At 64.6% G+C, this 57,257-nt stretch carries 48 protein-coding genes, 1 tRNA gene and 1 riboswitch (2 of these 50 running past the window's edge); of the genes, 21 read left to right on the top strand and 28 right to left on the bottom strand.

The genetic code is table 11. The features are described from left to right. Together bioA and bioD are read left to right on the top strand one after the other, a co-directional pair. A protein-coding gene (gene bioA, locus GYH26_RS00525; RefSeq protein ID WP_174238060.1) for an adenosylmethionine--8-amino-7-oxononanoate transaminase crosses the window boundary here: on the top strand, positions 1–401 show its end. 988 nt of this gene lie to the left of the window's left edge; 401 of the gene's 1,389 nt are visible here — the last part of the coding sequence; its start codon lies beyond the left edge, outside the window; it ends in the stop codon at positions 399–401. Next, positions 398–1,123 carry a dethiobiotin synthase gene (gene bioD / locus GYH26_RS00520; RefSeq protein ID WP_161540049.1) on the top strand — a complete coding sequence of 242 codons (726 nt, stop codon included), beginning with the start codon at positions 398–400 and terminating at the stop codon, positions 1,121–1,123. Before bioA ends, bioD begins: the two co-directional genes overlap by 4 nt. 5 nt (positions 1,124–1,128) lie before the next feature. On the opposite strand, the gene GYH26_RS00515 is transcribed toward bioD, so the two are convergent. Continuing rightward, the gene (locus GYH26_RS00515; protein ID WP_161540048.1) at positions 1,129–1,827 is read right to left on the bottom strand and encodes a hypothetical protein; all 699 of its coding nucleotides are present in this window, start codon (positions 1,825–1,827) and stop codon (positions 1,129–1,131) included. A 368-nt stretch (positions 1,828–2,195) separates the two neighbouring features. On the opposite strand from GYH26_RS00515, the gene prpB reads away from it, so the two are divergent. The 4 genes from prpB to GYH26_RS00495 all read left to right on the top strand — a co-directional run bounded on the left by prpB (position 2,196) and on the right by GYH26_RS00495 (position 7,532). Continuing rightward, complete coding sequence (gene prpB / locus GYH26_RS00510; protein ID WP_161540047.1) at positions 2,196–3,122, top strand: methylisocitrate lyase; 927 nt, start codon at positions 2,196–2,198, stop codon at positions 3,120–3,122. A gap of 11 nt (positions 3,123–3,133) precedes the next feature. Further along, positions 3,134–4,267: a bifunctional 2-methylcitrate synthase/citrate synthase gene (locus tag GYH26_RS00505; RefSeq protein ID WP_012842621.1), complete on the top strand. Its 1,134-nt coding sequence runs from the start codon at positions 3,134–3,136 to the stop codon at positions 4,265–4,267. Between the two features lie 422 nt (positions 4,268–4,689). Beyond that, a complete protein-coding gene (locus GYH26_RS00500; protein ID WP_161540046.1) occupies positions 4,690–6,744 on the top strand; it encodes a zinc-dependent metalloprotease in 2,055 nt (684 codons plus the stop codon). 80 nt (positions 6,745–6,824) lie between these two features. After that, the gene (locus tag GYH26_RS00495; RefSeq protein WP_161540045.1) at positions 6,825–7,532 is read left to right on the top strand and encodes a hypothetical protein; all 708 of its coding nucleotides are present in this window, start codon (positions 6,825–6,827) and stop codon (positions 7,530–7,532) included. Between the two features lie 91 nt (positions 7,533–7,623). On the opposite strand, the gene GYH26_RS00490 is transcribed toward GYH26_RS00495, so the two are convergent. From GYH26_RS00490 to GYH26_RS00445, 10 genes are all read right to left on the bottom strand, one after another. Beyond that, positions 7,624–8,127 (bottom strand): hypothetical protein, encoded by a 504-nt coding sequence (locus GYH26_RS00490; RefSeq protein WP_242006503.1) that lies wholly within the window; start codon positions 8,125–8,127, stop codon positions 7,624–7,626. Beyond that, positions 8,124–8,672, bottom strand: coding sequence for a carboxymuconolactone decarboxylase family protein (locus tag GYH26_RS00485; protein WP_161540044.1), 549 nt, complete (start codon positions 8,670–8,672; stop codon positions 8,124–8,126). Before GYH26_RS00485 ends, GYH26_RS00490 begins: the two co-directional genes overlap by 4 nt. A gap of 82 nt (positions 8,673–8,754) precedes the next feature. Next, positions 8,755–10,005 (bottom strand): hemolysin family protein, encoded by a 1,251-nt coding sequence (locus tag GYH26_RS00480; RefSeq protein ID WP_161540043.1) that lies wholly within the window; start codon positions 10,003–10,005, stop codon positions 8,755–8,757. Next, positions 10,005–10,802: an enoyl-CoA hydratase/isomerase family protein gene (locus GYH26_RS00475; protein WP_161540042.1), complete on the bottom strand. Its 798-nt coding sequence runs from the start codon at positions 10,800–10,802 to the stop codon at positions 10,005–10,007. Before GYH26_RS00475 ends, GYH26_RS00480 begins: the two co-directional genes overlap by 1 nt. Continuing rightward, positions 10,799–11,137 carry a hypothetical protein gene (locus GYH26_RS00470; RefSeq protein WP_012842614.1) on the bottom strand — a complete coding sequence of 113 codons (339 nt, stop codon included), beginning with the start codon at positions 11,135–11,137 and terminating at the stop codon, positions 10,799–10,801. Before GYH26_RS00470 ends, GYH26_RS00475 begins: the two co-directional genes overlap by 4 nt. Positions 11,138–11,145: 8 nt before the next feature. After that, positions 11,146–12,063 (bottom strand): hypothetical protein, encoded by a 918-nt coding sequence (locus GYH26_RS00465; protein WP_012842613.1) that lies wholly within the window; start codon positions 12,061–12,063, stop codon positions 11,146–11,148. Next, positions 12,063–12,470, bottom strand: a complete 408-nt coding sequence (locus GYH26_RS00460) for a hypothetical protein (protein ID WP_161540041.1) — start codon at positions 12,468–12,470, stop codon at positions 12,063–12,065. The genes GYH26_RS00465 and GYH26_RS00460 overlap by 1 nt, the downstream gene beginning before the upstream one ends. Position 12,471: 1 nt before the next feature. Then, positions 12,472–13,257: a PspA/IM30 family protein gene (locus tag GYH26_RS00455; protein ID WP_161540040.1), complete on the bottom strand. Its 786-nt coding sequence runs from the start codon at positions 13,255–13,257 to the stop codon at positions 12,472–12,474. 100 nt (positions 13,258–13,357) lie between these two features. Further along, a complete protein-coding gene (locus tag GYH26_RS00450) occupies positions 13,358–16,123 on the bottom strand; it encodes a M16 family metallopeptidase (RefSeq protein ID WP_161540039.1) in 2,766 nt (921 codons plus the stop codon). 115 nt (positions 16,124–16,238) lie between these two features. After that, positions 16,239–16,421, bottom strand: a complete 183-nt coding sequence (locus GYH26_RS00445; protein ID WP_161540038.1) for a hypothetical protein — start codon at positions 16,419–16,421, stop codon at positions 16,239–16,241. Positions 16,422–16,542: 121 nt separating this feature from the next. Between GYH26_RS00445 and GYH26_RS00440 the strand changes: the two genes are divergently transcribed. After that, the gene (locus tag GYH26_RS00440) at positions 16,543–17,460 is read left to right on the top strand and encodes a 3-methyladenine DNA glycosylase (RefSeq protein ID WP_161540037.1); all 918 of its coding nucleotides are present in this window, start codon (positions 16,543–16,545) and stop codon (positions 17,458–17,460) included. Positions 17,461–17,525: 65 nt separating this feature from the next. Next, positions 17,526–18,524: a potassium channel beta subunit family protein gene (locus GYH26_RS00435; protein WP_161540036.1), complete on the top strand. Its 999-nt coding sequence runs from the start codon at positions 17,526–17,528 to the stop codon at positions 18,522–18,524. A 270-nt stretch (positions 18,525–18,794) separates the two neighbouring features. Here GYH26_RS00435 and GYH26_RS00430 read toward each other — a convergent pair whose 3' ends face one another. Both GYH26_RS00430 and GYH26_RS00425 read right to left on the bottom strand, forming a co-directional pair. Then, positions 18,795–21,125 (bottom strand): S8 family serine peptidase, encoded by a 2,331-nt coding sequence (locus GYH26_RS00430; RefSeq protein ID WP_161540035.1) that lies wholly within the window; start codon positions 21,123–21,125, stop codon positions 18,795–18,797. 19 nt (positions 21,126–21,144) lie between these two features. Next, positions 21,145–22,203, bottom strand: coding sequence for a TolB family protein (locus tag GYH26_RS00425; RefSeq protein ID WP_161540034.1), 1,059 nt, complete (start codon positions 22,201–22,203; stop codon positions 21,145–21,147). 283 nt (positions 22,204–22,486) lie between these two features. Between GYH26_RS00425 and GYH26_RS00420 the strand changes: the two genes are divergently transcribed. Continuing rightward, complete coding sequence (locus GYH26_RS00420) at positions 22,487–24,934, top strand: glycosyl hydrolase family 95 catalytic domain-containing protein (RefSeq protein WP_161540033.1); 2,448 nt, start codon at positions 22,487–22,489, stop codon at positions 24,932–24,934. An 80-nt stretch (positions 24,935–25,014) separates the two neighbouring features. On the opposite strand, the gene GYH26_RS00415 is transcribed toward GYH26_RS00420, so the two are convergent. Both GYH26_RS00415 and GYH26_RS00410 read right to left on the bottom strand, forming a co-directional pair. After that, positions 25,015–25,332 carry a DNA-directed RNA polymerase subunit omega gene (locus GYH26_RS00415; protein WP_012842604.1) on the bottom strand — a complete coding sequence of 106 codons (318 nt, stop codon included), beginning with the start codon at positions 25,330–25,332 and terminating at the stop codon, positions 25,015–25,017. 80 nt (positions 25,333–25,412) lie between these two features. After that, positions 25,413–26,006 (bottom strand): MarC family protein, encoded by a 594-nt coding sequence (locus GYH26_RS00410; protein ID WP_014065819.1) that lies wholly within the window; start codon positions 26,004–26,006, stop codon positions 25,413–25,415. Positions 26,007–26,174: 168 nt separating this feature from the next. Between GYH26_RS00410 and uvrA the strand changes: the two genes are divergently transcribed. Further along, complete coding sequence (uvrA, locus tag GYH26_RS00405; RefSeq protein WP_161540032.1) at positions 26,175–29,123, top strand: excinuclease ABC subunit UvrA; 2,949 nt, start codon at positions 26,175–26,177, stop codon at positions 29,121–29,123. Between the two features lie 7 nt (positions 29,124–29,130). On the opposite strand, the gene GYH26_RS00400 is transcribed toward uvrA, so the two are convergent. From GYH26_RS00400 to GYH26_RS00395, 3 genes are all read right to left on the bottom strand, one after another. After that, positions 29,131–30,147 (bottom strand): hypothetical protein, encoded by a 1,017-nt coding sequence (locus tag GYH26_RS00400; RefSeq protein WP_242006501.1) that lies wholly within the window; start codon positions 30,145–30,147, stop codon positions 29,131–29,133. A 166-nt stretch (positions 30,148–30,313) separates the two neighbouring features. Beyond that, positions 30,314–30,442, bottom strand: a complete 129-nt coding sequence (locus tag GYH26_RS15315; protein WP_262886184.1) for a hypothetical protein — start codon at positions 30,440–30,442, stop codon at positions 30,314–30,316. A gap of 45 nt (positions 30,443–30,487) precedes the next feature. Further along, the gene (locus GYH26_RS00395) at positions 30,488–30,997 is read right to left on the bottom strand and encodes a hypothetical protein (protein ID WP_161540031.1); all 510 of its coding nucleotides are present in this window, start codon (positions 30,995–30,997) and stop codon (positions 30,488–30,490) included. Positions 30,998–31,315: 318 nt separating this feature from the next. Continuing rightward, positions 31,316–31,421, top strand: a riboswitch (TPP riboswitch). Between the two features lie 83 nt (positions 31,422–31,504). Here GYH26_RS00395 and thiC point away from each other — a divergent pair. The 4 genes from thiC (at position 31,505) to GYH26_RS00375 (ending at position 37,695) form a co-directional block, all read left to right on the top strand. Beyond that, a complete protein-coding gene (gene thiC, locus GYH26_RS00390) occupies positions 31,505–33,388 on the top strand; it encodes a phosphomethylpyrimidine synthase ThiC (RefSeq protein WP_161540030.1) in 1,884 nt (627 codons plus the stop codon). An 82-nt stretch (positions 33,389–33,470) separates the two neighbouring features. Then, positions 33,471–33,722 (top strand): 50S ribosomal protein L31, encoded by a 252-nt coding sequence (gene rpmE / locus GYH26_RS00385; RefSeq protein ID WP_014065812.1) that lies wholly within the window; start codon positions 33,471–33,473, stop codon positions 33,720–33,722. Between the two features lie 117 nt (positions 33,723–33,839). Beyond that, the gene (locus tag GYH26_RS00380) at positions 33,840–36,353 is read left to right on the top strand and encodes a glycoside hydrolase family 9 protein (protein ID WP_161540029.1); all 2,514 of its coding nucleotides are present in this window, start codon (positions 33,840–33,842) and stop codon (positions 36,351–36,353) included. Between the two features lies 1 nt (position 36,354). Further along, on the top strand, positions 36,355–37,695 hold the full coding sequence (locus GYH26_RS00375; protein WP_014065810.1) for a thymidine phosphorylase: 1,341 nt from the start codon (positions 36,355–36,357) through the stop codon (positions 37,693–37,695). 3 nt (positions 37,696–37,698) lie between these two features. Here GYH26_RS00375 and GYH26_RS00370 read toward each other — a convergent pair whose 3' ends face one another. Beyond that, on the bottom strand, positions 37,699–40,203 hold the full coding sequence (locus GYH26_RS00370) for a M14 family metallopeptidase (RefSeq protein ID WP_161540028.1): 2,505 nt from the start codon (positions 40,201–40,203) through the stop codon (positions 37,699–37,701). Positions 40,204–40,455: 252 nt separating this feature from the next. Here GYH26_RS00370 and atpD point away from each other — a divergent pair, with 252 nt between their 5' ends. Together atpD and GYH26_RS00360 are read left to right on the top strand one after the other, a co-directional pair. Beyond that, positions 40,456–41,961: a F0F1 ATP synthase subunit beta gene (gene atpD / locus GYH26_RS00365; RefSeq protein WP_161540027.1), complete on the top strand. Its 1,506-nt coding sequence runs from the start codon at positions 40,456–40,458 to the stop codon at positions 41,959–41,961. A gap of 2 nt (positions 41,962–41,963) precedes the next feature. Continuing rightward, entirely contained in the window at positions 41,964–42,392 is a 429-nt protein-coding gene (locus GYH26_RS00360) for a F0F1 ATP synthase subunit epsilon (protein ID WP_161540026.1), read from the top strand. Here the strand turns inward: GYH26_RS00360 and GYH26_RS00355 are convergent, their stop codons facing one another. Then, the gene (locus GYH26_RS00355) at positions 42,393–43,970 is read right to left on the bottom strand and encodes a methyl-accepting chemotaxis protein (protein ID WP_161540025.1); all 1,578 of its coding nucleotides are present in this window, start codon (positions 43,968–43,970) and stop codon (positions 42,393–42,395) included. A 75-nt stretch (positions 43,971–44,045) separates the two neighbouring features. Here GYH26_RS00355 and GYH26_RS00350 point away from each other — a divergent pair, with 75 nt between their 5' ends. Continuing rightward, a complete protein-coding gene (locus tag GYH26_RS00350; protein ID WP_161540024.1) occupies positions 44,046–45,236 on the top strand; it encodes an alanine racemase in 1,191 nt (396 codons plus the stop codon). Here GYH26_RS00350 and GYH26_RS00345 read toward each other — a convergent pair. From GYH26_RS00345 to GYH26_RS00310, 8 genes are all read right to left on the bottom strand, one after another. Beyond that, a complete protein-coding gene (locus GYH26_RS00345; RefSeq protein WP_012842590.1) occupies positions 45,149–45,856 on the bottom strand; it encodes an RluA family pseudouridine synthase in 708 nt (235 codons plus the stop codon). The genes GYH26_RS00350 and GYH26_RS00345 overlap by 88 nt on opposite strands. A gap of 6 nt (positions 45,857–45,862) precedes the next feature. Beyond that, entirely contained in the window at positions 45,863–46,609 is a 747-nt protein-coding gene (locus tag GYH26_RS00340) for an ABC transporter ATP-binding protein (protein WP_161540023.1), read from the bottom strand. Between the two features lie 20 nt (positions 46,610–46,629). Continuing rightward, a complete protein-coding gene (locus tag GYH26_RS00335) occupies positions 46,630–47,991 on the bottom strand; it encodes an efflux RND transporter periplasmic adaptor subunit (RefSeq protein WP_161540022.1) in 1,362 nt (453 codons plus the stop codon). 21 nt (positions 47,992–48,012) lie between these two features. Beyond that, positions 48,013–49,362 (bottom strand): TolC family protein, encoded by a 1,350-nt coding sequence (locus tag GYH26_RS00330; protein ID WP_161540021.1) that lies wholly within the window; start codon positions 49,360–49,362, stop codon positions 48,013–48,015. Positions 49,363–49,480: 118 nt separating this feature from the next. Further along, a tRNA-Ser gene (locus GYH26_RS00325) sits at positions 49,481–49,567 on the bottom strand. Between the two features lie 15 nt (positions 49,568–49,582). Then, positions 49,583–50,242 carry a class I SAM-dependent methyltransferase gene (locus GYH26_RS00320; RefSeq protein WP_161540020.1) on the bottom strand — a complete coding sequence of 220 codons (660 nt, stop codon included), beginning with the start codon at positions 50,240–50,242 and terminating at the stop codon, positions 49,583–49,585. Between the two features lie 153 nt (positions 50,243–50,395). Beyond that, entirely contained in the window at positions 50,396–53,083 is a 2,688-nt protein-coding gene (locus GYH26_RS00315; protein WP_014065799.1) for an alpha-amylase family glycosyl hydrolase, read from the bottom strand. A 156-nt stretch (positions 53,084–53,239) separates the two neighbouring features. Then, positions 53,240–54,433: a threonine synthase gene (locus GYH26_RS00310; RefSeq protein WP_161540019.1), complete on the bottom strand. Its 1,194-nt coding sequence runs from the start codon at positions 54,431–54,433 to the stop codon at positions 53,240–53,242. 100 nt (positions 54,434–54,533) lie between these two features. Here GYH26_RS00310 and GYH26_RS00305 point away from each other — a divergent pair, with 100 nt between their 5' ends. The 4 genes in view from GYH26_RS00305 to modC are tightly spaced (each overlapping or abutting the next) and all read left to right on the top strand, a layout consistent with a single transcriptional unit that may run on beyond the window. After that, complete coding sequence (locus tag GYH26_RS00305) at positions 54,534–55,040, top strand: helix-turn-helix transcriptional regulator (protein WP_014065798.1); 507 nt, start codon at positions 54,534–54,536, stop codon at positions 55,038–55,040. Further along, positions 55,018–55,854, top strand: coding sequence for a molybdate ABC transporter substrate-binding protein (gene modA, locus GYH26_RS00300; protein WP_161540018.1), 837 nt, complete (start codon positions 55,018–55,020; stop codon positions 55,852–55,854). Before GYH26_RS00305 ends, modA begins: the two co-directional genes overlap by 23 nt. Beyond that, positions 55,830–56,492, top strand: coding sequence for a molybdate ABC transporter permease subunit (gene modB, locus GYH26_RS00295; protein WP_014065796.1), 663 nt, complete (start codon positions 55,830–55,832; stop codon positions 56,490–56,492). The genes modA and modB overlap by 25 nt, the downstream gene beginning before the upstream one ends. Then, positions 56,489–57,257: the 5' portion of a molybdenum ABC transporter ATP-binding protein gene (gene modC / locus GYH26_RS00290; RefSeq protein WP_161540017.1), read on the top strand. Its footprint extends 317 nt past the window's final position; 769 of the gene's 1,086 nt are visible here — the first part of the coding sequence; it begins with the start codon at positions 56,489–56,491; its stop codon lies off the right edge, out of view. Before modB ends, modC begins: the two co-directional genes overlap by 4 nt.

Raw genomic sequence — 57,257 nt, 5'->3', positions numbered from 1 at the left:
GCTGCGCCGTGGCGCTGGCCAGTCTGGAGCTGCTGCTCGAACGACTCCCTGCGCTCCCGGCTAAAGTCGAACGCCTTCGGGCCGGACTGGCCCCGCTGGCCGATCATCCGTTCGTGGCCGAAGTGCGCCAGGCTGGATTCATGGTGGGGATCGAGATCGTGGCCGATCGGGCCACGCGCACGCCGTTTCCCTACGGGGCCCAGGTGGGCTTCATCGTGGCCCGCCATGCCCGGCGGCGGGGCATGCTCGTGCGGCCGATCGGCTCGGTGCTGATCTTCATGCCTCCGCTGGCCGCCACCGAGACCGAACTGGACGAAATGACGGCCATCCTGCGCGCGTCCTTCGAAGACGCATTGCCCGAACTGGAATCGCTCGCGCAACAAATCCGACAGCAAGCATGAACGGACTGCTCATTACCGGCACGGACACCGGCGTGGGGAAAACCGTGGTGGCCGCCGGACTGGCGCGGCTGCTGCGTGAGGCTGGCTACCGGGTGGGCGTGCTCAAGCCTGTCGAGACCGGCTGGGAGGGTCCGCCGGGAAGCTGGCCGCCCGACGCCCGCATGCTGGCCGAAGGGGCCTGCGTGGACGATCCGCCCGAGCAGGTGGCCCCCTGCGTCTATGCCGAACCGCTGGCCCCCCTGGTGGCGGCACGCCGCGCCGGTCGTCCGGTGGACCTCGACCGCATCGAGGCGGCCTGGCGGCGACTGCAGGACCGCGACTGGGTGCTCGTCGAGACGGCCGGCGGGCTGTCGGTGCCGCTGACCGACACGCTCGACTACGCCGGTCTGGCCGTCCGCTGGAAGCTGCCCGTGCTGGTGGTGTCGCGCCCCGGCCTGGGCACGCTCAACCACACGTTCCTGACCGTGCACTACGCCCGGAGTCGGGGCCTGCCCGTGGTGGGCGTGGTGCTCTGCGGCTACCCGGAGCAGCCCGACGTGGCCGAACAGACGAACCCGGCCATGATCGAAGAGATGTGCCACGTGCCCGTGCTGGGCCGCGTGCCGCGCCGTCCGGCCATCACCTCGGCCGACGAGGCGGCCGCCGCCGTCGCCGAGGGACTGCGCCTGGAGCCGTTCCTGGCCCGCTACGAGGAGCTGCTGCACCGCGTCATGCACGACTGATTCCCTCAGTGCAGGTTTCGGAACGCGCGGACCAGCACCGACTCGGCCATCGCCTGCCGGTAAAACGGCATGGCGTGCTCGAAATCTTCCAGAAAGCGGCGGATCTGGCGCAGGTCGTGCGCCGAGAGGTGACCGATCAGGTCCACCATCTCGAAGAAGGCGTCGCGTGCCTCATAGACGAAGCGTGCCAGCGCTGCGCCCTGCAGCATCTGCAGATCGGCCAGTACCAGGCTGAAACCGCGCCACACCTCCGGCGCGTTGCGCCGACCGGCCTCGGCGCTTTTTTCGGCGGCCCGACAGAGAAACGCGAATCCCGTCGGGCTGCACAGGAACCGTCCGATCGCGTGGCGCTCGGCCTCGAAGTCGGGCGCGGGAGGCGGGGTACCGGTCTGGCCGCGCCGGGCGTACCAGGCGGCCGTCTTCGTCAGCACGCTGTGCAGCGTGGCGGCCAGTTCGACCACATCGGACCGCAACGCTTCCTGCGCCCGGTACTCGGTGCGCTCCACCGTGACCGCCACGATGATCGCGATGGTCCCCAGCAGCAACGCCAGCGCCGTCGAAAGGGCCTGGCTGATCCCCACCCGCTCCGCGGTGGCGCCGATCCAGTTCCATGGATCCAGCAACACAAAAACCGAGGCCCCCAGCGAGGCGATCGCCAGCGCAACCACGATCTTCAGCAACCCGTCCAGCCGCAGCGTTTTCATCAGAGGCTCCCGTTTCGTGGAAGAGATCTTTCTTGATAAGGAAGAACCGGCACTTTTCCAAATGGGCTGAAAAACGGCGTTTTCCGACGCTTTTCCGTAGACCATTCCTCAGGGAGCTGCGCACCGGTCACCGAGGCATCACCAGTTCAACCCTTGCGTCATGGTGCATCTTCGACGGCTACGCCCGGGCCTTTTCCTGATCGTCTTCGCCCTGCAGACTGCGCTGGCCCAGACGCCTGCTTTTCGCTCACCACGCTTCAAAAAAGCGCTTTTCCAGAAAAGTTTGCCCTTTACAATCGGTCGCCAGGAAGCATTTCTCCGGCGATTCGTTTAGCTTAACGACACGTGCAACGGATCGAGAAGCCACCATGCTGTTTGCCACGACGCCTCCGGAAGCGAAGCGCCGGGCGCTGCGCGAAGCACTTCGGAGCGGCCGCCTGTTGCGATTCCCGGGCGCTTTTTCGCCGCTGGTCGCCATGCTGATCGAGCGACTGGGCTTCGACGGCGTCTACATTTCGGGTGCCGTCCTGTCGGCCGATCTGGGACTGCCCGACGTCGGCCTGACCACGCTCACCGAGGTAGCCTGGCGAAGCCGCCAGATCGCCCGCGTCACCAGCCTGCCGGCCATCGTGGACATCGACACGGGCTTTGGCGAGGTGCTGAACGTGGCCCGCACCGTGCAGGAGCTGGAAGAGATGGGACTGGCCGGCTGCCATCTGGAAGATCAGGTCAATCCCAAACGCTGCGGCCACCTGGACCACAAGGCGCTCGTGCCCGTCGAGGAAATGGAGCGCAAAGTGCGGGCGGCCGTGCAGGCCCGCCGCGACCCGAACTTCCTGATCATCGCCCGCACCGACGCCCGGGGCGTCGAGGGCCTGGAGGCGGCCATCGAACGCGCTCGCGCCTATGTGGCGGCCGGCGCCGACATGATCTTCCCCGAAGCACTTCAGTCCGAAGAAGAGTTCGCCGCTTTCCGGAAGGCGCTGCCCGACGTGCCGCTGCTGGCGAACATGACGGAGTTCGGCAAGTCGCCGCTGCTTTCGGCCGAGCGCCTCGAAGCGCTGGGTTACAACCTGGTGATCTATCCCGTCACCGGACTCCGTCTGGCCATGAAGGCCGTCGAGGAAGGCTTTCGCCACCTGCTGGAGGCGGGCACCCAGGAAGCCCTGCTCGACCGCATGCAGACGCGCAAAGAACTCTATGAACTGCTTCAATACGAGCGCTACACGGTCTTCGACCAAAACGTGTACAACTTCCGCCTGGAGGAGACAACCTCGTCATCCGAAAACCAATAGATCGCATACCCATGGCCGAGACGACCGAAGTAAAAAAAGGACTGGCCGGCGTCATTGCCGACGAATCGGCCATTTCGAACGTCATTCCCGAGAAGCGCGCGCTCTATTACCGGGGCTATCCGGTGCACGAGTTGGCCGAAAAATGCCGCTTCGAGGAGGTGGCCTACCTACTGCTCTACGGCGAGCTGCCCACGCGGGCACAGCTCGAAGCCTTCGAGCAGGAGGAGCGAAGCCAGCGCGCACTGGATGAAACCGTCCATCGCCTGCTGGAGCTGATCCGGACAGACGCCGCCCCCATGGACGTGCTCCGCACGGCCGTCAGCCTGCTCGGCGCGAACGATCCGGAGGCCACTGGCGCCGACATCGACACGATCCGCCGCAAAGCCATCGGGCTGATGGCCAGACTGCCCACCATCGTGGCGGCCGACCGCCGGCGCCGGCACGGCCTGGACTTCATCCCGCCGCGCGAGGACCTGACCTTCGCCGAGAACTTCTTCCACATGTACTTCGGCGAGGTGCCCGACGCCGAGGTGGTCAAGGCCTTCGACGTGTCGCTGATTCTGTATGCGGAGCACAGTTTCAACGCCTCCACCTTCACGGCCCGCGTGATCACCTCGACGCTTTCGGACTACTACAGCGCGATCACGGGTGCCATCGGCGCACTTAAAGGGCCGCTGCACGGCGGGGCGAACGAAGAGGTCATGCGTATGCTCAAACCCTTCCGCTCGCCGGAGGAAGCCCGTCGGTGGGTGGAAGAGGCCCTGGCCCGCAAGCAGAAGATCATGGGCTTCGGGCACCGCGTCTACCGCTACGGCGATTCGCGCGTGCCCATCATGGAGCGTTACACGCGCCGGCTGGCCGAGCGCCTGGGCTTCCAGAACCTCATGGCCATCTACGACGCCATCCAGGAAGTCGTCGTGCAGCAGAAGGGCATCTACCCGAACCTGGACTACCCGACCGGTCCGGCCTACTACATGATGGGCTTCGACATCGAGACCTACACGCCGATTTTCGTGATGAGCCGCATCACGGGCTGGTCGGCACACGTGATGGAGCAGCTGGCCGACAACCGGATCATCCGGCCGCTGAGCCGCTACGTGGGGCCGCCCGAACGCCCGGTGCCACCTCTGGAAGCGCGGGGATGAATGCGCAATCTGTGGGTTGAAGTGCGCTCAAGATCGTCAGGTGACCAGACCACAAACGTTCTGGGAACCGATGCGCGCGCGTCATCAGACACGAGGCGCGGCCGGAGCGGCGTTTCAACGTATGCCCTCCGGCCGCGCTGCTATGCCTTCGGCAGACACGTCTTTTAGAACGCACCTCTCGAAATCGCCGGTCACGAACCCCGGCCGGTCTTTTGCCTGACAGGCTTCATCCAAAAAGACTATGCTTTCCCGAACGGAGACGCTTTTTTTGCCCTTGACAGTAGCTCCCGGATGTTATTTCTTTCTCAACGTCCACGGCGACGTGGTGGCTTTTCCGTCACCGGCCGTTCTCGGTTGACCGGAATCCTTTCACCAACCGAAAACGGAGGACGCCATGCAAGCGACACGTCTTACCCCCCCCCATGCTCCTACTGGGGCTCTGGCTGGCGCTGAGCACGACGCTGCAGGCCCAACCGGTGCCGCTCTTTGAAGAAGTGGCGGCTTCGCTGCAGGCGCTCGGGCCGCAGGCACAACAACGCCACCAGGTATTGCAACGCCTCCCGATGGTGACGCAGCTTCAGGTGGTGCGGCTTCCGGCGCAACTCTGGCGCTATCGTTCATTCGAGCTGGCGGTGAACGCGGCGGGGCGGCTGGTGCCGGGCCGGGGCAAAGGACTTGGCACGTTGACGGTGCGGCGCGGGGAGCTTTCGGTGCTTTCGGAGGAGGCGGTGGCCTGGAACGGGCGGATTTACGTGGGTATGGACACGTCGGAGGCGGTGGGCGAGGTGTCTTTGGTGGTGTTGCGGACGGGTGCGGTGACGGGCCAAGTGCTGCTGGGCGATGCGGAGTACTGGGTGCGGCCGCTGGGTGGTGGGCTGCACGCACTGGTGACGATCGACCCGTCGAAGTATCCGAAGGAGCGGCCGACGAGTCCGTACCATGACGGTGGTGGCCCTGGCGAGGCGGGGTTGAACGATGCGGCGGAGTCGGTACAGCCCGAGAAAGCCGTAGAGCATGAGACACAGGCGACCTCGATGGGAAGCTGCGCGCAGGAGGAAGCGGCGGCTGCAGGTGCGGTGGTGCAGAGTCGTTGTAGTCCGGAGGTGGTGCGGGTGCTGGTGCTGTACACGCCGGCGGCGGCGCAGGGTCGGGACATTGACGGGATCATTTATGCGGCCCTGAACGACGCGAACCAGGCCTATCGCAACAGCCAGATCAACAACCTCGAACTCCGCCTCGTCCACAAACGGTCGTTTAGTTTTACAGTTCAAAGTATTCCTGAAGATGACGTTGAGCGATTAGCAGGCGATGCGCAAGCGCGAGCGTTGCGGGACCAGTATCAGGCGGACGTGGTGGTGCTGCTGATCGACAATAATGAAGGCACCGGAGATTGGACAAGCACGTTCGGCGTGGCCGGTGCCATTCCACACGGAAGCTCGGGTGAGGCGATTGTCAATGTGAGCGAGGTGAACCAGAAGGCCTACGCGATCGTGAAGGTGGGCTATGCCAGTGGTGGCCGCTACACGCTGGCGCACGAGATCGGGCACATCCAGGGGGCGCAGCATCACCCGGACGATCCGATCGATCCGCAGGGCATCCCCTATGCGCGGGGGCACCGGTTTGTGGCCCCGGTTATTCGGTGCATCAATGATCCGCCCTATGGCCGCCGGTGTTTTCAGGAGTACACCTACAATGCCACGGTCATGGCCTACACGCCCTGGCCGTATGTGCGTATCAAGCACTTTTCAAATCCCGAGGTGATGTACTACGGTGTCTTTACGGGTCGGTCGGATCGGAACAATGCGCGCGTGTTGCGGGAGACGGCCGACATGGTGGCCGACTTCCGGGATCCGAACGAACTGCGGGCCACGTTTTTCTACACGTCGGACAACTTCCCCTACGAGGGCAGCTACACGTTCACGGCGCAGCCCTGCGGCGGGCGGGGCACGCTGAGCTACCAGTGGCGCAAGTGTGCCGATCCCTTCACCTGTGGGCCGGTGCTGGGCACTGGGGCGACGTTCACGACCTATCTGGCGCCGGGATCGAACTACATTCAGCTAACGGTGCAGAGCAGCGCGGGGCAGGCGTACACCGTGTTGCGGGAGGTGTACGTGCTGGATTCGAGCTGTGGAGAAGAGATTTTCTGTGCGCAGGCGGTGGGTGGTGATACGCTGCAGGTGGTGCAGGAGCGGTTGTCGGCGGAGCGATTGCCGGCGGAGCCGGAGCTTGAGGGGTTGTATCCGAACCCGGCGGGGGATCGGGTGGTGGTGCGGTTCGGGTTGCCGGAGGCGTCGGAGGTGGAGCTTATGGTTTACGACGTGCTGGGTCGGGCGGTGGTGCGTCGGCGGCCGGGTCGCATGGAGGCGGGCTGGCATCGGGAGGTGCTGATGACAGACGAGTGGCCAGCGGGACGCTACGTGGTGGTGCTTCGGGTTGGGGATCGGACGCTTAGCAAGACGCTGATGCGGATTCGGTAAGCCGCGGGGCCGGGGTCAGACTTGGCCCCGGTCCTGTCGGTTCGGAGCAGGAAAACCGGAACTGAAAGCTGGAGGGCGCGATGCGGTGCTACTGGTTGGGCTTGCTGGCGCTGGTGGGTTGTGGGTTGCTGGGGGCAAAGGAGGAGCGGCGTGAGGCGCTGTTGGAGGTGGAGGCCTACGCCGAGATTACGCTCAACGGTCAGCCCTGGCGGCCGGACTCGACGCTCGGTAAAATAGAACTGCGGCCGCCGGAGGCTTTCGGCCCTGGAACCCTTCCACCCGCTTACCTTCTACTGTCCTTTATTGTGCGCGATCCCACACCGGAGCTGCCTTTCTACGAAGCCAAGCTGCGGCTTCACATCTGGGAAAGACCACCGCGGACAGACACGATCTACTACCTTTTCAACTCGCATCCTTATATGCGAGAACTCGTTGCCCACGGGACGGAATCAGAGAAGTCGCTGGGCTTAATGGGTAGCTTTGGAGAAGTCGAAGGGGATGTACGTTTGACGAACTACTGGATTGCGCGGGAGGATTCGTTGCGGAGCTGGGTGCGTTTTGATCGGATCGACACGGTGCAGACCGAGCCGTTTCTGCTGGTGTTTTATGAGGGGCGCTTTGAGCTGGTGGTTTCGCCGGTGAGCTGGGATTCGGCCTGGAGTCGGTATCCGAACGAGAAGTTGCATTTTGAAGGGCGATTTCGGGTGCCGGCCGTGCCGTGGGAGTACGTCTATCGCTGCTGGCAGGAGCGCTACTGTCCGCTGCGTGTGCGGCTGCGGACACTTTGAGCGCGGTAATTGGGTTCTGCATCAAAGAACACACGAAAGCCCGGCCTTGTAAAAGGCCGGGCTTTTTCTGTCGGCAAACTGCCGGGATTGCTCAAGCGGTCGCCGAGGCGGTGGCGTTCGTGCTCGGCGCGGCCGCCGGAACCGGGATGAACACGGCCAGCGCAATGGCATAGACCCAGTGGCGCACGAGCGACACAATGGCAAACATGGCGCCCATGGGTCCGTTCACGCCCGCGATGCCCATCCCCAGGAGCGGCGCCATGAACAGCCACACGCCCAGCACGGTCTCGGCGGTGATGTACGTGAACGCCCGCACCCACTTCGAGCCCCAGAGGAAGGGTGCCACGGCCGCATAGATCACGGCCAGCACGACGCCGTTCAGGTAGTGCGCCAGCACGCCGAAAAAGAGCGGTAGGCCGAGCTTGCCGGCCAGCAGCGCCGGAATGTCCCACCAGGTGGGATTGCCCATCATGGCCGAGGCCATCAGGCCGAACAGGTCAAAAAGCAGTGTGCCGACCACGCCGGCCAGCAGGATTCGTTTGATCGGGAAGGATTGATCGCGTCCTCCAAGGTTGGTGATCGAGATTGCCTTCAAACCGTTGTGCTTTCCACCAGGCGCCGGTAGGCCGTGCGCTCGGTGACGGGCCGGAAGACTTCATCCACCGGCGTATGCGCCAGGTGGTTGATGTAGTTCGTAATCGTCTTGACGCCGATGAGCGCGATGATCTCGTAGAGCGCGGCGCGGTCGAGGCCGCGTGCCTCCAGCTCCTGCAACGCGTCTTCGGAGAGCCAGCCGCGACGCTCCAGCACCGTCCGGGTCGTCTCCACGAGCAGCGCCAGCCGCTCGTCTTCCGGAAGCCGCCCTTCCAGAATAGCGTCCACGGCTTCGGGCGCCAGCCCCATGCCGAGCGCGGCGGTGCCGTGCGCCGCCGTGCAGTAATGACAGGCGTTCCAGGCGGCCACGGTGAGTTGCACGATCTGCTGCTCCAGCGGGCTGAGCACCCCCCGCTGCAACGCCGCACCGGCCTGCAGGTAGGCTTCGGCGACGGCCGGATTCGTACGGAGCAACTCCTCGAAAAGCTGCGGGACGAAACCGAACTTTTGCTGAACGGTCTGTCGAATTGCTTCGCGGCGTTCCATCGGCTTTTTTGTTTTGGGTTTCAGAGATACAGGCGCCGGTACCATCCGGCGCCGTCTGTAAGTAGCCGATGGACGCGCGGCGTTACAGGCGCGTGATACGGACCAGTTCGATCCGGTTCTGCGAGGCCTTCAGAATGGTGAAGCGGTAGCCGTCCAGTTCGAATTCTTCCTGCGGCTTCGGGATCGTGCCCAGCTTTTCCAGCAGATAGCCGGCCACCGTGTCGTAGTCGCCTTCGGGAAGGTCCAGGCCGGCCTCGCGGAGTTCGTCGATGTCCACGCGGCCGCTGACCAGCCAGGTGCGCTCGTCGAGGCGGCGGAGCAGGTATTCTTCGTCCTCGTCCACGTCGAACTCGTCCTGGATGTCGCCGATGAGTTCTTCGAGCAGATCTTCCTGCGTGACGAGGCCGGCCGTCCCGCCGTATTCGTCGATGACGATGGCGATGGAGGTGTTCGTCTGGAGAAATTCTTTCAACAGGGCGTGGACGGGCTTTGACTCGGGAACGAAGCGTACGGGCCGGATCATCTCGGCCAGCGAGCTAGGTTGGCGGAACAGATCGTAGGCGAAAACCACGCCGATGATCTGATCGATGTGCTCCCGGTAGACGGGAAGGCGGGAGTAGCCGCTTTCGATGAAGCGCTGGCGGAGCGTTTCCAGGTCGGTATGCTCCTCGACGGCCACGATGTCGGTGCGGGGCACCATGCAGTCGCGCACGCGGAGTTTCTCGAAGGCCAGCGCGTTGGCCAGCAGGCGGCTTTCCGTTTCGTCGAGGTCGCGGGCCGGGGCGGTTTCGGCCTCGACTTCCTGCACCTGCCAGGCCAGTTCCTGCTGCATGAAGGTGGCCACCGTGTCGGCTTCGACCGAGAGCCGCCGCGCCAGACGCTCGGAGACGGCGCGGGCCGGGCGCACCAGCGGCCACAGCAGGTAGGCGGCCACGCGGAGCAACACGGCGCCCGGTTGCACCAGGCGGTTGGCCTGCTCACGGGCGACGGCGGTCGGAAGCAGCAGGCCCCCCAGGTAGAACGACAGGCCGCCGATCAGCACCAGCAGCAACGCACTGCCCCAGGCCGCCAGCGCCGAGGTGAATCCCCGGCCGTGCAGCAGCGGGGTGCTCAGGCCCATCGCCAGCAGCACCTGTGCGAGCGTCAGCCCGGCCAGCATGGTCAGCAGCGGCGTGGCCGGCGCGTCGAGCAGCGCCTGTGCCAGGCGGGCTGTGCGGCTTCCCTGCCGGGCCAGCACTTCCAGCCGGAGCCGGTTGGCCGCCACGAGCGCCGCCTCGGCCCCGGCCACCAGCATGGCCAGCACGAAGGCTCCGATCAGCAACAGGACGGTCATCAGCGCCCTTTGAAGACAGGTTTACGCCGGTTCAGAAAGGCGTCCACGCCTTCGCGAAAGTCCTCCGTGCCGCACGCCTGGCCGAAGAGCGCGGCCTCCAGCCGGAGGCCCTGCCGGAGCGGAAGGTCGCTCTGGCGCAACGCTTCGAGGGCCAGCGCCACCGCCACCGGTGCCTTCGAGGTGATCTTCTGCAACAGCTCGCGGGCTGTGTCCAGTAGATGCTCGATGGGCACCACGCGATTGACCAGCCCGATCTCGAAGGCCCAGCGGGCGCTGATGCGCTCGCCGGTCAGGATCAGCTCGGCGGCCAGGCCGCGGCCGATCAGGCGCGGCAACCGCTGCGTGCCGCCGTAGCCCGGAATCAGCCCCAGGCTCACCTCCGGCTGGCCGAACACGGCGTGGTCGGCCGCCACGCGGAGATGACAGGCGATGGCCAGTTCGCACCCGCCGCCCAGTGCATAGCCGTTGACGGCAGCGATGACCGGCTTGGGCATTTCCTCGATCCGATTGAAGACGGCCTGCCCGTAGAGCGCGAAGCGGTGGCCGCTGAAAGGATCCAGTTCCCTGAACTGCTGAATGTCGGCCCCGGCACAGAAGCTCTTCTCACCGGCGCCCGTGATGATCACGCCCTTGACCGCCTCGTCCTGCCGGGCCTGGCGGATGCACCGGTCCAGCTCGGTCAGAACCTGATGGTTGAGGGCGTTGTGTTTATCGGGACGGTTGATCGTGATCAGCGCGAAACCGTCGCTGTCCACTTCGTAGCGGACGGTCTGCAGCGCGGTCGTTTCGGTACTCATTCGGTCTGCGGGGTTTTGTTCGGCGGGTCGCTCTTTTCAAACCCGAGTTGCCGGGCGCGTTCCAGATCGGCCTCGGCGATGCGGGCATAGTGAACGGCCGCGTAGGACGGCGCACCGCATACGGCGATGACCGCCAGATGCTCCACCCACACATCGTAGACGCGCACGCCGGCCGCGGCCAGCAGCTCCCGGGTGTCCGGGGGCGTGTAGGTTTCGTCGCTGCACTGGCGACCACCGGTGAATTCACGGGCCACCCAGATCGTCGGCGGCTCTTCCAGGACGGGCGCCCACATCGAGCAGCCACTCAGCAGCGCAAGCAGGAGCAGACGGTACATGGTCGGTTTCAGGAACGCTGACGCTGACGGCGAACCGCTTCGGGCGGGGTCTTTTCGGAAGGCTCCGTCGCCTCCGATTCCATACGGGGCGGCTCCAGTTCGGCCGAGAGTTCGCCCAGCAGCGCCGACGGCGAGGCGAACACGTCCTCGATCTCGGCCACGGCCGCTTCCGTTTCCTCCACCTCGCTGAGCAGCGTATCGAGCTGGAAGGTGATCTCCTCGGGATTGCGGAGCGTAAGCGACTGTTCGTGGATGTAGCGGATCACGTCGTCGATCGTGTCGAGCTGCGCTTCGATGATTTCCAGGTTTTCCCGCACCTTCTTGATGCGGGCAAGTCGCTGCTCCAGGATGCGCCGGCGGCGCTCTTTGATGGCCCGCACGCGCGGCGCATCGTCGGCCATGTCTTCCTGCAGCGCCTGCAACGCCTCGACCAGCTCGTCCTCGGAGGTCTGCGCCAGGTAGAACTCGTAGCGTTCCTTCTGATAGAGCAGGTTCAGGTAGGAGCGAAGCAGCTCGTCGATCTTCTGCAGGTGGCTTTCGAGCAGGCCCTGCGAGGCGTAGCTGAGCTTCTGATAATTGGCGCGGATCTGTTTTTCCAGGTTGCGGAGCCGGACGTAGCGGCGCTGACTGCTGCGGCTCAGCAACTGAAACAGTTCCTTCTGCGAGGGCGGACGGGCATGTTCGGCCGCGCGCCGGGCACGCACCGCCCGACGAAACCGTTCCTGGCGGGGCATGATGCCCAGGTAGAGCAGCTCCAGGGCGGTCGTAAAAAGCAGCACGGCGTCGAAGAGCCAGTCGGGGCTGTCGGTGAAGCTGATGCCCAGGGCGGTCACCAGCGCGGCGATCAGGAACGTGAGGTTCCAGGGATGCAGAAAGGCTTCGCGCGTGTAGTTGATCGGTCGGTCGTTCATGCCCGTGGTTTCCATCACGATCCGGGAGGACGAAGCCGTCCCAGTGTTTTTTCGGTGCGCGCTTCAGCCGGGGTGGACGAATCGGCCGCGGCGGAGGTTTCGGATTCGTCCCGGAGCTGGCGGAGCAATTCCTGCGCCCGACGGCGGGTCCGCTCCGGATCGAGCGCGTCGTCGGGCGGAGGTTCGTGTCCTTCGAGGGCCAGTTCCAGGCGTGCTTCCTGGTAGGCCGTCTCCAGGGCCAGGCGTTCCAGCGCCTCGTCGTGGGCGGCCAGCGTCGCCTCGGTCTGGCGCTCCAGGCGGGCCAGCGCTTCGTCGATGGCCCGGCGACGTCGGAGCAGCCGCACCGCCTCCTTCAACCGACGAAGGGCGCGGAGGTGCTCCTTTTCCGCCTCTTTGAGTCGTTGATAGTCTTCCGGGCGCATATCAGCGGGTACGCTGGCGGCCGATGGTTTTCGTCTCTTCCGGTTCGCGGGCCTGTTCGGAAGCTTCCTGCTCCGCCTCGCGGGCGGGCGACTCCAGCGCCGGCTTCTGCTCGGGCTCCAGCAGCCCCATTTCCAGCTTGAACTGGCGCACCAGCTCGGCCGCCCGGAGCGCTTCGGCATCGGCTTCGATCTTCAGCGCGTCGGCATCGACGCTGTCGAGCGCCAGCTCCAGGCGCGCCTCGCTCCGGGCCGTCTCCTCGCGAAGACGCTGGACCATCTCCTCGTGCGTCTGGTCCAGTCCGCCCACCTCGAACTGCTCCAGCGCGTCGGCCACCTTCGCCTGCCATTTGGCCCGCTCGTGGGCGCGAAGGGCTTCTTTCGCTTCCTGAATCTTGCGTTCCTTTTCACGAAGGAAGGCCTGCTTCACCTGGAGCGCCTTCTCGTAGGCGGCCTCGGCGTATTGCAGTTGTTCTTTCGTGCGCGCCAGCGTTTCCTTGGCCTTCTGAAGCTGGATGGCATACTGCTGCGCGATGTCGTCGCGGCCGGCCTGAATGGCCGCCTTGATGCGGGCCACCAGCCGCTCGATCTCCTGCTCGTTACGCCGCACCTCCTTCTGGAGCAGCAGCACGTTCGCCTTCACCGTGGCGATGTTTTCGTTCATCTTCGGGATCTGATCGTTCAGCTCCCGGATGTTCTGCTCCAGAATGAGGCGGGGATCTTCGAGCGCGGAGATGGCCCCGCCGAAGATCGAGCGAATCCACCGTTTGAATCGGGCCCAGAGCGACATGGCGATACCCTGAATCTGTTGAAAATTTTGATTCTGTTTGTTTTACCCCGCGAAGGGGTCCGGGTGCCCGCCCGACTTCCGGACGGGCACCCGGTGGGTGTTATTCGGAAAGCGAGGCCAGCAGGTTGCCCTCGGTGTCGATCAGGTACACGGGCCCGAGCTCGAGCTGGCGGATCTCGTCTTCGATGCGGCTGCGGTCGCCCACCACCACCCAGACGAGCCGGTCCGGGTGCAGCACCTCACGGGCGGCCGCGTTGACGTCCTCGAGCGTGAGCGCCCGCACGGCGTCCGGATAGGTCCGCCAGTAGTCGAGCGGCCAGCCGAACTGCACCACGTAGCTCAGGTCGTCGAGGATCGCGTTGGCCGTCTCCCAGCGACCGGGGAGGCGGAGCGTCAGGTTACGCTGCACCTTGTCCAGCTCCTCGGGCGTGACGGGCTTCTGGCCGTTGACGATACCGTCCAGCTCTTTCTTGATTTCGAGCATGGCCGGGGCCGTCTTGTCGGTCTGCACCGGGGCGTAGACGATGAACGGCCGCGGCCCTCGTGCGCTCATCAGCATGCTCCGGGCGCCGTAGGACCAGTGCTTGTCCTCGCGGAGGTTCATGTTGATGCGCGAGGTGAAAGCGCCACCCAGCACGGTGTTCATGGCCTTGATGGCCAGCTCACGCGGATTGGCCTCGGGCGGCGCCACGTGCCCGGCGAAGATGATCGACTGCTCCGACCCGGGCCGGTCGATCAGGTACACCACCGAGCGATCCTTCTGCGGCACGTCCTGGATATTTTTCTGCGGAACGTCGCCGGGATTCCATTCGGCGAGGAGGCGCTCCAGCTTCGGAAGCAGCTCGTCCATCGTGATGTCGCCCACGACGACGAGCGTGGCGTGGTTCGGCTTGAACCAGGTCTGGTGGAAGCGCACCAGGTCGTCGCGGGTGATCTGCTGCACGGATTCCGGAGTGCCCGAGCCCGTGAGCGGAAGGCCATAGGCGTGGTTTTCGCCGTAGAGCAGGCGCGGGAAGACGCGGAGCGCCATCTGTACGGGCGAGACCTGCTCGCGCTGGATGGCCACGAGCTGCTGCTGCTTGAGCCGCTGAAAGTCGGCCTCCGGGAAGGCCGGGTGCAGCACGACGTCGGCAAACAGCTCCAGCGACGGGTCCAGCTTATCCCGAAGCGCCGAGAAGTAGACGGTCGAGACGTCCAGGTCCGAGCCGGTGCTCAGCCGGGCGCCCAGGCGGTCCAGCTCGTCGCTGATCTCCAGGGCGGTACGGCTGGTGGTGCCTTCGTCGAGCATGTTCATGGCGAGCGTGGCCGTGCCCGGTCGCGCGAACTGGTCGGCCGCATAGCCGGCGTCCAGGATGAGCTGGAAGTTGACCACCGGCACGGCGTGACGCTCGACGAGCAGCACCTTCAGGCCGTTCGACAGCGTGGCCTGCTGCACCTCGGGGAAGGACACTTCGGGCGGCGTGCCCACCGGCGGAAGCTGCGAACGGTCTACGTCTTCGCCGCTGGCCTGGAGTTTCGGATAGGGGTGCACCTCCAGCACGAAGACGCCGTCGCTGAGCCACTTGCGGGCGGCCTCCAGCACCTGCGCGGGCGTGGCCTGCTGCATGCGCCGGAGCGTCACCTTGTAAAGACCGGGATCGCCGCCATAGACCTCGTACTGCGCCAGGATGTCGCTCTTGCCGCCGAAGCCGCCGATGCGCTCCACGCCCCGGATAAAGCCGGCGATGAAATCGGCCTTCACCCGCTCCAGCTCGTCGGCGGTGGGTCCTTCCTGCAGGAAGCGCGCCAGCTCTTCATCGACGGCCTGCTCCACCTTCTCCAGCGGCACGCCGGGCCTGGCCGTGGCGATGATCATGAACTGGCTGCCGATCTCGCCGGTGTAGACGAACGCATTGACGTCCGTGGCGATCTGGTCCGTGTAGACGAGCCGGCGGTAGAGGCGCGAGGTCTTGCCGCTGGCGAGCACGTCGGCGGCCAGGTCCAGGTAATCCCGCTCCGGATGGCCCCACTCCGGCACGTTCCAGACCTTATAGAGCCGCGCCTGCGGGACGCGGTCTTCCATCGTCATGCGCTGCTCGCCCGTGCGCTTGGCCACCCAGGCTTTGGGTTTGGCCAGCGGCGGCCCCGGTGGGATCGATCCGAAGTACTTTTTCACCTTCTCCAGGGCCGTCTGCGGGTCGATGTCGCCCGCAATGACGATGGTGGCGTTGTTGGGGCCGTAGTAGGTCTTGAACCACTCGTGCACGTCCTCCAGCGTGGCCGCGTCCAGATCCTCCATGTAGCCGATCACCGGCCACGAGTAGGGATGTCCTTCGGGATAGGTGTGCTCAGCGATAATGTTGAAAACCTTGCCGTAGGGCTGGTTTTCGCCCTGACGCTTTTCGTTCTGGACCACGCCGCGCTGCTCGTCGAGCTTGGCCTGGTCGATGGCGCCCAGCAGATGGCCCATGCGGTCCGACTCGAGCCAGAGCACCAGATCGAGCGCGTTGACGGGCACCGTCTGGAAGTAGTTCGTGCGGTCCCGGTTCGTGGTGCCGTTCAGGTCGGTGGCCCCCACGCGCTCGAGCGCCTGGAACCAGTCGTCATTGAAATGCTCCGAGCCGTTGAACATCAGGTGCTCGAACAGGTGGGCAAAGCCCGTGCGCCCCGGTTTTTCGTTTTTCGAGCCGACATGGTACCAGATGTTGACGGCCACAATGGGCGCCTTGTGGTCCGGGCTGACGATGAGCGTCAGCCCGTTGTCGAGCACGAACTTTTCGTAGGGGATCTCGACGGGGATGTCCGTCGCCTCCTCGGTCTGGGCAAAGGCCGGCATCGTGCAGAGCAGAAGCAACAGGCCGGCCGAAAGGCGTCGTAGCAGGTTCATGGCGGTTGGTGGTCTGGTTTGATCGAAGCTCCTTTACGAAGCGCATCGCGCGGCGGTTACGCCGCCGGAGAGAAAGGTACGAATCGTTTCGTACAAAAGTACGACGGTCTGGGCCCTACAGCAAGCGGTCCAGTTCTTCCAGCAGCCGTTCCTGAGCTTCGGGCGAGAGCTTGTCGGCATCGACCTCGCCGGGCCGGACGGCGGCCGGCTTCGGACGCGGGTGCAGGCGCGAAAGCACCCACGCAAAGGCGCCGGTAGCCAGCGCCGAAAGCAAAAGGGCTCGGAACACGCGTTTCATGAGCGCAACGGTTTCTTTGTGAACAGGAACGTCCTGCAAAAGGCAACGCCGGGATCCGAAGCGGGTTCGGTTTTTTAAACGACGGCGTGGCGCGCGCTGGTATGCAACCGAACGCTTGCCCATGGCCGGACCGCCTATCCATACCGTGCTGACCGAAGCGGAAGCCCGTGCGCGGGCGGCGGCGCACGAGGCGCGGCTGCGTCCGGTGCTCGATCCGTACCTGGCCGCCCGGCGCCGGGGCGCTAAGCAGCCGGTGATGGACTTCCTGTTCGAGTACTACACGTTCCGGCCGAGCCGGCTGCTGCGGTGGCGTCCGGGTCTGGGCGTGGCCGTGCAGGGCGCCGAGGCCCGCCGGTGGCTGGAGGACCCGGACTTTGTCGAGACGCCGAAGGGCGTCACCGTCGATCCCGGCCGTTTTCCGGCGCACCGCATTCCGTCGCTGCGCTGGGTGGTGACGTTGCTGGAGCGAACGGCCGCCCGTCGGCCCCATCTGGGCTGCTGCGGCATGCACGAGTGGGCCATGGTCTACCGCACCGAGCGTCCGCGCCACGCACACGTACCCCTGCGCATGGACCCGGACGCGCTGGCCGCCTTTGTCGAATCGCACCCCATCACCTGCACGCACTTCGACGCCTTTCGCTTCTTCACCGAAGCGGCGCGTCCGCTCAACCGCTTTCAGCCCACCCGCGACACCATCCACGAGCTGGAGCAGCCCGGCTGCCTGCACGCCAACATGGACCTCTACCGCTGGGCCTACAAGTTTTACCCCTGGGTGGGTAGCGATCTGATCGCAGACGCCTTTCTGCTGGCCTGCCGCATCCGCACGCTCGACATGCAGGCCAGCCCCTACGACCTGCGGGCCTACGGTCTGGAGCCCATCCCCATCGAGACGCCCGAGGGACGCCGCCGCTACCGCGCATTGCAGGAGCAGTTCTACCGCGAAGCGCAACCCATCCGCCGGCGCCTGCTGCAAACGCTTCGCACGCTTCTTGAACTTGCCGTTACGAATGCCCCGACGACCGCCGACGGGGTTGCATAAACGGCCGCGCCGTTGCAAACTGATCGACGGGTTTGTTTCTGTTCACTAACCCGAGGATCAGGACGATGGAATACCGGCATCTGGGACGCTCCGGGCTGAAAGTGTCGGCGCTATCTTTTGGCGCCTGGGTGACGTTTGGCGATCAGATCGATGAGGGACTGGCCGAGGAGTGTATGCACGCCGCCTACGAAGCCGGCGTGAACTTCTTCGACAACGCCGAGGCTTATGCCGGCGGCAAGGCCGAGATCATGATGGGCAACATTCTGAAGCGCTCCGGCTGGAAGCGCTCGGACCTGGTCATTTCCACGAAGATCTTCTGGGGCGGCAAGGGGCCGAACGACGTGGGCCTGTCGCGCAAGCACATCATCGAGGGTACAAAGGCGGCGCTGGAGCGGCTCCAGCTCGACTACGTGGACCTGATCTTCTGCCACCGGCCCGATCCGGAGACGCCCATCGAGGAGACCGTCTGGGCCATGAACTACGTGCTGGATCAGGGCTGGGCCTTCTACTGGGGCACGAGCGAATGGAGCGCCGAGCAGATCCGCTACGCCTACGAGTTTGCCCGCCGCGAGCACCTGATTCCGCCCACTATGGAGCAGCCCCAGTACAACATGTTTCACCGCGTGCGCGTCGAGCGCGAGTACGCGCCGCTTTACCGCGACTATGGGCTGGGGCTGACCACCTGGAGCCCGCTGGCCAGCGGCATCCTGACGGGCAAGTACAACGAGGGCATTCCCGAGGGGAGCCGCATGAGCCTGCCGGGCTACGAGTGGCTGCGCAAACGGCTGGAAAGCGAAGAGGGGCGGCGCCAGATCGAAAAGGTGCGCCGGCTCATGCCGATCGCCGAAGAGCTGGGCTGCACGATGGCGCAACTGGCCATCGCCTGGTGCCTGAAGAATCCGAATGTGAGCACGGTCATCACGGGCGCCTCGCGGCCCGAGCAGGTGCACCAGAACATGCAGGCGCTGGAGGTGGCCCGGCGCCTGACGCCCGAGGTCATGGAGCGCATCGAAGCCATTCTCGAAAACAGACCCGAGCCCGAGATCAACTGGCGCGAGCGGTGAGGCGTCAGCGCCCGACTGTTACGCATAGAGCCAGGATAGCCCACACTTTCGGGAAACTGCGCTTTCTGGTTGGCTATTTTAAACCAGAAGGTGCATGGTCTCGTGCGTCCTTACGCAGGCACCGGGACCCGCCCGCCTGATTTCTATCGAACGCCTACAGGAGCTGGTCATGCCCGCCTTTTCGCTGAAAGCCGCCAAACTGGATTGCGCGAAAGCCCATACCCCGCGAAATTTTTTGAGCTGTAACCAGCCTGTTTACGCCAGGGCTACCTAACGTCGCACAAGGGTACCGGTGTGTACCCAGTTTCCAGCTTCCAAACGATACAAGTACATACCAGGCGGCCAGTTCTCCCCCCATACGCGTATCCGATGGCGTCCAGCCTCATAAAACTGATCTATCGGGCGCACGATCTCTCGCCCCAAGACATCAAATATTATCAGTTGTACTTGCGTCGCCTCCGGCAAATCTAACTCCAAGATAGCTGTGGTTGAAAAAGGATTTGGTCCTATTACACGCAGGGCAAAAGTTTCTGGTACCCATCGTACCAGCTGTAGCGAATCAGAGAGCGCCTCCAGTGAATAGGGGGTAAACGGTGCACCATAAGTAGACACCTGGTTTGACGGAGCTGACTCACCAGCTACATTATAGGCGGTTACCTGATAGGTATAATAATCCTGATAAGTGCCTTGAATAACTCCCGAATCTATCCATGAGGTGCCAGTGGTCGTAGCTATACGTTGGAAATTCTGGCATGTCCAGTTATTGGCACAGCGACGGTAAAGGTAGTAGCCCTCGGCTCCTGGGCTAGCGTTCCATTCCAGACGTGGCATGGCGCCAACGGCCCCTCGATTCGTAATACGCAGGTTTGCCGGAGCCGGCGGTGGAGATACTGAGCTCAAGCGGCCTACTGCTGTGTAAGCGATCTGAAATTGCTCTGGTCGTTTAGGAATATAATTGGTCACTGTACATTCACGTCCCAGTGCATCATAGAAGCGCACATACCAGTATCTCCCTTTAATTACAAATCCGTTTCTATCTACAGAAATTACAGTCAAATCCTTCCAGAACGGATCATAGGTTGCTATATATTCCGCAAAAGGAGGAACTCCACCATCAGCAAGTTTAAATCTTGTATCGACGCCATCACTATCCGCCCATCTTACCCACACCTGAGGAGACGCCTCAAAAGGACGAGGAAACTCTACCCGCGCAGTAAACTCATATCGTTTGCCGTAGGCATAAAATGCATAGGGACAATAAGAACGCGGAAAATATTGTAAGGGAAAATCCTTTAGATAAATCCATTCTTGACCACCTGGTGGCATCGGCGCATTTGTAATCACACGATCCACCCGTTTTTTGATTCGTTGAATATCGTTGTTCACTACAAACTCCAGCGCTGCTCGCGCATCAATTACACCATATCCCATGTGTTCGTTGGGAACAGGCTGGTTATAACCATTTGCTGTGCGACGAAGGATCTGTTCCACATCTTCTCCGGAAAGCTCCGGCCGCACCGCTTTGATAAGAGCCGAAACTCCAGCCGCAATTGAAGCAGCTGCTGCCGTACTGGTGAAGGAAAAATTGTATATCTGATCCCCTTGTCCTGAAGGCCCGATCACTGGACCAGCAAATGCAGCTACATCCACATAATTGGCTGGCCGAGTATATGCCCAGGGTACTACTCTTCTGATGGGATCGCGAGTTACACCTCCCACCGTGACAGCGTATTTTTCAAACTGTCCTGGCTGAAACTCCGTAGGCAACAGGTTCTCATCTTCTAAATCTCCAGCGGGAGCAATGACAATCCCACCCGCCTGCACGGCTCGCCCGATGCTCTCCCGAAAGAGCTTAAAAGGATCCGGCGGGCTGTAGCAACTCCCCAGAATCCAAGAAAAAGGTTCCGCATCGCTACAATAAGACTGCAAAACTTTCTTAGCAGCTTCAAGTATTTTTTTCCCAATGTCTTCCAGTTTAATCGGCCTGGGCATATTCAGATACTCCCAAGTCTGAGGAGGCTCAGGTAATGGATAATCTTCCGCTTTACCGCTGGGAAGTCCGAAGCTGAACAGATGAATATGCACCCCGTTGTTTCTGCCCTGCTCCAACATTTCACTGGCCTTGCGCAGATCCAGATAATAGGTGGCATTTGCTCCACCGGGCAAGCGTATGGTAAAGCGTCCGTCCAAGAGGTCGTCAGCTCGAGGTGGCCGTAGCAAACTGTAAAACTGCAGCCGCGTGTTCCAGTCGATTCCGGCAATGCCTTTGCCATTGTTCGTGTTAGCCCCAATGATCCCCGCCATCTCCGTGGCAACATCCAACTCCGGGTGTTCGTTTATCCCAACGGGCGCCAGCACCCGCCCCTGAAGATCTTCATGCGAGGTTCGCAACCCAACAAACGAGTAAATGCCTATTCGCGTCGAACTACTACCACGGCTGATTTGCCAGGCCTGATCGATTCGGTGAATCTCTGAGAGATATGGCCGTTGTTGGGGAAATAGAGGGTCGTTGGGAATGATCTGCGCTCGCCCTTCTTGCAGGCCAATAATCATCAGAAGCGTTAAAGTCATGGCCTGCCCCAGGTTGTAGCCTCGGTACATGACATCTTCTGTTTTGCTTTTACGGGAGTTTTCCACAGAGCATGCACTGGGCAAGCAACGTGTCCAGCGCAGGAAACGCCGGCACCGAGTCCGGCAACATCGGCCAGAGCGGCTCCTCACGGTCCTCGTCCAACCAGTACACGAAGGGCACATTCCGGGCCCCCGGACCCGCCTCCACATCCCGCAAAAACAACACGGCCCGCCCATCATAGCTCCAGCGCGGGTTGTGGCCGCCCCGCTCGGTCAATTGTCGCAGGATGCGCCCCTTTCCGTCCATCAGAAAAAGCTGTGGCACACCCTCCACGCGCCGCTCCAGCACGATCAGGTCTTCCACCGGGCTGGGCGTCGCTTCAAACCGAAAAGCTTCCTCCGGACCAAAATCCGTCAACACCGTCAACGCGCCTGTGGCAAATTCATATCGCACGGCGTTCTCCCGGTAAACCCTCCCCTGCGGCTGCGGCATAATCCCCACCGCAAAACGATCCCGCCCGCCTAATTGAGCCCCTACCATCGACTTAACCAGGGGGCCTTCCACCTGTCGGTGTACGAGGTTTAAGACGTAGATGCCTGTCTCGTAAAGCTGGCCGTATGCCTTTCCGATAACAGAAACCAGCAGTCGTTGGCCGTCCTGGAACCAGTGCGGAAACGAGGCGGTCGGATGCGACAGCAGCAACGTATCGGCTCCCGTCCAGACCACCACCTGGCCACTTTCCAGATCCAGCGTCACCACATGAACATCACAGCAAAGCCCTGGCTCGTAAGTCAATGCGAGCCGTTTACCATCCGGCGACCAGTCGGCACTACCGATGCTGGGTCCCAGAAAACGCATCTGCTGACCATCGCGATGGACCAGCCAGAGTTGATTGGGCGGATCGAGCCGTTCCGGCGTATAGGCCCGGATCAGCGCCACCCATTCGCCGTCCGGAGATAAACGTAGATTGTACAGGTTCTCGGTACCGGGCAGAGGATCGCCCCCGTAATCAAAACGCGTCTTTTTTTCCGGCTCGAAAAGCGAGCAGGCGGCCAGTAACAGCCCCGCCATCCAGAGACTTGACCAGTTCCAACGCAGCTTTCTCATATGTCGTCGCGGGGACTTGCAGGCGGCATAATCAGAACAACTTACACCTTAACTCTAAAAAAAATTCTTCTAAGTCAAGCCCCAAACGGACCGAAAACTTCGTCCTTAGGTTCAACCGGGCAAACCACGGCGTGCCAAAACCGCTGATTGGCACCTCGTCTATGACACGATCCTTTCGCCCATGGTGCGCATGAACTCTGGGAGATCCGATGGCGCTGAACTCCTCAATAGGGTCTTCAGGATCAGAGACTGTCTTACAGAACACAGCTTCTCTTTGATGGCTATGGATCGCCGCGATTTTCTGAAAGGCATGGGGCTGGCGCTGGTGGCCGGGCCCTACTGGCTGCGCCGGGCGCTGGTGCAGCCGTCGGCCTTGAGTTCGCCCTTCGTCGAAGCCCGGATCCCCGAGCGAGGCATGTACAGCCTGCAACCGGCCGCCCGCTGGGAAGAAGCGCTCGTGGCCGGCAACGGCACGCTGGGCATCCTGGTCTACGGCGATCCGTTGAACGAGCGGATCATCTTCAACCACGAGCTGCTCTACGAACCGCTGCGCGACGAGCGTGTGCCCCCGCCCAATCTGGCGCCCTACCTGCCCCGCATTCGCGCCCTCATGCTCGAAGGCCGTTACCGCGAGGCCGTGGCCTACTCGCTCGAAATGGCCCGTCGCGAGGGCTGGCCGGGATTGCTCTGGACCGATCCCTACCATCCGGCCTTCGCGCTCGTGCTGGAAATGCCGACGGAGACGCCCACCGAGTACCTGCGCCACACGGCCTTCGACACCGGCGAGATCGGCGTCTTCTGGCGTACGGCGACCGACACCTACACGCGGCGGGCCTTCGTCTCGCGCACCGATGGCGTCGTCGTGCTGGAGCTATCGGCCGAGGCCGGACCGCTTCCGGACCTGACCCTGCACCTGGAGGTGCAGGACGTGCGCCCACCCGAGCAGCGCGAGGGCTATCACCCGCCCGAGATCACGGCTGCGCCCGGCTGGCTGCGCTACCGCTGCGCCTACGTGCACACGCGCCGCGGCTACGAGGGGCTCGTGCGCGTGGAGGCCGAAGGGGGCACGCAGACCGTTCGCGACGGCCGCCTGCACGTCCGGGGTGCCCGGCGCGTGCTACTGCTGGTCCGCGTGTGGCCGCTCGACGACGTGGCCGCCTCGCGCCTGGCGGAAGAACAGGCGGCGCTGGCCGCCCTTCCGGCCGACTACGACCTGCTGTTTGCGCCCCATGCCGCGGCGCACGGCGCGCTGTTTCGCCGCATGACGCTGGACCTCGAAGCCGGCGACGATCGCCGGAAAAGCAGCGAAACGCTCCTGGCCGAGCAGCGTGCGCGCGAGACCATCCTGCCGGCCCTGCTCGAAAAACTCTTCGACATGGGCCGCTATGTGCTGATCAGCTCCTGCGGCCACTGGCCACCCAACCTGGTGGCGCTCTGGACGGGCGAATGGCGGCCGCCCTGGTCCGGCGACTTCACGCTCGACGCCAACCTGAACCTGCAGATGGCGGCCGCCAGCATTGGCGCCGTGCCTGAGGCCGTCGCCAGCCTGACCCGCCTCCTCGAGGGATTGCTCGACGACTGGCGCGACAACGCCCGTCGCCTCTACGGCTGCGAGGGCGTGCTCTCGGGCTCCCGCACCGACGGCCGCTGCGGCTGGCACACCCATTTCAACGCCGACTACCCGCTGCATTTCTGGACGGCCGGCGCCGGCTGGCTCGCCCAGCCCCTGTACGAGTACGCGGAGGTCTACGGCGACGAAGCCTTTGTCCGTGAGCACCTGATTCCCTATCTCAAAGAAGTCGTCCGTTTCTACGAGACCTTCCTGACCGTCACCGACGCCGAAGGGCACGTCGTCTTCGTCCCTTCCTACTCGCCCGAAAACCGTCCGGGTAACCTCGACACGCCGGGGAGTATCAACGCAACGATGGACATCGCCGTCTGCCGCGAGGTGCTCTCGACGCTGATCGCGCTGTGCGAAGCGCGGGGACTCGAAGCCGACAGCCTGCCGCGCTGGAAGGCGCTGCTGGACCGACTGCCGCCCTACCTGATCAACGAAGACGGCGCGCTCAAAGAGTGGGCGCATCCCGACCTGGCCGACAACTACAACCACCGGCACCTGTCGCACCTGTACCCGGTCTGGCCCGGCCACGAGATCACGCCCGAGGCGACGCCCGAACTATTCGAAGCGGCCCGCAGGGCGGCCTACCTGCGCGGGCACGAAAACGACTCGGCCCACGGCCTGGTGCATCTGGCCCTGATCGGGGCCCGTCTCAAAGACCCCGACCTGGCCTACCGGAGCCTGCGCGACCTGATCCGCAACGGCTACCTGCTGCCCAGTCTGTTTTCGCTGCACTATCCGGGCAACGTTTACAACGCGGACCTGATCAACAGCCTGCCCGCCATCGTCATCGAAATGCTGCTCTACAGCCGTCCGGGCCTGCTGGAGCTGCTGCCCGCCGTGGACGAGCGGCTGCCCCGCGGCACGCTGCACGGCGCCCGGGCTCGCGGACGGCTGCGGGTGGAGCGGCTACGCTGGGATCTGCCCGCCCGGCACGTCGAACTGGCGCTCGTGTCCGACACCGACCGGACGCTCACGCTGCGCGTGCGCCGGGGCATCGCCGAGCTGCAGGCGACCGAAGGGCCGACGCCGGAGCGGACGTCCGCGACCGATGCCACGCTGCAACTCGCCGCCCGAACGCCCGCCACGCTGCAGATCCGTCTGGCCGGCTGAAAAACAGCAGGCGGCCCCCACGAAAACAAAAAACGGGCACCCGTAAGAGGGTGCCCGCCCTGTGGCCGACGGTGAAGGCGTCAACGAAGCTCTTCCTCTTCCTCGGAACGTTCCTTCGAGGCGTCGCGGTAGTAGATCTCGTCCCGCAGGAACTCCTCCACGGCGATCTCCGTGGGCTCGGGCTTCAGTTCGTACTCGATGGAAATGCGCCGCTGCTCTTCCTGATGGCGCGGATCGTCTTCCAGTCCCAGTCCTTCGAAGTAGGAGAGCTTTTCGTCGAGCTCCTGCTTCATCTGGGTGGCAATCTGACGGGCACGCTTCGAAAGGATGGCCACCGTCTCGTACAGGTTGCCCGTCTTGGCGGCCAGTGCGTCGATGTCGAGGGTTTTGAGGGCCATAGCTGAACAGGTTGTCAGATTCGCGCGGTCCCTTGCTCACGCAAAATGTCGTAAATGCCGGCCTTTACGGAAGGTTCCGTTCAGCCGGCGAGCATACCGGCCACTCCGGCGCGGATCATCGCCACGGCGATGGCGGCCAGAAACAGGCTGGCGACCTTCGCGATGGCGCGCACGGCCACCGGCCCCAGCTTTCGGATCACCCACGGCCCTGCGGCAAAGGCCACCGTCACCAGCAGCAGGTTGGCCACCAGCGACACGAGCGTGGGCAGGTAGCCGTAGGTCTGCTGCGCCACCAGGATCGTCGTGATGGCGGCCGGCCCGATGATCAGCGGAATGCCCAGCGGCACCACGCCCACGTCGGCGGCGTCGGCCCCGTCGCGCGGATCGCGCCGCCGGTAGTCGGCAAACACCAGGTCCGTGATACTGAGCACGAGCAGGATCAGGCCGCCGCCCACCCGGAGATCGTTCAGCGTGATCCCGAGCGTCTCGAAGATGAGCTGCCCGGCAAACAGAATGAGCACGGCCACCACGAAGGCCGTCGCCACAGCCCGCACGAGCAACCGGCGCCGATCGGCCGCCGAAAGGCCTTCGGTCATCGAGATGAAAAACGGCAGAATGCCGGGCAGATTGATCGCCACGAACAGCGGCAGAAACGTTTCTAAATAGGCGTTCACGTTCAGGCGCGGTTGATGGATCGGCAGCGATCAAAGCGCGGCGATCCGCTTCGTTCCACCCGCGCTGCAACGCTTTTGCGAAAAAACAGCCGGAACGAAGCCCGGCGGCCGCTGTTGGAACACGCTTGAACCTTTTCGTCGAACCGAGTGGTCGGGCCCGGCAGCGGTATGCAGGACGGCATTGTCATCCGAGGCGCACGCGAGCACAACCTCAAAAACATCGACCTGGACATCCCCCGGGAGCGCCTGGTGGTGATCACCGGCCTTTCGGGCTCGGGCAAGTCGAGCCTGGCCTTCGACACGATCTACGCCGAAGGCCAGCGGCGCTATCTGGAGAGCCTTTCGGCCTACGCCCGCCAGTTCCTGGGCATGCTCGAGCGGCCCGACGTGGACTTCATCGACGGACTGTCGCCCGTCATCGCCATCGAGCAGAAGACGGTCAGCCAGAACCCGCGCTCGACGGTCGGCACCGTCACCGAGGTGTACGACTTTCTGCGGCTGCTCTATGCCCGCGTCGCCACGGCCTACTCGCACATCTCGGGCAAGCCCATGCGCCGCCAGACCGACGACGAGATCATCAACCACATCCTGAGCTTTCCGGAAGGCACCCGGCTGTTGATCCTGGCGCCGGTGGTGCGTGGCCGCAAAGGGCACTACCGGGAGCTGTTCGAGCAGATCGCCCGCCAGGGCTTCGAGCGCGTGCGCGTCGACGGCGAACTGCGCGAAATCACGCCGGGCATGAAGCTCGACCGCTACAAGACGCACGACATCGAAGTCGTCGTCGATCGGATCGTGGTGCGGCCCGACATCCGGCCGCGCGTGCACGACTCGGTCCAGATCGCCCTCGGCATGGGCGGCGGCGTGCTCATCGCCCACGTGCTCAACCCCGACGGCTCGGGCACCGACCACGTCTTCAGCCGCCACCTCTACTGCCCCGAAGACGGCGTCTCGTACGACGATCCCTCACCGAATACGTTCTCGTTCAACTCGCCCTACGGCGCCTGTCCGGCCTGCAACGGTCTGGGCACCCGGCTGGAGATCGACCCCGAGCTGGTCATCCCCGACCCGTCGAAGTCGATCAACGAAGGCGGACTGGCCCCGCTGGGCAAGCCGCGTGACGGGTGGATCTTCAGCCAGCTCCGCGCCGTGGCCGCCGCCTACGGGTTCGACTTCGACACGCCGCTGGGTGCGCTCACCGAGGAGCAGCGGCGCGTGCTGCTGGAAGGCGCCGGCGACCGGGAGTTCGAGATCGAATACCAGTTCAAGGGCCGCACCCTGCGTTATCGCCACCGCTTCGGCGGGCTGTTCGAGTATCTGCACCACCTGCGCGAACATGCCGGTTCGGTCTCCCAGCGCCGCTGGGCCGAGTCGTTCATGCGCGAGATGACCTGCCGCGCCTGCGGCGGCGCCCGCCTGAAGCCCGAAAGCCTGGCCTTCCGCATTGGCGGCAAGAACATCGCCGAGCTGGCGCACATGGATCTGGTCTCGCTGCGGCGCTTTCTGTCGGAGCTGCAGTTCGAGGGCCAGAAGGCGCTCATCGCCCGCCCCATTCTCAAAGAGATTCTGGAACGGCTCGGCTTTCTAATCGAAGTCGGCGTGGGCTATCTGACGCTGGACCGTCCGGCCCGCACGCTTTCGGGCGGCGAGAGCCAGCGCATCCGGCTGGCCGCCCAGCTCGGCTCGCAACTGACCGGCGTCCTTTACGTACTCGACGAACCCTCGATCGGCCTGCATCCGCGCGACCATCACCGGCTCATCGACGCGCTCAAATTGCTGCGCGACCTGGGCAACTCGATCCTTGTCGTCGAGCACGACCGCGAGATGATCGAGGCGGCCGACTACGTGATCGACCTGGGACCGGGCGCGGGCGAACACGGCGGCCACGTGGTGGCCGAGGGACCGCCCGACCGCCTGGCGGTGCGCGACGGGCACGTCAGCCTGACGGCCGCCTACCTGCAGGGTGAACGCTACATCCCGGTACCCCGCGAGCGGCGCACCGGCAACGGCCACCGGCTCGTGCTCTACGGTGCCCGCGGCCACAACCTGAAGGGCGATCCGCTCGTGCTGCCGCTGGGCACGTTCATCTGCGTGACGGGCGTTTCGGGCTCGGGCAAGTCGAGCCTGATCAACCAGACGCTCTACCCGATCCTGGCCCGCCACTTTCACAACGCCCGCCTGGTGCCGCTTTCCTACGAGCGCATCGAAGGGCTCGAGCATCTGGACAAGGTGATCGACATCGACCAGAAGCCCATCGGCCGCACGCCCCGCTCGAACCCCGCCACCTACACGGGCCTGTTCAGCCACATCCGCGACCTGTTCGCCCGGCTTCCCGAAGCCCAGCTCCGCGGCTACAAACCCGGCCGGTTCTCCTTCAACGTAAAGGGCGGCCGCTGCGAGACCTGCAAGGGCGCCGGCGTGGTGAAGCTGGAGATGAACTTCCTGCCGGACGTGCACGTGACCTGCGAGACCTGCAAGGGCCGCCGCTACAACGCCGAAACGCTGGAGGTTCGCTACCGGGGCAAGAGCATCGCCGACGTGCTGGAGATGACCGTGGACGAGGCGCTGGCGTTCTTCGAGAACATGCCGCGCATCGCCCGTAAGCTGCGCACGCTGCAGGCCGTCGGGCTCGGCTACATCCGGCTGGGCCAGCCCGCCACCACGCTGTCGGGCGGTGAGGCCCAGCGCATCAAGCTGGCCCGCGAGCTGTCACGCCCCGGCACCGGAAACACGCTCTACATCCTGGACGAGCCGACCACCGGCCTGCACTTCGAGGACATCCGGCACCTGCTGGCCGTGCTCCGGGCACTCGTACGCAAGGGCAACACGGTGCTGGTGATCGAGCACAACCTCGACGTGATCAAGGTGGCCGACCACGTGATCGAACTGGGACCCGAAGGCGGTGATGCCGGCGGCCACATCCTGTTTGCGGGCACGCCCGAGGAGCTGGCGGCGCAGGACACGCACACCGGCCGCTTCCTGCGCAAAGAGCTGGCCCGTGCGGCCGCGCTCGCCGACGGCGCCGACGAAGAGCTCATCGACCTCGACCAGCTCGCCACCGACGAAGAAACGCCCGAAGAAGAAATCGAAGACGAATTGCTCGACGAAGAGGAAGGCTGAACACTCCTCACCGCCGCACCTCCACACGAAAGCGCCCGATCAGCCGCCGGTCCGGCTCGTCCGACAATCGGATGTAGAGATGAAAAGCCTCGTCTCGGCCCAGCACCAATCCTGGCATATCCAGGGGTTGCTGCCATCGTCCGGAAATCGAAGCAAGCACGCCATAGGGCATCACTTTGCGATCGTCCCAGCCCTGCAACTCAAAATAAAGCGGCTTCAAGTTGAAAAAGTGTGCTAAAACCAGGGTGTCTGCTACAAAAAACACACGTTTCATAAAAGAGCTTTGCAACATCAACTCGTTGAAACGCGCTCGGTCATTCACGGCCAGTTCGGCACGCATATCCTCCGGAGGATCACGCCATGCAGGATGCCGGAGCACAATGCGCCGAACCAGACGCCCCTCCCGTTCCCCGAGAAAATACAGCTGCAACTCCGAGGACAGCTCATAGACCGCTGCGGCCAGCCGCGCTTCGGGTAATACATCCGTGGCGGCGCGACGCGGCACGTAGTTTCCCTCCTGATAAAGTTGGGGGTACACTCCGAAGCGGTAAACAACCTGATTCAGCCCCGTGTCGACTACCGAAAACGCCCGCGTCTCTTCACAGGCCGGCTCCAGCCACGACGAACAGGGCTCACTCATCGCCACAGAAGGCACGACAAGATGCCCCTCGTCCAGAGAACGAAAGCCGGCATTGAGCCCGTAGCCTTCCGGCAACTGAGGACGATCGATAAAACGCCCCGTCTTCGTGAAGCGGCTGACCCGACTGTATTCCTGTTGGACATAAACCAATTCACCATGTACGAGCACCTGAACGGCGCGGTAGAGCGTCCCTGGCGCTTCGGTTCCTGGCCGACCGATCACCTGAACGGGTCGTCCCAAGCTGTCGTAGACCACCACCCTCCGTAGCCGGAGATCTGGCACATACAGCCGAAATGGCTGCAATTCCACCTCAACCCACAGAAATTCCCCCAGAAAGAGCGTATCGGGCTCCTGCAGGTGGATCGTATCGACCGGCACGAGCATGGCCCGAACCTCGGCGGGCTTTTCTGCACCGCACCCGCATAAAAAGGCCCCGGCAACCACAACCCACAGCCACCGGAGCCCCTTGTTAACAACTCCCCACGCCATCACTGCGGTGTAATGATAATCTCACAGAAGCAGTTGAGGGGAGGGATATCACAGATCTCTTCTACTGGATATTGTAACAGATTTGAAGATCTGCCTTTGCCGGTCGGGCTTCATTGATCCACGGCATCAGGCTCAGGCCCAGCGCCAGCACCAGAAACAACGTCGCCAGCCGATCCTTCCAGCGTCTCATAGCTCACCTCCTTTTGTTTTTGTGAAACATACGCCCTCTATCCGATCACCGGTGATCGCCCAGCAACAACAGCCGCACCGACGAAGCATCCCCCACCGTGCGCAACACCTCCGGACCCAGCTCGCCCACCACCCGACCCTCCCGCCGCACCAGCGCCCGCGGCAACGCCGCCTCCCCGAAATGCCGCCCGTACCAGCCCAGCGAATCCCACCACACCCCGAACGGAAACCCCATCACCGCTGCATAGCGCCGCGCCAGCTCCCGGCCCCGATCCTCCAGAATCCCCACCACCCGAAAACCCAGTGCATGGGCCCCTTCGACCCAGGCCCGGGCCGTACGCGCCACGGTCTGGCCGCATTCGTTCGGGCTGAAAAACAGCAGCACCTCGCCCGCTGCGTCCGTCGGCTCGGAGTTCTCGGCCGGGGTCCAGACCGGTACGAGGGCCTCGGAGGGGAAGGGCACCTCGGGCACGCTTCGGTGCAGTCGCCAGGCGTGCAGGCCCCAGCTCAGCGCCAGGAGCAGCAGGCCCAGGCCGATTTTCTGCACCGCCGACATGGCCCGAAGTGTCCGGGTTGGTGAAAAGTCCTTGCTTTTGAGAAGCTGCCGTTAAGTTACACACACACACAATCTGTCAAGAGGAAAAGCGCCTGTAAAATTGTAACTTTTAACAGGTTAAACAATAATCGGCACAACAGAAATCTCGGCACGTGTCGAAGGTCAGCCGGCCCTGCCCCGGCCGAAGCGTAAGGCCGCACGTTTGACGAACGGGATTGGCCACGGCGCATCACTTATCGCCCGGTCCGAAATCGCGTCCCTGCAAACCCGATCTCCTGCCGACGACGGGAACGGTTTGTTTTCCGCGACGTTGGCCAGTGCAGACCGTGGGGGTGCTCTGTCCCCGCAAGGGACAGGGCTGAGAGCATACCCTTCGAACCTGATCCGGGTAATGCCGGCGCAGGGAAACGGTCACCGATCGCACATGCTGCCGTTGGTGCCTTTCTCTGCGTGCCCCCGGGTTTTGACCGTCGGTAAACCGTCACCCAAAAACCCAGGGAGGGCACGATGATTCCCAAGCCACCTGCTGCGATTCGGCGCGTGTACGTGCAGGGCAACCGCTATCCGGAGCTGCGCGTCCCGTTCAAGGAGGTTCAGCTTTCGCCCACGCGCCTGCCGGACGGAAGCCTGGAGCCCAACGATCCGGTTCTGCTCTACGACACGCGCGGACCGTGGGGCGACCCCGACTTTCACGGCGACATTCGCCAGGGTCTGCCGCCGCTGCGGCGTCCCTGGATCGAGGCCCGCGGCGACGTGGAGGAATACGACGGACGGCCGGTGCAGCCCATCGACGACGGCTATCGGAACGAGGAAGAGCGTCGGCGGGCCGAGCAGCGCGGCAAGCTGCATCGCTGGCCCGGTCCGCGACGGCGTCCGCTGCGCGGCAAAAACGGCGCGGCCGTCACGCAGATGTACTATGCCCGCCAGGGCATCATCACGCCCGAGATGGAGTTCGTCGCCATCCGTGAAAACCAGCGGCGCGAGCGGCTCATCGAACTCCAGAAGGAGCCGGGCGACCGCTGGTCGCTTGCCTTCCAGCATCCGGGCCAACCCTGGGGCGCTCAGATTCCGCCCGTCATCACGCCCGAATTCGTGCGCGACGAGGTGGCCCGCGGCCGCGCCATCATCCCGTGCAACGTCAACCATCCGGAGTGCGAGCCGATGATCATCGGCCGCAACTTCCTGGTCAAGATCAACGCGAACATCGGCACCTCGGCCGTCTCCAGCTCCATCGACGAAGAAGTCGAAAAGCTGCTGTGGGCCATCTACTGGGGCGCCGACACGGTGATGGACCTCTCGACGGGCAAAAACATCCACGAAACGCGCGAGTGGATCATCCGCAACAGTCCGGTGCCCATCGGGACGGTGCCCATCTACCAGGCGCTCGAAAAGGTGGGCGGCAAGCCCGAAGAGCTGACCTGGGAGATCTTCCGCGACACGCTCATCGAGCAGTGCGAGCAGGGCGTCGATTACATGACGATTCATGCGGGCGTCCGGCTCGCCTACATCCCGCTGACGGCCAACCGGCGCACGGGCATCGTCTCGCGCGGCGGCTCGATCATCGCCAAGTGGTGCCTGGCCCACCACAGGGAAAACTTCCTCTACACGCACTTTGAGGAAATCTGCGAGATTCTGCGCCAGTACGACGTGTCGATCAGTCTGGGCGACGGGCTGCGGCCTGGCTCCATTCAGGACGCCAACGACGAGGCGCAGTTTGCCGAACTCAAGACGCTCGGCGAGCTGACCCGGATCGCCTGGAAGTACGACGTGCAGGTGATGATCGAAGGCCCCGGCCACATCCCCATGCACCTGATCAAGGAGAACGTGGACCGGGAGCTGGAAGACTGCTACGAGGCGCCGTTCTACACGCTCGGGCCGCTGGTGACCGACATCGCCCCGGCCTACGACCACATCACGTCGGCCATCGGCGCGGCGATGATCGGCTGGTACGGCGCGGCCATGCTCTGCTACGTCACGCCCAAGGAGCACCTGGGCCTGCCCAACAAGAACGACGTGCGCGAGGGCGTGATCGCCTACAAGATCGCCGCGCACGCGGCCGACCTGGCCAAGGGGCACCCCGGCGCCCAGTACTGGGACAACGCGCTCTCGAAGGCTCGCTTCGAATTCCGCTGGGAGGATCAGTTCAACCTGTCGCTCGATCCGGAGCGGGCCCGCGAGTACCACGACGAGACGCTTCCGGCCGAAGGGGCCAAGCTGGCGCACTTCTGCTCGATGTGCGGGCCGAAGTTCTGCTCCATGAAAATCACCGAGGAAATCCGGGCGATGGCCGCCGAGAAAGGCGTCGATGCCCGTCAGGTGATCGAAGAAGGGCTGGAGGAAAAGGCCCGCGAGTTCCGCGCAAAAGGCGCCGAAATCTACACGGCCCCCTGAAGTCGGAACCGGGACGTTTCGTCGGCCGTTGCACGAACTTCCGGTTCGGAAAGATTAAAGTCAAACCGCGGACGGGGTTGTCATGAAAAAGGGGCTGCATCCGGAATACAACCTGATCACCGTGCGGCTGGCCGACGGCACCGAGTTTCAGATTCGTTCGACGATGAAGGGGCCCGTCTACGTCTCCGACGTGGACGCGACGAACCACCCGTTCTACACGGGCGTGCGCCAGTTCGTCGACCGCGCCGGCCGCGTCGAGAAGTTCATGCGCCGCTACGGTAAGGTGACCTCCCAGGGCCACCAGAAGCCGGAAGCCGAAGAGGAAGGCAAGTAAGCCGCGCATCCCGTTGCAAAAAGCGGCCTGCCAAAAGGTGGGCCGCTTTTTTTGTTGCGTTTTGCCGGCCTCTGTCGCATCTTGCGCCATAATCTGTTTGCCAACTGCATTTTCCCCATGCGTCGGTATCTGTTGCTGCTGAGCTGGCTGCTGGTCCGGCCCGGCTTCGGTCAGTCGGAAGGCTTCGTGCTGAACGAGCGCGAGTACTTCGAGCGAGAAGGCGTCAGTGTCATGGTCTTTCAGGATTTTTATCCGGAAGGCCACCAGAGCGGCGTGACGCTCATTCAGCACGGCGAGCGCGTGGCGGCCAACGGCGACGTGCGTCTTGAGGCGACGCCGGGCCAGTGGCAACCCGTCCCGCGCCTGCTCCGGCGTGAGGTGCATCCGGAGCGCAACGAGGTCGTGGCCTACCTGGCCTATCCTGACCCTGAGCGCGATCGCAAAGGCTTCAATCCGATCTTCTACCCGGACCTGCATCTGACCTACCGGGTGCGCGTGCGCGGCGAGGCCGACGGCGTGCGCATCATCGTGGACCTGGACGAACCGCTCCCGGAAGCATGGGCGGGCAGGGTTGGCTTCAACCTGGAGTTGTTTCCCGGGGCGCTTTTCGGCAAAAGCTGGTACATGGACGACGCGGCGGGCATCTTTCCACGCCAGCCGAACGGACCGGTCCGGGTCAATGACGCGGGCGAGGTGGAGGCCGTCCCGCTGGCCACAGGCCGCCGCCTGCTGGTGGCGCCGGAGTCGGACGCACTGCGGCTGGAGATCGAAAGCCTGCGGGGCGAGCTGGTGCTGTACGACGGCCGCGTTCAACACGACAACGGCTGGTTCGTGGTGCGCACGACCATCCCGGCCGGGGTAACCACGAACGCCCTCGAGTGGGTGGTACGGCCGCACGTGATTCCGGGCTGGCGCTACGGCCCGGTCCTGCAGGTCTCCCAGGTGGGGTACCATCCGCGTCAGCCCAAGGTGGCCGTGCTGGAACTGGACGCACGCGACGACCTGCAGGGCACCGTCTATCTGCTGCGCCTTGGCAATGACGGCGCGACCGACACGGTGCTGGCCGGACCGCCTGTGCCCTGGAACGGCCGCTTCCTGCGTTACCGCTATGCGCACTTCGACTTCAGCCACGTTACCCGGCCGGGCCTGTACGTGCTGACCTTCCGGGACGTACGCTCGCATCCGTTCCGGATCGCTCCCGACGTGTACCAGCGCCACGTCTGGCAACCCACGCTGGAGTTCTTCCTGCCCGTGCAGATGTGCCACATGCGCGTGGAGCAGCAGTACCGGGTCTGGCACGGCGCCTGCCACCTGGACGACGCCCGCATGGCTCCACCCGACACGAACCATATCGACGGCTACGTGCAGGGCCCGGAGCTGCGCGCGCCCTATGCGCCCGGCGAACACGTGCCCGGGCTGAACGTGGGCGGCTGGCACGACGCCGGCGACAACGACCTGCGCATCGAGTCGCAGGCCGACGAGGTCTTCATCCTGGCCACGATGTACGAACTGTTCGATGTGCTGAAAACCTACGACAACACGACGATCAACCAGCGGCGACGCCTGACCCAGATCCACCAGCCTGACGGACGGCCGGACGTGCTCCAGCAGATCGAGCACGGCGTGCTGAGCATTCTGGGAGGCTACCGGGCGCTGGGGCGGCTCTACCGGGGGATCATCGCCCCCACGCTCAAGCAGTACGTGCTCATCGGCGATCCGGCCAACAGTACGGATAACCGCGTCTACGATCCGTCCGTCCCGCCCGAAACCCTTTCGGCGCTGCGCGTGGACGCCCGCGATCCCCGCTGGGTGGTCACGACGGCCGACGACCGCTGGGTCTTCACCGAAAGCAACCCGGCCCACGAGTACAAGGGCATTGCCGCGCTGGCCGCGGCCGGACGCGTCCTGCGCTCCTACAATCCGGAGCTGGCCCGCGCCTGCGTGGAAGCGGCCGAGGCGCTCTGGCAACAGGAACGCGACACGTCGCGGGGCTTCAACGAGCGCGTGGTGGCCGCCGTCGAGCTTTTCCGCACCACCGGCCGCGATCTCTACCGCCGGACGCTGCTGAACGACCGCAACCGAATCGTGGCCCGTATCGGAAGTGTCGGCTGGGCGGTCGGCGCGATCCTTCCGACCCTCGGCGATTCGGCCTTTGCCGAGGCGGTGCGGGCCGCCGTGGCGCGCTACATGGATGACGTACACCGGCTTCAGCAGGAAAACCCTTACGGGGTGCCCTACCGACCGCGCATCTGGGGAGCCGGCTGGGACATCCAGCGCTTCGGCGTCCGCCAGTACCTGCTGCACCGCGCCTTCCCGGACCTGGTCCCGCCCGACTACGTCTTCAACGCGCTCAACTTCGTGCTGGGTGTACATCCGGGCCGAAACACGGCCGCGTTCGCCTCGGGCGTCGGCGCCCGTTCGGTCACCGTGGCCTACGGCTTCAACCGTGCCGACTGGACGTACATCCCGGGCGGCGTCGTTTCGGGGACGGCCCTGATTCGCCCCGATTTTCCCGAACTCAAAGAATTCCCCTACCTGTGGCAACAGGCCGAGTACGTGATGGGCGGCGGCGCCACCCACTTCATGTTGCTCGTGCTGGCTGCCGATCAACTGCTGAACGCCACGCACTGACATGCCCGACGTTGTCGAACTGATCATCACGAAGCGCGACGGAGGCCACCTGGCCCCGAACGACCTGCGCTGGCTCGTGCAGGCCTACACGCACGACGAAGTGCCCGACTATCAGATGAGCGCGTTCCTGATGGCCGCCTTCATCCGGGGCCTGAACGAAGCGGAAATGGACGCGCTCACCGACGCCATGCTGCACTCGGGACGCGTGCTGGATCTGTCGGATCTGCCCGGCCGGAAAGTCGACAAGCACTCCACCGGCGGCGTGGGCGACAAGGTCTCGCTGATCCTGGCGCCCCTGGTGGCCGCCTGCGGCGTGCCGGTGCCGATGATCTCAGGCCGCGGTCTGGGCCACACGGGCGGCACGCTCGACAAGCTGGAGTCGATCCCGGGCCTGCGCACCGATCTGTCGATCGAAGCCTTTCGCCGCCAGCTCCGGGAGCTGGGCGTGGTGATGATCGGCCAGACCGACGAGATCGCGCCGGCCGACCGCAAACTCTACGCATTGCGCGACGTGACGGGTACAATCGAGTCGATCCCGCTCATCGCCGCCTCGATCCTGAGCAAGAAACTGGCCGAAGGGGCCGACGCGCTCGTGTTCGACGTCAAGTGCGGCCGCGGCGCCTTCATGCAGCAGGAGGCGGACGCGCGGCGCCTGGCCGAAACGCTCGTGGGCATTGCCACGCGGGCGGGCCGCCCGGCCGTGGCCTGGCTGACCGACATGAACGTACCGCTCGGCCGTGCCGTGGGCAACTGGCCCGAGGTCGTCGAAAGCCTGCGGGCGCTTCGTGGCGATTTTGAAGGAATCGAAGACCTGATCGAAGTCACACTGGCGCTGGCCGGCGAAATGCTCTGGCTGGGCGGCGTCGCCGAAACGCCGGAGGCCGGACGCCGGCTGGCCCGTGCGGCACTGACCGACGGCCGCGCCTTCGAGCGCTTCTGCGCCATGGTACGGGCCCAGGGTGGCGACGTGCGCGTGCTCGAGCGCCCCGAGACCCGCCCCGACGCCGAACCGGCCGGCGAAGTACGCGCCCCCGACGGGATCCGCGGGTACGTGGCCGATCTGGACGCCCGCGCCGTGGGACGCCTGGCCGTGCATCTGGGCGCCGGCCGCCGCGTCAAGGAAGATCCGGTGGATCCCACGGCCGGCCTGGTGCTGCACCGAAAGCCCGGCGACCCCGTGGCCCCCGGCGACGTGCTCGCCACGCTCTACACACACCGCCGCGACCGGCTCGAAGATTTCCAACAGGCGCTGCTGGCCGCCTACCGCTTCGCCGAAACGCCGCCTCCCGCACGCCCGCTGCTACTCGCCCGCTACGCCGAGGGGCGGTGGAGAACCCCCTGAAATTCATTCTCCGAAAAACACGGCGTTCGCGAACAGGAGCTGGCCGGCGTGCCAGAAACCGCGGAAGAGCGGATCGTCCACGAAGAAGACGAGCGTGCCCCGGCCCAGCCGCTGCGTGCCGACCACGAGCGTTTCGCGGAGGCGCTCCACGGTCCGGTAGCCGGCAAAGCCGCTGCGTGGGCGCCCGTCTTCGAGCCAGGCCACGTTCCAGCCGTCTTCCAGCAGCTCGTAGGCCCGCGTGCTGCGCTTCAACGTAAAGTAGCGGGCAAGCCCGAAGGCCAGCGGGTGCGTAGGATCGAGCTGTACGCGATAGACGGCGCCCGGCACCTGATCGCTGATGGCTTCCCGCTCGCGCATCGCGTAGCGACGCGGCCGCGCGGCGGTGTCCTGCTCCGAGTCGTCTCCCTGCCGTCGCTTGAGCGCCACGCCCTGTTGCCCGGCCAGCAGATCGAGCGCTCCTTCCAGCGCGATCAGCCGGGCGCCGCGCCGCACCCCTTCCAGCAGCGATTCGAGCGGCATTTCCCGGGCGTTGTAGAATCCGTGCGGAAGGATCAGCACGTCGCCTTCATCGAGCAGCAGTTCGTCCAGCTCGTCCCGTTCCACCAGCGTGACCGGATAGTGCAGCACCTGATCGAAGAAATGCCAGATTTCGCCCACGGCGTAGGCCGAAGCGGGCGGTCCGGCCAGCAGGTAGACGCGGGGCTTCCGGAGGAAGCGCACGCGCGCGGATCCCAGATCGGGTCCCTCGTCCACAAAGCCCGTCCGGGTCGTGTAGAGCTGCTGGTGCCAGCGGTCGGCCGCCTCGCGCACGATCCGGTCGAAGCGGGTGCCCAGGTGTTCGCTGCCGGCGCGCGTCAGGATCAGCGTGCCGGCCTCGAAGCGCCGGCCGTTCAGCGTCAGCGGGACTTCGGTCACCCGGACCCTCACGCCCCGGCGAAGCACATCGGCCAGGAAACGCGCGGCGTCCAGTCCGCCCCAGCGCACCAGGTAGGCGTAGGGCTGCGCTTCGGAGGGCGGTGTCGGGGTCGGACGCGCCCAGCCCGGGCGGTCCGGCTCCAGGCGTTCGCTCAGCGCATAGGCTTCCAGCTCGAAAGCGTAGGGAAGGGTCCAGCTTGTGATGTCGTAGGTGAGCGAGTCGGGAAGCACCGGGTCCGGGTCGAACAGCACCCGGGCCAGCGTGCCTGCCGGCTGGTAGACGCTCACCACGAGGTCGCCCGGGCGCGCTTCGACGCGCTGCCGGGTGCCCGTCGCGTAATCGAGGCCCTCCACCGTACGCGTGCGCGCGAGCGTGCCGTAGCGGATGCCCTGCCGGTCGAGCAAAGCCGTGAGGGCGGCGAGCCGGTCGGGGTGCGCATCGCCCCGGATCAGAAAGGCGCGGTAGCGTCCGGCCGGTTGCGCCTGCGCTTCGGCGAAGTAGCGGGCGAACCGGTCCAGCAGCGTACGCCGCTGCCGGACGGCCGTCTCGATGGTCGAAAGGCCGGTCGTATAGTGATTGCGGATGCGTTCGGCCAGTGTGAGCGTGTCGCCCTCGGCGGTGCGGATGGCCAGGCCGGCCCGTCCGCCGCCGCCCTGCTCGTAGGTCATGCCGATCGCTCCGTTGAAGGTAGGCCAGGTATCGCCGTAGCCCGGATAGAAGAGATCGAACACTTCACGCGTGAAGTAGAGGCGGCCGTCCGCGTCGAAGTAGCGGGCATGGTTGCGGCCGATCGTGTCCTGCAGCGCCCGTTGCCAGTCCGTGATCAGCGGATGGATGGGCCGGGCGGCCGGGGCGAAGTAATAGGGCTCGTCCACGCCCTGCTCGTGGAAATCGACATGAATCTGGGGCATCCACCGATGATAGACGGCCAGCCGCGCCTGCGTCTCCTGCTGCGTGCCCCAGGCCCAGTCGCGGTTCAGGTCGAAGTAGTAGTGGTTGGTGCGGCCGCCAGGCCAGGGTTCGTGGTGCTCCCGGGCGACCGGATCCGGGTCGGGTCGCACGCCCAGCATGCGATGGTACCACTGCACGTAGCGTTCGCGGCCGTCCGGGTTCAGGCACGGGTCCAGTAGCACGACGGCCTGCTTGAGCCAGGCATCCGTGCGCTGGCTGTCGGGATGTGCCAGCGCATAGAGCGTCAGCAGGGCCGCCTCGGTGCTGACAGCCTCGTTGCCATGTACGTTGTAACTGAGCCAGACGAACACCGGTCCGTCGGGGTCCGGCGTGCCGGACAGGCGACCGGCCCGACGAAGATTATCCTCCCGAAGCGCCTCGATACGCGCCAGGTTTTCCGGCGACGAGATGATGGCCAATAGCAGCGGCCGGCCCTCGTAGGTCTCCCCGTACTGCACAAGCTGCACACGCGGCGAGGTGCGCGCCACGTATTCGAAATAATCTACCACCCGGTGGTGCGGGGTAAAACGCGCGCCCGGCGGGTAGCCCAGAAACTCCTCGGGCGACTGCAACGGCTGGGCGGCCAGTGCGGGTGCCAGCCCCAGCGCAACAAGCAAGCAGGCACGTCGAATCTTCTGCATACGGCGTCGTACTTCGTGTATTCGTCCGGGCAAGGTAATAACCGGCAACGATCGGTGCAATGTGCTCGCCGCAGGCAAAGCGACGGGCTACGTCATTGTTCTTGCCAAATTTCCCGGATTCTTTGAGATCAATCCGGTAGTTTTGGCCGTTGCACGGCTGCATTGCCTGCGGGAAGCGTTATCTTATAAGGCCTGCAGGTAGTGGGCACCCTTTTCCAGGATACGGATCGCTAAACGAAACAAGTATTCGGCATGGAGATCAAGACGGATCAGGCGGTCGGCCGGGTTGTCCAGATCATCGGCCCGGTGGTCGATGTGGAGTTTCCCGAAGGACATCTTCCCGAGATTTACGACGCGCTGGTCATCACGCTCGAGGACGGAAGCGAACTGGTGCTGGAGGTCGAGCAGCACCTGGGTGAAAACCGGGTGCGGGCTATTGCGATGGACTCGACCGACGGGCTGACGCGCGGTACGCCCGTGCGCAACCTGGATCGTCCCATCTCCGTCCCCACCGGTACGGAGATCCGGGGGCGCCTCTTCAACGTGGTCGGTCAGGCCATCGATGGCCTGCCTCAGCCCAAAGCCGAAGGCTATCGTCCCATCCATGCGCCGGCCCCACCCTTCGAGGAGCTGGCCACGCGGGTCGAGATGCTGGAGACCGGCATCAAGGTGATCGACCTGATCCAGCCGGTGATGCGCGGTGGAAAGGTCGGGCTGTTCGGCGGCGCCGGCGTCGGCAAGACCGTGCTCATCATGGAGCTGATCAACAACATCGCCAAGGCGCACGAAGGCCTTTCGGTCTTTGCCGGCGTGGGCGAGCGCACGCGTGAGGGGAACGACCTGCTCCGCGAAATGCTCGAGAGCAAGGTCATCCGCTACGGCGAAGAATTCCTGGAGTCGATGAAGGCGGGCGGCTGGGACCTGTCGAAGGTGGACTTCGAGGAGCTGAAGAAGAGCCAGGCCACGCTCGTCTTCGGTCAGATGAACGAGCCGCCGGGTGCCCGTGCCCGTGTGGCGCTGACGGGCCTGGCCATTGCCGAATACTTCCGCGACCTGGGCGGCCGCGACGTGCTGCTCTTCATCGACAACATCTTCCGTTTCACCCAGGCCGGTTCCGAGGTGTCGGCGTTGCTGGGCCGCATGCCTTCGGCCGTGGGTTACCAGCCCACGCTGGCTACCGAAATGGGTGAGCTGCAGGAGCGTATCACCTCGACCAAGCACGGCGCGATCACCTCGTTCCAGGCCATCTATGTGCCGGCCGACGACCTGACCGACCCCGCGCCGGCCACGACGTTCGCCCACCTGGACGCCACGACGGTGCTCAGCCGTCAGCTCGCCGCGCAGGGTATCTATCCGGCCGTCGATCCGCTCGAGTCGACCAGCCGTATCCTGGATCCGAACATCGTGGGTGAGGAGCACTACCGGGTGGCGCAGGAGGTCAAGCAGATTCTGCAGCGCTACAAGGAGCTGCAGGACATCATCGCCATCCTGGGTATGGACGAGCTCTCCGAAGAAGACAAGCTCGTGGTGCACCGGGCCCGCCGTGTGCAGCGCTTCCTGAGCCAGCCGTTCTTCGTGGCCGAGCAGTTCACGGGCATCCCCGGCAAGTACGTCAAGATCGAGGACACGGTGCGGGGCTTCCGCATGATCCTCGACGGCGAGCTGGACCACCTGCCCGAGCGCGCCTTCCTGCTGCGCGGCACCATCGAAGAGGTGATCGAAGCGGGCGAAAAGATGCTCAAAGAAGCCGAGGCCTGATCATGGCACGGACGCTTTTCGTGGAAATCGTGGCGCCCGACCGACGCGTCTTCCGGGGCGAGGCGCTCAGCGTGCGCGCGCCCGGCGTGGAAGGCTCGTTCGAAGTGCTCTACAACCACGCGCCCATGGTGGCCGCCATCACGGTGGGGCCGATCTTCGTGACGACGCCCTCGGGTGAGCGCATCACGTTTGCCACGAGCGGCGGCTTTGTCGAGGTGCTGGGCAACACGGTGACGATCCTGGCCGAAACGGCCGAGCCGGCGTCCGAGATCGACATCGAGCGGGCGCGGGCGGCCGAGCAGCGGGCACTCGAACGCCTCCAGAAAGCCCAGACGCCCGAGGAGCGGGCCGAGGCCGAGGCGGCCCTGGAACGTGCCCGCAACCGGCTGCGCGTGGCCATGGGCCAGGTCGGCCAGCGCATCCACCCCTGATCAGTCGACGCGCTCCGGATCCCAGCCCAGCAACACGGCCCCGTAGCGGTGCCCTTTGACGTAGAGCGGGACGGTCAGGGCGCTGAGCACCTGGCCCGTGTCGCGGGCGTAGGTCTGCACCAGAAACACGTCGCGCTCTTCCGGACGCTCCCGCAGATCGCACACGCGAAGGAAGTCCTCGCGGCGTGCCCTGTTGGGCAGCGTCACGGCGGCGCGGGGTAGACCGACCCGGGCACCACGCACCAGCACGCCCTTATCGAAGAAAAATCGCTTGATGCGGTTGCCCACCAGATCCTTCTTCGGGTCGCCCGTCCAGTCCTGGCAGAAACGTCGGTTGTGAATGGGGGCGTAGGAGTTCAGGTCGATGACCAGCGCAAAAGTCAGGCGAGGTTCTCGCTCCAGGATTTCATCCATCACCTGCTGCAGCGCCTCATCGACCAGATGATCGTAGCGCGTGCTGTACTTGGGCGGGTCGAAGCCGCTTTCCGGCACGCGGCTCACGTCGAACAGCCGCGCCAGCGAGGCAATGGCCTTCCGGCCTTTGATCTCGGTGTACTCCAGGGCCAGCACGTCGTCCAGCGTACACCGCCCTTCGTCGATCACCTGCTCGAAGATCCGGCGGCTACGTTCGGCCAGCTCGCGCCCCAGCGCCAGCGCCCGGTGAAAAATGGAACGGCCCTCGAAGCGCCCCAGATAGCCATAGGCGTCTTCCACCAGCTCCGAGAGCGTGAACGTATCGCGGGCGATGTGTTCGGCCTCTTTATCGACGTGCCCCACGGCGGCCAGCGCCTGCTGCAGTGTCGTGCCAACGGCTTCGGCATCCTGCAATTGCGCATCCACCGTCGTAACGACCCGATCCATGTGCTGCGCGGCCTGGCCGGCCAGCTCGTGAATGCGCTGCAGGGCCGCCTCCAGCCGATCGGATTGCTCCACCGTCGTATGCAGCAGCTCCTGGCTCTGCCGGATGGCCTCCTCCACCGGCTGCAGTTCTTTCACCAGATCGTTGATCAGGGCGCGAATCTGGCGCGTCTGCAGGGCGGTGTCTTCGGAGAGCGTCTTGATCTCGTTGGCCAGCACCGAAAACCCCTGTCCTTCGTGTCCGGCCCGCGCCGCCTCGATGCCCGCATTGAAGGCCAGTAGCTTGGTTTTCCAGGCGATCCGGTCGATCACATCGCTGATCTGCGTGATGCCCTGCACCTGAGCCACCAGCCGCTCGAGCCGTTCCATGACCGCCGCCACCTGCTGCTCCAGGTGCTTCACGGCCTCCTGCGAGGCATCGCTCTGCTGCCGACCTTCTTCGGTAAGCCGGGCTACCTGATGGGCCACGTCCGCCGTCGAACGGGCCGATTCGGCCACCGCTTCCACGCGCTGCCGGATCTGCTGCACGGCCCGGGCGGAGGCTTCCACGCCGGCACGGGCCTCCGAGAACTGCTGACCGATGCGTTCCAGACGCTGGGCCGTCCGGGCCGCTCCGATCGCCGCCCGCGTGATCACCTGCTGCAACGCGTGGAACGTTTCGGCCACCTCGGGATGAAGCGCTGCTGTTGCCAGCTTCGTTTCTTTTTCCGCGACTTCCATGGATACCGGGGGCTTATTTTCTTACACCCCCTTAATCGGCCACCGGCACCTTCACTTAAATCTCAGGCCCAGAAGATGCAGACGATTGAAGCCCTGCCCACGCCGGCCGCGCTGATCGACCGACAGCGCCTGCTGGGCAACCTTCGGGAAATGCAGCAACGCGCCACGCAGGAAGGCGTCGCGCTACGTCCGCACGCCAAAACGCACAAGACGCCAGAGCTGGCCCGCCTGCAGCAGGAGCTGGGCGCCACGGGCATTACGGTGGCCACGGTCGATGAGGCGGAGGCGTTCGTGGCGGCCGGCCTTACGGACGTGCGCGTGGCCTATCCCACCGTGGGCACCGATCGCTACGAGCGGCTGCATGCGCTCATGGCACAGGCGCGGATCTCGTTCTGCCTCGACACGCCCGAAGCGATCCGTGCGGCTTCGGACTTTTTCGCCGCGCGCGGCCGCCAGGCCGAGGTGCTGCTGGAGGTCGATACCGGCTTCGGCCGCACGGGCGTGCGCTGGGACGATGCCCGGCGGCTGGTGGACTGCGCCCGATTGATTCAGGAAAGCCCGGGGCTGCGGCTGATCGGCCTGCTCACCCATGCGGGTCAGGCCTATCACGGCCCCGGGCCTGATGAATCGCCGGCCGATGCCCTCCGACGCGTGGCCGCCGAGGAGCGCGATCGTCTGCTGGCGGCGGCCGTCACACTGCAACAGGCCGGGCTGGCCCGCCCCGAGCGCTTCGAACTCAGCGTCGGCTCCACCCCCACGGCGCATTACTTCACGAACCGCACGGAACAGGGCTTTCGCATTACCGAAATCCGTCCCGGCAACTACGTTTTCCACGACGTGATGCAGGTGGCGCTGGGAAGCTGCACGCGCGACGCCTGCGCGCTGACCGTGCTGGCCCGGGTGGTCAGCCGTAAACCGGACGGTCGGGGTGGCTGGTGGGTCTTTCTGGATGCCGGCAAAAAAGCACTGGCAACGGACCAGGGCTACGGAACGCGGGGCTACGGCCTGCCGCTCTACCATCCAGCCAGCCGCACGCCGCTACCCCATGCGGTCATCGAACGCCTTTCGGAAGAGCACGGCTGGATGCACGTGCGCGGTGGCACGACGCTCCAGATCGGTGACCGCGTGCAGATCGTGCCCAACCATGCCTGTCTGATTGCTCCGCTGCTGCGCCGCTTCTACGTGCTGGACGGCGACGAAGTGGTGGCCGAATGGTCGGTTGTGGACGCTGCCAGCTCGGTGCGAAGCGCGTCGAGTACCTGCTGAAAGCTTTCGGGCACCGGTGCCACGATTTCCAGCTCCTGCCCGTTCGGATGTCGGAAGCGAATGCTGAGGGCATGGAGCATCAGGCGCGGATAGCGCTGCTGCACCGAGCGGTCGCCGTAGCGGGGATCGCCCACGATGGGATGTCCGATGTGGTAGCAGTGCACGCGGATCTGGTGGCGGCGGCCGGTCAGCGGCAACGCCTCGATCAGCGAATAGGCTTCGTCCAGGTACTCCAGCACCCGGTAACGCGTCTCGCTGGGCTTACCGCGCTCCGGATCGACGCCCATGCGTCCGGAGCCGTACATGCGGATCGGCGCCCGGATCTGTCCCTGTCCGGGCTCGAGCCGGCCGTGCACCAGGGCCCGGTACACCTTGCGCACCTGTCGTTGCTCGAAGAGCGTGTTCATGTATCGATGTGCTTCGGCGTTGCGGGCGAACAGCAGCACGCCCGAGGCTTCTTTGTCCAGCCGGTGGACCACCCAGAGGCGCTCGCCGCGTGCCGCTTCGAGCAGGCGCCGCGCCGAGGGCCGCGACGGATCGCGCTCGGGGATGGCCGCCAGCCCCTCGGGCTTGTGCACGGCCAGCAGGTCGTCGTCTTCGTAGAGAATCGGGAGTTCCATATTTCGTCAGACCGTCGTACTCAGATCCAGGTCTGCCAGCAGTGGCTGCGCCACCGGCTCGTCGCGCTCAATCCGCCCGTCTCGAAGGTGAATGATCCGGCGGGCGTGGTGGGCGATGTCGTGCTCGTGCGTGACCACCAGCAGCGTGTGCCCCTGACGGTACAGCAGCTCGAACAGCCGCATGATCTCCTCGCCGGTCTTCGAGTCGAGGTTGCCGGTGGGCTCGTCGGCCAGGATGATCGACGGACTGTTGACCAGCGCCCGGGCGATGGCCACGCGCTGGCGCTGCCCGCCGGAGAGTTCGTTGGGCTTGTGATGCATCCGGTCGCCCAGCCCCACGCTGCGCAACGCCGCCTCGGCCAGCGCACGCCGCTGACTTTTGCGCACACCCGCGTAGATCAGGGGCAATTCGACGTTCTGCAGGCAGTTTACCCGGGGTAGCAGGTTGAACGTTTGAAAGACGAACCCCACTTCTTTGTTGCGAATGCGGGCCAGCTCGTCGTCCGAAAGCCGGCTCACGTCGCGGCCGTTCAGGTAATAGGTACCGCTGGTGGGCGTGTCGAGACAGCCAATGATATTCATGAGCGTGGACTTTCCCGAACCCGAGGGGCCCATGATGGCCACGTACTCGTTCGGGTACACGTCCAGCGAGACGCCATCGAGCGCCCGCACCTGCTGGGTGCCCATCCTGTAGATCTTGGTCACGTCGCGGAGCTGAATGAGCGGGCGCCGGTTGTCGGTCGTTGCCGTCATGGTCTGTCGCTCGGGTTGCGTTATTGTACCGTTGCCATGATGCGCCGGCCACGGCCCGGCTGCTGGATGCGCACGGCCATGCCGGGCCGCAACGTCTGGCTTACGGCCCGATAGGGGCCGATGATTACCGTCTCGCCTCCCTGAAGCCCGGCCGTAATTTCGATATAGGTGTCGTCGGAGATACCGGTCTGCACCTCTACCATTTTCGCCTTGCCGTTCTCCACGAGGAAGACCACCTTGCGGAGGTCTTCTTTGAGCGCCAGCGGGTTGCTGGCGGTATCGGCAGGAGCCGTTTCGCCTTCAGGCCGCACGCGGTTGAAGTCGCGCACGGTCACGGCCTGAATAGGCACGGCCACCGCGTCGAAGACGGTCTTCGTGTAGATGTCCACCGTGCCGCTCATGCCGGGACGCAACGGCGGAAGCAGCTCGGCACTGGCCGGTACCTCTTCGGCCCGGGCAACGGGCGACGGCGTCGCCTCGGGCAGCGCGACCGTACCCAGAATGCGCACCTTCACCGGGAAGTTGGTGACCTGCTCCTGCGTACCCTGACTCGTAATCCGCGCCGAGTTGGCGATTTCGGTCACCACCCCGCGGAAGGTGCGCTCCGGATAGGCGTCGATGTGGATCGTGGCCGTGTCGCCGATCGAGACGTTCACCACGTCGTTTTCGTTGACCTCCACTTCCATTTCCATCTGATCCAGCCGCGCGATGCGCATCATCTCGGTACCGGCCATCTGGCTGGTGCCGACCACGCGCTCGCCCAGCTCCACGTCCAGCTTGCTCACGATCCCGCTCATGGGCGCGTAGATGATGGTTTTGGCCAGTTGCTCGCGGGCTTCGCGAAGCTGTGCCTCCGCGCTCTCGACGGCGTAGCGCGCGGCCTCGAGCGCGGCTTTTGCCACCTCGTACTGCGTACGCGCCGCCTCGAAGTCGCTGGCCGAGATGGCCTGCTTTTCGTAGAGGGCCTTCTGGCGTTTGAATTCACCCTCGGCCCGGAGCAGATCGGCCTCGCGTTGCTTGAGCGTGGCCCGCGCCTGCGCCACACCGGCCTCGGCCTGCTGCACCTGCGCCTCGTAGAAGTCCGGCCGGATACGAGCCAGCAACTGGCCTTTTTCCACGCGATCGCCTTCCCGCACCGGCAGCTCGACGATCTCGCCCGAGACGTCCGGACTGATCGTCACCTCCACCTCGGGCTGCACTCGCCCGGAGGCCGTAACCACCTGGGTGATGTCGCGCCGTTCGGCCTTTGCCACTTCGACCTCAATGCCGGCTTCCTGCTTGAACAGGCCGAGGGCCCGGCCGCCCACGCCGATCACCACCAGCAGGCCGAGCATGACGGCCAGAATGATCAACAGACGCCGCGTTGCTTTCGAAAGGGCCATGGTCTTGATCTCAGGTTTGGCTTACCGTAACACGTCCAGTTCGGGCACCAGCGTGCCCACGTAGTAGTCGATGAGTTTCTGGCGAAACACCAGCGTGTAGCGGGCCCGCACCAGGTCCGACTCGGCCCGCACGTAGGTGGCGCGTGCCTGCGTGAGTTCGACGAGCGTGGCCGAGCCCACGTTGTACCGCTCCTGGGCAGCCTCCAGCGCCTGGCGGGCGGCCTGCAGCTGTGCCTGGGCCGCCCGGTACTGCTGACGGGCCGTCTCGTAGTCCAGATACGCCTGGCGCACCTGCGTGGCGATCTCCTGGCGAAGCTGCAGAAGCTGCAGGCGGGTGTTTTCCAGCTCGATGCGTGCCCGCTGCACGTTGTGGCGCGTCGTGAACCGATCGAAGATCGGGAACGAGAGGCTCAGCCCGATCGAGCCACGCCGGTTGCGATCAAAGAACTGGTCCTGGAAGCTCAGCGGGGCCAGATCGGTGTAGCTGGAGCCATAGCTGGCCCGCAACGAAATGGTGGGCCAGTAGCTGGAGCGGGCGACGCGAACGCCGTACTCGGCGGCCTCGATCTGCTGCTCCAGCGCCCGAAGGTCCGAGCGTCGCTCCAGCGCCGCCTGCAACAGCGCCTGCACGTCATACTCCCGGGTGCCCAGCGCCATCGTGTCCACTTCCGGGATGACGAACTCGTAGGATCCAAACGGATCGAGCTGCAGGAGCTGGATCAAATTCGCCTCCTGCAGTTGCTGGTTACGGCGGGCGTTGATCAGCTCCAGCTCGGCGGCCGCCACCTGGGCCTGTTGCTGGTAGAGATCGGCCACCGGACGGCTGCCCACCTGCACGAACGCCTCGATCTGCTCGAGCAATGCCCGCTGCGCAGCCAGGTTTTCTTCCTGAATGCGCACCTGCTCGCGTGCCTCGATGAGCGAGAGAAACGTTGAGATCACGTTGAACAGCACCGTTTCGCGCTGGCGGGCATAGTTCAGCTCGCTGGCGGCCACCTGAAAGCGTGCCTGCGCGACCGAGTTCAGGTCCCGAAAGCCGTTGAACAGGTTCAGGTTGGCCGAAATGCCGGAGCTGAAGTAATGGGTGGTCTGATCCACGACGCGGCCTTCGTCCATGACAAAGTTGCGGCCGTAGTCGCGGCTGCCACTGATCGAAAGGCTGAGGTCCGGGAGAAAATTGCTGCGCGCACTGGCCAGACCGACTTCGCTGCGCTCGCGTTCGTTGGCGGCCTGTTGAATGGCCGGATTGCGCCGCAGAGCCAGCCGAAGCGCCTCCTCGAACGTGATGCGCTGCACCTGCTGGGCCTGGGCCAGGACGGGAATCCACCACCCGAGCAGCAGAAGCACGCCGAGCAACCTGTGGCAACGCATAAGTCTCGCGGATTTAATCCTCCATAATTCGCTGACGCTGGGAGTAGACGAAAAGAACGGCCAGTTTGTTACGCCCGAATAGCAAAAAAGCCACCCCGATTTCAGGGTGGCCGGGTTGCGGAGGGGGTGGGATTCGAACCCACGGTGCCCGTGAGGGCACGCCGGTTTTCAAGACCGGTGCATTAAACCACTCTGCCACCCCTCCGAAGAAGCGTTCAGACTAACGCCCTGCAAAAATGCGGGATCCGGGCGGGCGTTGCCCGCGCACGACTACGAAAGCACCCGCGCCATAGCCTTCCCGTACCGGATCCGGACGGGTCATCGTGTCGGGATCGGAAAAGAGCGTCTGCCGCCAGACCAGTTCTCCAAAGCCGACTTCCTGCATCAATGCGGCTATCTCCGATGCCGAGAAGAAGCGGGCTTCCCGATAAAAGGGACTTTCGCGGTGGCGCTTCAGGTAGCGACGGCCCGGCGGACTGTCCCGGTCGACAAAGCCGATCACCAGAAATCCACCGGGCCGGAGCACACGATACGCTTCCCGTAGTGCCTGTCGAGGATCATCCACGAAGCAGAGTGTCGTCACCATCAGCACGGCCTCGAAGCGCCGGTCCGGAAACGGCAACGCCTCGGCCACGCCGTCCATCACCTGCACGCCCCGCGCTGCGGCCAGTCGTCGCATGGCCGACGACGGCTCCACGCCGTAGCGGATCCCGAGCGGCACGGCGAACCGTCCGGTCCCCACGCCTACCTCCAGAGCCTCCCGCACCGGCGGCCAGAGCGCGCGAACGGCCGCCAGCTCCGAGGCATAAACCGCCGGATACCGCTCAAACCAGGCGTCGTAACGCTCGGCGTGCTGATCGAAGGCAGCCGTGCGCGGCATGAGACTCCTCTGGCTACCTCCAACCTGTAACGTCAGCCCGGCTCGGACGATTCGCCTAAAATAAAGCCCCGCCAGCCTCTTCGGCCGACAGGGCTTTCCGGAGCATCAGAGGAAACCGTCCGTTATGCGATGCTCCAGGCTTTGTGTCCGACACTACCGCCGCAGCGTGACCACGCGATCCTGTACGTAGTGCTGGCCATCGGCGGTCCGAGCCTCCATCCGCACCAGGTAGGTGCCCCCGGCCAGTCCGTCGGCGTTCCATGCGATTCGATGATGGCCAGCCGCAAACGCCCCACTGGTAAGTTGCTGGACGGCGCGTCCCAGCAGATCATATACCGTCAGACGCACCTGTGCCGCTTCGGGAAGCGCCAGCTCAAAGTATGTCTGCCCGACAAAGGGATTGGGAGCCGGTCCTTCCCATCGGAAATGCTGTGGCCGATTTTCGAAGCGCAGGGAGGGATCCAGATTGGCTTCCAGCAACCCGTCCTCCTCGTAGGGGCACATCGATCCCACCACGGCATAGTAGGTACCGTGGGAAACCGCCGGATCAACCTGCTGAAACACCACCTCGACATAAACCGGCGGCTCCTGGCCATCGTCCAGCGTGTACCTGCCGCCTTCAACCGGTGAGAAACGCTCGCCACCAGCGCCCTGCACAGAAACCACCGTCAGGTTGTCAAGCAGAGTAAACTGAAGTTCCCGGATGCCATCGGGGGAATAGAACGTGGCCACGCCCTGGTTGCCGGAGACGGTCTGCGAGGCGATCTGTGCCAGTGTACAGGGCTCACCAGTATCAGCGGCCAGCAGTCCAGCATCGTATTCCTCCTGTAGCACCCAGATGGCGTAGTCACGCGGTGGTGCCCAGACATACACACGGCCATCATCATAGATGTGGGTGGTCTCGCCGGTTTCCGGGTTGATCAGGTCTTTTCCGGCCCAGTTCGGCCAGCCGGTCGGCGAACTATCCACCCAGAGCCCTTTGGTGTCCGTCTCATGATCGTTCAGCACCAGAATGGCCCCTGAGCGAGTACCGTTACCGCCGCGTCGGGCCACGAACACGTCGGCCACCTCGGCGCTCGGCCAGGGATTGCCCACCTCGCTGAGCACCACCATGGTACCGCCCAGATAGTTGCGGCGCAGGTTAATCAGCCGGATAATGTCCTGGCGCAGCGAGGCAGGCGCCTGTACTGTGATGCCGGGATCACTGTGGTCATGCTGCGGAATGCCGTAGAAGTGTGGATAGAAAATGGTGGGACGCCCTTCGGCAAACAGAATATAGGCATAGGCCATATCCCAGTCGCGCCAGAGCCATTTGTCGTGCTCCTTTCCCGTATCGTGGTTTTCCACAAAGGTGACCACCTGCAGGCCCGAGAGATTATTGCCGCCGTTGTCGCGCACCAGCCCGGCGTGGTTCAGCCAGCTCATGTCCCAGTCGGCCCCGTTCCAGTTGGCCATGTCGGTCAGAGTGGCCTTCAGCGGAAAGTCGAACGCATCGGCATCGGCGCCCAGGCTTTCGACCGTGGTCACCCAGTTCTTGATGGCGGCCTTGCCGCCCCAGTACTCGGCCACCACAAAGCGCTGGCTGCCGTCGCTACGCCGGGGCATGTTGTTGATCCAGGCAGCGGCGAACTCCGGCTGATAGCCGCGCACAAAGTCCAGGCGATAGCCATCGAATCCGACCGTATTGGTGAGCCACTGACCCCAGGTAATGAGCCGGTCCTGCACGACCGGGTCGAAGGTGTTCAGATCATTACCGAAGAATTTGGTGTTGGGGATGACCTCGTCGGTGCCCGGCCATCCCAGATAGTCCCGATCGTCCACCGGGTGGAAGTGACTGTAATTCCAGCTCCAGTTGGCCTCTCCGGGTCCGGTGTGGGTCACGTACGTGATGCCCGTATAGGTCCAGGCCTGCAGCGCCGTCGGGGCCAGGTTCTGGCCGTTGTGCCAGATTTCGAAGGGATAGTAACCCCGTCGCTGATCGGTGGGCACGAAGTCGAAAGGATTGTACACTTCGCGCCGGGCCTCAAGGCGTATTTCGATGGTGTGGGTTTCCGTCAGGGTGATCTTGTATTCGTCGACATCGCCGCAGGGGTCAATGTGCGCCCAGATGTGCTTTCCGGAGCCCGGAAAGTCGTTGTACTGGCCGTTGCCGTCGTTGGGCTCATACTCCCAGTTGGCGTTGTCGGGCGAGTTGGGCTGGTCGGGCGAGCCATCCCAGTTGATGTAAAGATCGTAACCCCGTTCACCCTTGGGATCGCTGCAGGGAAGCCAGTAGCCTTTGATTTTGATGTAGTAGTCGCCGGGCTCGGCATCTGGAATGCGCCAGATGATCTCGTTGGTCGGGTAGGGGCTGAACTGGTCGTAGTGGCCGTCACCGTCCGGGTCGCGAATGGCTTCGTCGAAGACGTATTGCTTGACAGCCGGGTTGGGCTCCAGATTGTCAGGACCGCCAAAGATGTGATTGAGCACGATGTCGGCATAAACCTCAATGCCATAGGCGTGCATGGTCTGGACCATTTTCAGCAGCTCATCCCGACTGCCGAAGCGGGTCTCGACCGTGCCTTTCTGGTTGTAGTTGCCCAGGTCGAAGTGGTCGTAGATGCCATATCCCATGTCGTAGATGCCAAAATTGCCCTTGGAAGGCGGGGGCACCCAGATGGCCGTGATGCCGGCTGCGGCCAGTTCCGGAGCTTTCGCGGCCAGCGTATCCCACCAGAAGCCGTTTTTTGCAGCGGCATCCACCGGCACGTCCCAGTAGAAGGCCTGCATCATGACGTCGTGCTGGGCCTGCGCCTGGAGCGTCAGACCGGCCAGCAGTAGCATCAGAAGGTATCGATACATGGCGAGGCTGTAGTTTGGCGAGTTTATGTAATCGCTTACTCAATTTTTTAGAACAAAAAGCCGGAAGTTCGGTCCAATCTAATTCATAATAATGTAAACGCTTTCTAGCAAATATTCACACAGATCTTCTCGATTTCTTCAACTTATTCATCCCCACTACCGCAACAGTACCCGTTGTACCACAGCCGGATACTTGTGCGCCGAGGCCGTGTTGAAGAGTACGACGGTCTCTCCGGGCTGCACCCACCCGGCTTCCCGAAGCCGGAGCAGCGCGGCCAGCGTGGCGGCGCCCTCCGATGCGGCCAGCACGCCTTCGGCCTGGGCCCAGCGTGCCATGGCGTCCAGCATCTCGGTATCCTCCACGGCCACCGCCGTACCGCTGCTTTCGCGGAGCGCCCGAAGGATGAGAAAGTCGCCCAGCGCCTTCGGCACGCGGAGTCCGGCCGCCAGCGTCTGCGCGTTTTCCCAGAAGTCCGCCGTTTCACGCCCTTCCTGAAAGGCCCGCACGATCGGCGCACATCCGGCCGCCTGTACGGCCACCATGCGCGGCCGCTCCGGACCGATCCACCCCAGCGCTTCCATTTCATCGAACGCCTTCCACATGCCAATCAGGCCGGTACCGCCACCGGTGGGATAGAGAATCACGTCCGGGAGTCGTCCACCCAGTTGCTCGAACAGCTCGTAGCCCATCGTCTTTTTGCCTTCCACGCGATAGGGCTCACGAAGCGTCGCCACACTGAACACGCCGGGATGCTCTCGGCGGTACGCTTCGAAAGCCGCCCCCGCCTCGGCGATGGTGCCGGGCACCTGATGCACCTGCGCCCCGGCCAGTCGGCACTCCCACACGGCCGGCTCCGGCGTTTCCTCCGGTAAAAAGACGATGGCCGACAACCCCATCCGGGCCGCATACAGCGCCAGCGCACCGGCCGCGTTGCCCGCCGAAGCCAGTCCCACCTGCTGCACGCCCCGGAGCGCTGCGGCCGCCACGGCCATGACCAGTCCACGCGCCTTGAAGCTCCCGCCCGGATTCAGGCTCTCGTCCTTCACGTACAGGTTCGGCATGCCCAGCAGGCGGCCCACCCGGGGCTGTGGAAGCAGCGGCGTCCAGCCCTCGCCCAGACTGCGGGCGGCGTCGAACGGTACCGGAAGCACCTCGGCATAACGCCAGAGGCTGCGCACGCGCCCGGCAAGCAGTTCGGGCCGGAATCGACCGCGAAGCGCTTCCAGCCGATAGGATACCAACAGCGGCTTACCACAATGCGTGCAGACCGTGTGCAACGACTCGGGCGCAAATGCCGCCCCACAGGCACTGCAGACCAACCGGTCGACGTATTCGCTCACAGGTTGCATTTTTCTTCAGGATTGAATGAGTCGGCGACAAAATACGCCGTCCATTTCTTTTTCGGGGACGTGTTGGTTATATTCAAGCCATGAATATTCGTCCGGTGAGATGATCGACTACGTGCTGCTGGGCCTGCTGGCGCCGGGTCCGCGACATGCCTACGCGCTCTACCGGGAGCTGCGGCGATCGGACGGCCTGTGGCTGGTCTGGCGTCTGAAACTGCCCCGGCTCTACGCCATCCTGGACCGGCTGGAGCGGACCGGCCTGATCCGCTCGGAGACGGTGCCCCAGCCGCGACGTCCGGCGCGCCGGGTCTTCCGACTGACGCCCGACGGCGAAGCCCGCTACCGGCAATGGCGGACGGAGCCCGTCCGCCGCGGCCGCGACATCCGACAACTGTTTCTGGCCAAACTTTACCTGGCCCGCCGTGACGGACCGGAGGTCGCCCGCACGCTCCTGCAGAACCAGCGCGATCTGTGCCGGCAATGGCTGGATGAGTTGCGGACGGCCGCACCGCCTGTGGACGATTTCGCCCGGGCCGTGTGGCGCTACCGGGTGTTGCACATCGAAACGCTCCTGACCTGGCTGGACGATGTGGAAACGACGCTGGCCTGAAGTGCTGATCGGGTTGCTGCTGGTGCTCGGGGGCTGCCGCCCGCAGGAAACGTCTCCGGTGCGGCCCGTCGAAGTGCAGGTGGCGGCCGCCGCCGACCTTCGTTACGCGTTCGAGACGCTGCGCGCGCGCTTCGAAGCAGCGCACCCGAGCATCCGCCTGAAGATCAGCTACGGCTCTTCGGGTCAGTTTTTCACCCAGCTGCGCAACGGCGCGCCCTTCGATCTCTATTTCTCGGCCGATGCCGACTACCCGCGTCGGCTGATCGTGGAGGGACTGGCCGTGGACTCTTCGTTTTTCCTGTATGCCGTCGGGCAACTGGTCGTGTGGGTCCCGGCGGATTCGCCGCTGGAGCTGGTCTCCTGGGACGAACTGGCGGGGCCGGCCGTGCGCCGGCTGGCCCTTGCCAATCCCCGGCATGCGCCCTACGGCCGGGCGGCCGTTGCAGCCCTGCAGGCACTGGGACTCTACGAGCGCGTACGCGATCGGCTCGTGCAGGGCGAAAACGTCGCGCAGGCTGCCCAGTTTGCCGCCAGCGGCGCAGCCGACGCCGGCCTCATCGCACTGTCGCTGGCCCTGGCGCCCGACATGCAGCGGCGTGGCCGCTATCGGCTCCTGCCTTCGGACACCTACCCATCCATCGAACAGGGCGCCGTCGTGCTACGCCGGGCGGCCGCCCGCCCCGAGGTGTGGACGCTCTGGCGCTTCGTGCAGCAGCCGGAAGGCCGGGCCGTACTGCGTCGCTACGGCTTTTTTATCCCGGATTCCACCGCGCAGCCGACCGAAAGGCCATGGACTGGACCGCCGCCTGGGTAACGCTGCGCCTGGCCCTGTGGACGACCGGCGTGCTCTGCGTGCTGGGCCTTCCGCTGGCCTACTGGCTGGCCACCACGCGTTTTCCGGGACGTGGCGTGATCGAGGCACTGGTCACGCTGCCGCTCGTGCTGCCGCCCACGGTGGTCGGATTCTACCTGCTGGTAGCTACCGCGCCCGACAGTCCGATCGGCCGGGTGCTGGCGGCCCTGGGCATCGACCGCGTGGCCTTCACCTTTCCCGGTATCGTGCTGGGCTCGGTGCTGTTCAACCTGCCGTTTGCCGTGCGGCCGTTCACGGCCGCCTTCCAGAGCGTCGAACGTCGGCTGGTCGAAGCCGCCTGGTGCCTGGGCGTCTCGCGCTGGCGCACGTTGACAGGCGTGGTGCTGCCGCTGGCCTGGCCCGGCATTCTGACGGGGCTCGTGCTCAGCTTTGCGCACAGCCTGGGCGAGTTCGGCGTCGTGCTCATGGTGGGCGGCAACATCCCCGGCGTGACGCGCACGCTCTCGATCGCCATCTACGACGAAGTGCAGGCGCTCAACTACGCGGCGGCCGACCGCATGGCACTGGCGCTCGTGGGCTTTGCGCTGGGGGTGCTGACGCTGGTCTATCTGCTCGAACGCAAAGGCCTGCGGCGATGAGCACGGAGCTGGACGTACAGATCGTGCGGCGGTATCCGTCCGGCTTCGAGGTAGCGGCGGCCTGGCGTCAGCCGATCGACCCGGCGGGCATCACCGTGCTGTTCGGCCCTTCCGGAAGCGGAAAAACCACGCTGCTCCGCTGCCTGGCCGGACTGGAACGGCCCGACGACGGCCGGATTCAGCTCGGCGATACGATCTGGTTCGATGCCGCCACCGGCCGGCATGTGCCTCCCCAGCAGCGCCGCATCGGCTTTCTCTTTCAGGACTACGCGCTGTTCCCGCACCGGACGGTGGCCGGCAACATCGCCTTCGGGCTGGCGCATCTGTCGCGTGCCGAACGTCGCCGTCGGGTGGCCGAACTGCTGGCACTCTTCGAGCTGGAAGGCCTAGCCGATCGCTATCCGCACGAGCTTTCGGGCGGACAGCAGCAACGGGTGGCGCTGGCACGGGCGCTGGCGCCACATCCCCGTCTGCTACTGCTGGACGAACCGCTTTCGGCGCTCGACGGTCCCACACGCGACGTGCTGCGACGCAAACTCCGACGCTGGCTGCAGGCGCTGAACATCCCGGCCGTGATCGTTACGCACGACTGGCTGGAGGCCAGCACGCTGGGTGAGCAGGTGCTGGTGCTTGACGGAGGCCAGGTGTTGCAACAGGGACCGGTGGCGGAGGTCTTTTCGCTACCGGCCAGCACGCGCGTAGCCGGGATCGTGGGGGTCGAGACGGTCGTGTCCGGCGAGGTGCTGTCCGTCGAAAACGGGCTGG

The sequence above is a fragment of the Rhodothermus marinus genome (assembly GCF_009936275.1).
GTDB lineage: Bacteria > Bacteroidota > Rhodothermia > Rhodothermales > Rhodothermaceae > Rhodothermus > Rhodothermus marinus_A.
This window is presented reverse-complemented; position numbering and strand designations above follow the sequence as displayed.

Bases quoted from the DNA above. Each gene is read 5' to 3' on its own strand.
- GYH26_RS00315 (WP_014065799.1), bottom strand. From the start codon at position 53,083: ATGTATCGATACCTTCTGATGCTACTGCTGGCCGGTCTGACGCTCCAG.
- prpB (WP_161540047.1), top strand. From the start codon at position 2,196: ATGCTGTTTGCCACGACGCCTCCGGAAGCGAAGCGCCGGGCGCTGCGC.
- modA (WP_161540018.1), top strand. From the start codon at position 55,018: ATGTGGAAACGACGCTGGCCTGAAGTGCTGATCGGGTTGCTGCTGGTG.
- thiC (WP_161540030.1), top strand. From the start codon at position 31,505: ATGATTCCCAAGCCACCTGCTGCGATTCGGCGCGTGTACGTGCAGGGC.
- GYH26_RS00305 (WP_014065798.1), top strand. From the start codon at position 54,534: ATGATCGACTACGTGCTGCTGGGCCTGCTGGCGCCGGGTCCGCGACAT.
- GYH26_RS00435 (WP_161540036.1), top strand. From the start codon at position 17,526: ATGGAATACCGGCATCTGGGACGCTCCGGGCTGAAAGTGTCGGCGCTA.
- GYH26_RS00345 (WP_012842590.1), bottom strand. From the start codon at position 45,856: ATGGAACTCCCGATTCTCTACGAAGACGACGACCTGCTGGCCGTGCAC.
- GYH26_RS00340 (WP_161540023.1), bottom strand. From the start codon at position 46,609: ATGACGGCAACGACCGACAACCGGCGCCCGCTCATTCAGCTCCGCGAC.
- bioD (WP_161540049.1), top strand. From the start codon at position 398: ATGAACGGACTGCTCATTACCGGCACGGACACCGGCGTGGGGAAAACC.
- GYH26_RS00495 (WP_161540045.1), top strand. From the start codon at position 6,825: ATGCGGTGCTACTGGTTGGGCTTGCTGGCGCTGGTGGGTTGTGGGTTG.
- GYH26_RS15315 (WP_262886184.1), bottom strand. From the start codon at position 30,442: ATGAGACGCTGGAAGGATCGGCTGGCGACGTTGTTTCTGGTGCTGGCG.
- GYH26_RS00415 (WP_012842604.1), bottom strand. From the start codon at position 25,332: ATGGCCCTCAAAACCCTCGACATCGACGCACTGGCCGCCAAGACGGGC.
- GYH26_RS00485 (WP_161540044.1), bottom strand. From the start codon at position 8,672: ATGGAACGCCGCGAAGCAATTCGACAGACCGTTCAGCAAAAGTTCGGT.
- rpmE (WP_014065812.1), top strand. From the start codon at position 33,471: ATGAAAAAGGGGCTGCATCCGGAATACAACCTGATCACCGTGCGGCTG.
- GYH26_RS00425 (WP_161540034.1), bottom strand. From the start codon at position 22,203: ATGAGAAAGCTGCGTTGGAACTGGTCAAGTCTCTGGATGGCGGGGCTG.
- GYH26_RS00480 (WP_161540043.1), bottom strand. From the start codon at position 10,005: ATGACCGTCCTGTTGCTGATCGGAGCCTTCGTGCTGGCCATGCTGGTG.
- GYH26_RS00380 (WP_161540029.1), top strand. From the start codon at position 33,840: ATGCGTCGGTATCTGTTGCTGCTGAGCTGGCTGCTGGTCCGGCCCGGC.
- GYH26_RS00400 (WP_242006501.1), bottom strand. From the start codon at position 30,147: ATGCTCGTGCCGGTCGATACGATCCACCTGCAGGAGCCCGATACGCTC.
- GYH26_RS00505 (WP_012842621.1), top strand. From the start codon at position 3,134: ATGGCCGAGACGACCGAAGTAAAAAAAGGACTGGCCGGCGTCATTGCC.
- GYH26_RS00350 (WP_161540024.1), top strand. From the start codon at position 44,046: ATGCAGACGATTGAAGCCCTGCCCACGCCGGCCGCGCTGATCGACCGA.
- GYH26_RS00355 (WP_161540025.1), bottom strand. From the start codon at position 43,970: ATGGAAGTCGCGGAAAAAGAAACGAAGCTGGCAACAGCAGCGCTTCAT.
- GYH26_RS00500 (WP_161540046.1), top strand. From the start codon at position 4,690: ATGCTCCTACTGGGGCTCTGGCTGGCGCTGAGCACGACGCTGCAGGCC.
- modB (WP_014065796.1), top strand. From the start codon at position 55,830: ATGGACTGGACCGCCGCCTGGGTAACGCTGCGCCTGGCCCTGTGGACG.
- GYH26_RS00335 (WP_161540022.1), bottom strand. From the start codon at position 47,991: ATGGCCCTTTCGAAAGCAACGCGGCGTCTGTTGATCATTCTGGCCGTC.
- GYH26_RS00375 (WP_014065810.1), top strand. From the start codon at position 36,355: ATGCCCGACGTTGTCGAACTGATCATCACGAAGCGCGACGGAGGCCAC.
- GYH26_RS00455 (WP_161540040.1), bottom strand. From the start codon at position 13,257: ATGTCGCTCTGGGCCCGATTCAAACGGTGGATTCGCTCGATCTTCGGC.
- GYH26_RS00460 (WP_161540041.1), bottom strand. From the start codon at position 12,470: ATGCGCCCGGAAGACTATCAACGACTCAAAGAGGCGGAAAAGGAGCAC.
- GYH26_RS00515 (WP_161540048.1), bottom strand. From the start codon at position 1,827: ATGAAAACGCTGCGGCTGGACGGGTTGCTGAAGATCGTGGTTGCGCTG.
- atpD (WP_161540027.1), top strand. From the start codon at position 40,456: ATGGAGATCAAGACGGATCAGGCGGTCGGCCGGGTTGTCCAGATCATC.
- GYH26_RS00475 (WP_161540042.1), bottom strand. From the start codon at position 10,802: ATGAGTACCGAAACGACCGCGCTGCAGACCGTCCGCTACGAAGTGGAC.
- GYH26_RS00320 (WP_161540020.1), bottom strand. From the start codon at position 50,242: ATGCCGCGCACGGCTGCCTTCGATCAGCACGCCGAGCGTTACGACGCC.
- GYH26_RS00470 (WP_012842614.1), bottom strand. From the start codon at position 11,137: ATGTACCGTCTGCTCCTGCTTGCGCTGCTGAGTGGCTGCTCGATGTGG.
- GYH26_RS00450 (WP_161540039.1), bottom strand. From the start codon at position 16,123: ATGAACCTGCTACGACGCCTTTCGGCCGGCCTGTTGCTTCTGCTCTGC.
- GYH26_RS00445 (WP_161540038.1), bottom strand. From the start codon at position 16,421: ATGAAACGCGTGTTCCGAGCCCTTTTGCTTTCGGCGCTGGCTACCGGC.
- GYH26_RS00465 (WP_012842613.1), bottom strand. From the start codon at position 12,063: ATGGAAACCACGGGCATGAACGACCGACCGATCAACTACACGCGCGAA.
- GYH26_RS00330 (WP_161540021.1), bottom strand. From the start codon at position 49,362: ATGCGTTGCCACAGGTTGCTCGGCGTGCTTCTGCTGCTCGGGTGGTGG.
- uvrA (WP_161540032.1), top strand. From the start codon at position 26,175: ATGCAGGACGGCATTGTCATCCGAGGCGCACGCGAGCACAACCTCAAA.
- GYH26_RS00395 (WP_161540031.1), bottom strand. From the start codon at position 30,997: ATGTCGGCGGTGCAGAAAATCGGCCTGGGCCTGCTGCTCCTGGCGCTG.
- GYH26_RS00360 (WP_161540026.1), top strand. From the start codon at position 41,964: ATGGCACGGACGCTTTTCGTGGAAATCGTGGCGCCCGACCGACGCGTC.
- GYH26_RS00420 (WP_161540033.1), top strand. From the start codon at position 22,487: ATGGATCGCCGCGATTTTCTGAAAGGCATGGGGCTGGCGCTGGTGGCC.
- GYH26_RS00370 (WP_161540028.1), bottom strand. From the start codon at position 40,203: ATGCAGAAGATTCGACGTGCCTGCTTGCTTGTTGCGCTGGGGCTGGCA.
- GYH26_RS00430 (WP_161540035.1), bottom strand. From the start codon at position 21,125: ATGTACCGAGGCTACAACCTGGGGCAGGCCATGACTTTAACGCTTCTG.
- GYH26_RS00440 (WP_161540037.1), top strand. From the start codon at position 16,543: ATGGCCGGACCGCCTATCCATACCGTGCTGACCGAAGCGGAAGCCCGT.
- GYH26_RS00310 (WP_161540019.1), bottom strand. From the start codon at position 54,433: ATGCAACCTGTGAGCGAATACGTCGACCGGTTGGTCTGCAGTGCCTGT.